43 protein-coding genes and 1 pseudogene (1 of these 44 running past the window's edge) are annotated in these 57671 nt (G+C 72.5%); 25 read left to right on the forward strand and 19 right to left on the reverse strand.

All coding sequences use genetic code 11. The annotated features are described in order from the left end of the window. On the reverse strand, nt 1-1024 hold a 1024-nt coding region (locus tag AB0E14_RS12235), incomplete at its 3' end, for a cryptochrome/photolyase family protein (RefSeq protein WP_362415341.1). 223 nt (nt 1025-1247) lie between these two features. Here AB0E14_RS12235 and AB0E14_RS12240 point away from each other — a divergent pair. From AB0E14_RS12240 to AB0E14_RS12250, 3 genes are read left to right on the forward strand one after another with little or no spacing between them, the layout of a single operon-like run. Then, nucleotides 1248-2087, forward strand: a complete 840-nt coding sequence (locus AB0E14_RS12240; RefSeq protein ID WP_362415343.1) for a thioredoxin domain-containing protein — start codon at nt 1248-1250, stop codon at nt 2085-2087. Between the two features lie 55 nt (nt 2088-2142). Then, the gene (locus AB0E14_RS12245; protein WP_362415345.1) at nt 2143-2790 is read left to right on the forward strand and encodes a class I SAM-dependent methyltransferase; all 648 of its coding nucleotides are present in this window, start codon (nt 2143-2145) and stop codon (nt 2788-2790) included. 10 nt (nt 2791-2800) lie between these two features. Beyond that, nucleotides 2801-3463: a hypothetical protein gene (locus AB0E14_RS12250; RefSeq protein ID WP_362415346.1), complete on the forward strand. Its 663-nt coding sequence runs from the start codon at nt 2801-2803 to the stop codon at nt 3461-3463. 61 nt (nt 3464-3524) lie between these two features. Here the strand turns inward: AB0E14_RS12250 and AB0E14_RS12255 are convergent, their stop codons facing one another. Both AB0E14_RS12255 and AB0E14_RS12260 read right to left on the reverse strand, forming a co-directional pair. After that, on the reverse strand, nt 3525-7373 hold the full coding sequence (locus AB0E14_RS12255; RefSeq protein ID WP_362415347.1) for a DNRLRE domain-containing protein: 3849 nt from the start codon (nt 7371-7373) through the stop codon (nt 3525-3527). Between the two features lie 295 nt (nt 7374-7668). Next, nucleotides 7669-9942, reverse strand: a complete 2274-nt coding sequence (locus AB0E14_RS12260; protein WP_362415349.1) for an RICIN domain-containing protein — start codon at nt 9940-9942, stop codon at nt 7669-7671. Between the two features lie 225 nt (nt 9943-10167). On the opposite strand from AB0E14_RS12260, the gene AB0E14_RS12265 reads away from it, so the two are divergent. The 3 genes from AB0E14_RS12265 to AB0E14_RS12275 all read left to right on the forward strand — a co-directional run bounded on the left by AB0E14_RS12265 (nt 10168) and on the right by AB0E14_RS12275 (nt 13501). Beyond that, nucleotides 10168-11172, forward strand: a complete 1005-nt coding sequence (locus tag AB0E14_RS12265; protein ID WP_362415351.1) for an ion transporter — start codon at nt 10168-10170, stop codon at nt 11170-11172. A gap of 129 nt (nt 11173-11301) precedes the next feature. Beyond that, the gene (locus AB0E14_RS12270; protein WP_362415353.1) at nt 11302-13146 is read left to right on the forward strand and encodes a bifunctional metallophosphatase/5'-nucleotidase; all 1845 of its coding nucleotides are present in this window, start codon (nt 11302-11304) and stop codon (nt 13144-13146) included. A gap of 55 nt (nt 13147-13201) precedes the next feature. Beyond that, a complete protein-coding gene (locus AB0E14_RS12275; RefSeq protein ID WP_362415355.1) occupies nt 13202-13501 on the forward strand; it encodes a DUF1876 domain-containing protein in 300 nt (99 codons plus the stop codon). A 57-nt stretch (nt 13502-13558) separates the two neighbouring features. Here the strand turns inward: AB0E14_RS12275 and AB0E14_RS12280 are convergent, their stop codons facing one another. Both AB0E14_RS12280 and AB0E14_RS12285 read right to left on the reverse strand, forming a co-directional pair. Continuing rightward, nucleotides 13559-14272, reverse strand: coding sequence for a CBS domain-containing protein (locus AB0E14_RS12280; protein WP_362415357.1), 714 nt, complete (start codon nt 14270-14272; stop codon nt 13559-13561). Between the two features lie 96 nt (nt 14273-14368). Then, nucleotides 14369-15601, reverse strand: coding sequence for a glycoside hydrolase family 64 protein (locus tag AB0E14_RS12285; protein ID WP_362415359.1), 1233 nt, complete (start codon nt 15599-15601; stop codon nt 14369-14371). Between the two features lie 199 nt (nt 15602-15800). On the opposite strand from AB0E14_RS12285, the gene AB0E14_RS12290 reads away from it, so the two are divergent. Next, nucleotides 15801-16223, forward strand: a complete 423-nt coding sequence (locus AB0E14_RS12290) for a hypothetical protein (RefSeq protein WP_362415361.1) — start codon at nt 15801-15803, stop codon at nt 16221-16223. Here the strand turns inward: AB0E14_RS12290 and AB0E14_RS12295 are convergent. The 3 genes and pseudogenes from AB0E14_RS12295 to AB0E14_RS12305 form a co-directional block, all read right to left on the reverse strand. Next, the gene (locus AB0E14_RS12295) at nt 16220-17431 is read right to left on the reverse strand and encodes an IS110 family transposase (RefSeq protein WP_362415541.1); all 1212 of its coding nucleotides are present in this window, start codon (nt 17429-17431) and stop codon (nt 16220-16222) included. The two genes, AB0E14_RS12290 and AB0E14_RS12295, sit on opposite strands and share 4 nt — an antisense overlap. Before the next feature lie 348 nt (nt 17432-17779). Beyond that, entirely contained in the window at nt 17780-18445 is a 666-nt protein-coding gene (locus AB0E14_RS12300; RefSeq protein WP_362415363.1) for a GntR family transcriptional regulator, read from the reverse strand. 98 nt (nt 18446-18543) lie between these two features. Further along, nucleotides 18544-19721 (reverse strand): annotated as a pseudogene (locus AB0E14_RS12305) (CoA transferase). A gap of 135 nt (nt 19722-19856) precedes the next feature. On the opposite strand from AB0E14_RS12305, the gene AB0E14_RS12310 reads away from it, so the two are divergent. Further along, on the forward strand, nt 19857-21059 hold the full coding sequence (locus tag AB0E14_RS12310; protein WP_362415365.1) for an acyl-CoA dehydrogenase family protein: 1203 nt from the start codon (nt 19857-19859) through the stop codon (nt 21057-21059). A 13-nt stretch (nt 21060-21072) separates the two neighbouring features. Here AB0E14_RS12310 and AB0E14_RS12315 read toward each other — a convergent pair whose 3' ends face one another. Together AB0E14_RS12315 and AB0E14_RS12320 are read right to left on the reverse strand one after the other, a co-directional pair. Further along, a complete protein-coding gene (locus AB0E14_RS12315; protein ID WP_362415367.1) occupies nt 21073-21576 on the reverse strand; it encodes an FBP domain-containing protein in 504 nt (167 codons plus the stop codon). Between the two features lie 62 nt (nt 21577-21638). Continuing rightward, the gene (locus AB0E14_RS12320; protein WP_362415369.1) at nt 21639-23132 is read right to left on the reverse strand and encodes a PLP-dependent aminotransferase family protein; all 1494 of its coding nucleotides are present in this window, start codon (nt 23130-23132) and stop codon (nt 21639-21641) included. Between the two features lie 91 nt (nt 23133-23223). Here AB0E14_RS12320 and AB0E14_RS12325 point away from each other — a divergent pair, with 91 nt between their 5' ends. Next, a complete protein-coding gene (locus tag AB0E14_RS12325; protein WP_362415372.1) occupies nt 23224-23412 on the forward strand; it encodes a hypothetical protein in 189 nt (62 codons plus the stop codon). 27 nt (nt 23413-23439) lie between these two features. Here the strand turns inward: AB0E14_RS12325 and AB0E14_RS12330 are convergent, their stop codons facing one another. Continuing rightward, on the reverse strand, nt 23440-24615 hold the full coding sequence (locus tag AB0E14_RS12330; RefSeq protein ID WP_362415374.1) for a DUF6777 domain-containing protein: 1176 nt from the start codon (nt 24613-24615) through the stop codon (nt 23440-23442). A 361-nt stretch (nt 24616-24976) separates the two neighbouring features. On the opposite strand from AB0E14_RS12330, the gene AB0E14_RS12335 reads away from it, so the two are divergent. Then, the gene (locus AB0E14_RS12335; RefSeq protein ID WP_362415376.1) at nt 24977-26338 is read left to right on the forward strand and encodes a streptophobe family protein; all 1362 of its coding nucleotides are present in this window, start codon (nt 24977-24979) and stop codon (nt 26336-26338) included. 30 nt (nt 26339-26368) lie between these two features. Here the strand turns inward: AB0E14_RS12335 and AB0E14_RS12340 are convergent, their stop codons facing one another. From AB0E14_RS12340 to AB0E14_RS12350, 3 genes are read right to left on the reverse strand one after another with little or no spacing between them, the layout of a single operon-like run. After that, nucleotides 26369-27376 (reverse strand): serine/threonine-protein kinase, encoded by a 1008-nt coding sequence (locus AB0E14_RS12340; RefSeq protein ID WP_362415378.1) that lies wholly within the window; start codon nt 27374-27376, stop codon nt 26369-26371. After that, entirely contained in the window at nt 27376-28020 is a 645-nt protein-coding gene (locus AB0E14_RS12345; protein WP_362415380.1) for a hypothetical protein, read from the reverse strand. The genes AB0E14_RS12340 and AB0E14_RS12345 overlap by 1 nt, the downstream gene beginning before the upstream one ends. A 45-nt stretch (nt 28021-28065) precedes the next feature. After that, the gene (locus AB0E14_RS12350) at nt 28066-30672 is read right to left on the reverse strand and encodes an FHA domain-containing protein (protein ID WP_362415382.1); all 2607 of its coding nucleotides are present in this window, start codon (nt 30670-30672) and stop codon (nt 28066-28068) included. Between the two features lie 90 nt (nt 30673-30762). Here AB0E14_RS12350 and AB0E14_RS12355 point away from each other — a divergent pair, with 90 nt between their 5' ends. Continuing rightward, on the forward strand, nt 30763-31383 hold the full coding sequence (locus tag AB0E14_RS12355; RefSeq protein WP_362415385.1) for a helix-turn-helix domain-containing protein: 621 nt from the start codon (nt 30763-30765) through the stop codon (nt 31381-31383). An 11-nt stretch (nt 31384-31394) separates the two neighbouring features. On the opposite strand, the gene AB0E14_RS12360 is transcribed toward AB0E14_RS12355, so the two are convergent. Further along, nucleotides 31395-32201, reverse strand: coding sequence for a class II aldolase/adducin family protein (locus AB0E14_RS12360; protein WP_362415387.1), 807 nt, complete (start codon nt 32199-32201; stop codon nt 31395-31397). Between the two features lie 260 nt (nt 32202-32461). Here AB0E14_RS12360 and AB0E14_RS12365 point away from each other — a divergent pair, with 260 nt between their 5' ends. Next, entirely contained in the window at nt 32462-33160 is a 699-nt protein-coding gene (locus tag AB0E14_RS12365) for a ThuA domain-containing protein (RefSeq protein WP_362415389.1), read from the forward strand. 264 nt (nt 33161-33424) lie between these two features. Beyond that, nucleotides 33425-34816: an NADP-dependent succinic semialdehyde dehydrogenase gene (locus AB0E14_RS12370; protein WP_362415391.1), complete on the forward strand. Its 1392-nt coding sequence runs from the start codon at nt 33425-33427 to the stop codon at nt 34814-34816. Between the two features lie 21 nt (nt 34817-34837). On the opposite strand, the gene AB0E14_RS12375 is transcribed toward AB0E14_RS12370, so the two are convergent. Both AB0E14_RS12375 and AB0E14_RS12380 read right to left on the reverse strand, forming a co-directional pair. Continuing rightward, nucleotides 34838-35851 (reverse strand): PHP domain-containing protein, encoded by a 1014-nt coding sequence (locus AB0E14_RS12375; RefSeq protein WP_362415393.1) that lies wholly within the window; start codon nt 35849-35851, stop codon nt 34838-34840. A 10-nt stretch (nt 35852-35861) separates the two neighbouring features. Further along, complete coding sequence (locus AB0E14_RS12380) at nt 35862-37952, reverse strand: SpoIIE family protein phosphatase (protein WP_362415395.1); 2091 nt, start codon at nt 37950-37952, stop codon at nt 35862-35864. A 186-nt stretch (nt 37953-38138) separates the two neighbouring features. On the opposite strand from AB0E14_RS12380, the gene AB0E14_RS12385 reads away from it, so the two are divergent. Further along, a complete protein-coding gene (locus tag AB0E14_RS12385; protein WP_362415397.1) occupies nt 38139-41405 on the forward strand; it encodes a BTAD domain-containing putative transcriptional regulator in 3267 nt (1088 codons plus the stop codon). A 98-nt stretch (nt 41406-41503) separates the two neighbouring features. On the opposite strand, the gene AB0E14_RS12390 is transcribed toward AB0E14_RS12385, so the two are convergent. Beyond that, the gene (locus tag AB0E14_RS12390) at nt 41504-42376 is read right to left on the reverse strand and encodes a siderophore-interacting protein (protein ID WP_362415399.1); all 873 of its coding nucleotides are present in this window, start codon (nt 42374-42376) and stop codon (nt 41504-41506) included. A gap of 182 nt (nt 42377-42558) precedes the next feature. On the opposite strand from AB0E14_RS12390, the gene AB0E14_RS12395 reads away from it, so the two are divergent. The 8 genes from AB0E14_RS12395 (at nt 42559) to AB0E14_RS12430 (ending at nt 52585) form a co-directional block, all read left to right on the forward strand. Further along, nucleotides 42559-42759, forward strand: coding sequence for a hypothetical protein (locus AB0E14_RS12395; RefSeq protein WP_147981931.1), 201 nt, complete (start codon nt 42559-42561; stop codon nt 42757-42759). Between the two features lie 191 nt (nt 42760-42950). Next, a complete protein-coding gene (locus AB0E14_RS12400) occupies nt 42951-44129 on the forward strand; it encodes an acyl-CoA dehydrogenase family protein (protein ID WP_362415402.1) in 1179 nt (392 codons plus the stop codon). A 127-nt stretch (nt 44130-44256) separates the two neighbouring features. Further along, a complete protein-coding gene (locus AB0E14_RS12405) occupies nt 44257-45153 on the forward strand; it encodes an oxygenase MpaB family protein (protein ID WP_362415405.1) in 897 nt (298 codons plus the stop codon). After that, the gene (locus tag AB0E14_RS12410; RefSeq protein ID WP_362415407.1) at nt 45135-47543 is read left to right on the forward strand and encodes a serine/threonine-protein kinase; all 2409 of its coding nucleotides are present in this window, start codon (nt 45135-45137) and stop codon (nt 47541-47543) included. The genes AB0E14_RS12405 and AB0E14_RS12410 overlap by 19 nt, the downstream gene beginning before the upstream one ends. A 125-nt stretch (nt 47544-47668) precedes the next feature. Next, entirely contained in the window at nt 47669-49207 is a 1539-nt protein-coding gene (locus AB0E14_RS12415; protein ID WP_362415410.1) for an NAD(P)/FAD-dependent oxidoreductase, read from the forward strand. A 169-nt stretch (nt 49208-49376) separates the two neighbouring features. Next, on the forward strand, nt 49377-50405 hold the full coding sequence (tdh, locus tag AB0E14_RS12420) for an L-threonine 3-dehydrogenase (protein ID WP_362415543.1): 1029 nt from the start codon (nt 49377-49379) through the stop codon (nt 50403-50405). 67 nt (nt 50406-50472) lie between these two features. Continuing rightward, on the forward strand, nt 50473-51672 hold the full coding sequence (locus tag AB0E14_RS12425) for a glycine C-acetyltransferase (RefSeq protein ID WP_362415412.1): 1200 nt from the start codon (nt 50473-50475) through the stop codon (nt 51670-51672). 4 nt (nt 51673-51676) lie between these two features. Beyond that, nucleotides 51677-52585, forward strand: coding sequence for a LysR family transcriptional regulator (locus AB0E14_RS12430; RefSeq protein WP_362415414.1), 909 nt, complete (start codon nt 51677-51679; stop codon nt 52583-52585). A 17-nt stretch (nt 52586-52602) separates the two neighbouring features. Here AB0E14_RS12430 and AB0E14_RS12435 read toward each other — a convergent pair whose 3' ends face one another. Further along, nucleotides 52603-54387 (reverse strand): serine hydrolase, encoded by a 1785-nt coding sequence (locus AB0E14_RS12435; RefSeq protein ID WP_362415416.1) that lies wholly within the window; start codon nt 54385-54387, stop codon nt 52603-52605. A gap of 170 nt (nt 54388-54557) precedes the next feature. Here AB0E14_RS12435 and AB0E14_RS12440 point away from each other — a divergent pair, with 170 nt between their 5' ends. The 3 genes from AB0E14_RS12440 to AB0E14_RS12450 all read left to right on the forward strand — a co-directional run. After that, on the forward strand, nt 54558-55667 hold the full coding sequence (locus AB0E14_RS12440) for a nitronate monooxygenase family protein (RefSeq protein ID WP_362415418.1): 1110 nt from the start codon (nt 54558-54560) through the stop codon (nt 55665-55667). After that, nucleotides 55664-57211, forward strand: a complete 1548-nt coding sequence (locus tag AB0E14_RS12445) for an acyl-CoA synthetase (protein ID WP_362415420.1) — start codon at nt 55664-55666, stop codon at nt 57209-57211. Before AB0E14_RS12440 ends, AB0E14_RS12445 begins: the two co-directional genes overlap by 4 nt. A 77-nt stretch (nt 57212-57288) precedes the next feature. Next, on the forward strand, nt 57289-57671 hold the 5' end (the start) of the coding sequence (locus tag AB0E14_RS12450) for an ionic transporter y4hA (RefSeq protein ID WP_362415422.1). The gene runs 724 nt beyond the window's last position; 383 of the gene's 1107 nt are visible here — the first part of the coding sequence; the start codon lies at nt 57289-57291; the stop codon falls past the right edge of the window.

The raw sequence follows: 57671 nt of genomic DNA on the forward strand, positions 1-57671 counted from the left end.
GGGCGGACACGGCCTCGGCGTCGAGCTCGTTCCACCAGTCGGGGAGCGAGCCTGTGTGGCCGAGGGCGTTCGACGTCCGGTAGTCCTCGCCGAAGTGCCAGTACAGCTGCCAGACGTACTCTCGCCAACCGGCGATCTGCCGGACGAGCCCCTCGACGGAGTTCAGGGGAGCCTCGCCGGACCGCCAGGCGGCTTCCGCCGCCTCCACGCACTCCGCCGGGTCGAGGAGACCCAGGTTGAGGGAGGTGGACAGCAGGCTGTGGCTCAGGGTCCCGTCGGCGGCCAGCATCGCGTCCTCGTGAGCGCCGAAGCCGGCCAGCCGGTGGCGCACGAATCGGCGCAGCGCGGCGAGCGCCTCGCGGCGGTCGGCGGGGAACAGCCGAGGGCCGTCGCGACCGACGAAGGTGACGTCCCCGTCCTGCTCCCAGCGGTCGAGATCGCGCCGGACGTCCGCGTCGATGGAGTCTTCCCTCGGCCGGTACGGGGCCGGCGCCCCCAGCGTCGTGGCTCCCCGGGGAGGCGGCTCCCGGTTCTCGTGGTCCAGGTTCCACGTGCCGCCCACCGGCCTGTCGTGGTCCATGAGCAGATCGTGGTCCCGGCGTACGTGCCGGTAGAAGGCTTCCATCCGGAGTTCCCGGTGCCCGGCCGCCCACGTGGCGAAGTCCTCCTGGCGGACCAGAAAGCCGCGCGGCGGCAGGACGGTGACGTTCGGCAGGGACCGTACGAGAGCCAGCGCGGCCCGCGACGTGGGGTGGTGCACGGACACGGGCCCGTCACCCACGACCTGACGCAGCCCTTCCCGGTAGGTGTCCGCTCGGACGTACGTGACCCGGTCGCCCAGTTCCGCGGCGCGGTGCCGCATCGCGGAGAGGACCAGATGAGCCTTCGCCCGGTGGAAGCGCCTGCGGCGGAAGACCGCGCGTGACTCGATCATCACGACGGGGGCGTCGCGGGCAGGGGAGCCGCGGCCCGTGAGGAAGGCGGGCCCCAACTGGTCACCGAAGAGCCAGTGCGTAACCCTCATGCCGGTTCAGACCCCTTCCGGGGGCGCTCAGCTTCTGCCTGCCGCCACTACTTCTGCCGGCCTTCTTGCTTCGGATGCGTGCGGCACCCGGGCGCGGCTCGGCGCCCCCTCGAGCGAGGGACCAAAGGCCCTCCCCGCAGGGGCGATCGGCGGGATGTCGCGGCGCGGTCCCTTGCTAGCTTGAGGGAATGGGGGAACCACCGGAAGAAGAACGAAGTCCCTCATGACCAGCGAGAAGAAGACCGTCCACGAGACGTGCAGGACCCGCAAGACTCGCAAGGCCGAGCGGGAGACGGCCCGCGAGCGGCTGCACGCCGAGCGTCAGGCCGTGGCCGACCGGGCCCTGGTGCGCAGGCGCGTGCTGGTCGCGGGCGGCGCGGTCCTCGCCCTCACCCTCGCCGTCGGGGCCGGTATCGCCATCGGCGCCGGCAGCGGCGAAGCGGACGTGGCCGAAGGCAGGCCACTGGTGATCCCGGCGAACGCCACCGGCAAGGACGGCACGCTCATCACCCTCGGCAAGCCGGACGCGCCCACCACCCTCGACGTGTACGAGGACATGCGCTGCCCCTACTGCGCCACGTTCGAGCAGAAGCTCGGCCCCACGCTCAAGAACCTGGCCGAGTCGGGCAGGGCGAGGATCGACTTCCACATGGCCGCGTTCCTGGACAAGAGCCTCGGCGGCAAGGGCTCCAAGACCTCGCTCGCGGCCCTGGGCGCCGCGTTGAACGAGAGCCCGGACAAGTTCAGTGCCTTCCACGCCGTGCTGTACGCGGCCCACCCGAAGGACGAGACCGACGACGTCTTCGGCAGCACCGCCAAGCTCCTCGATCTCGCCGACCAGGTCCCCGGGCTGCGTACCCCGGCTTTCAACAAGGCGGTGAAGGAGGGCACTTATCTGCCCTGGGCGGCCGAGGTCGCCGACGCCTTCTACGCCGACGACGTGTCCGGCACGCCGACGGTGAAGGCGAACGGCAAGAAGCTCACCGTGATCGGCGAGGACGGCGAGGCCGTCAGCCCGCAGGACTTCACCCGCCAGGTGGACGCGGCCGCCACGGCGAAGTAGCAGCCGCCCGCCATCGGCGCAGACCCCGGTGAGTATCGTGAGTACGGTGGCGGGCATGTCCGAACACGATGCCCTCACCGCCACCCGCGAGGCGTACGACGCCGCCGCCTCCACCTACGCCCGGCTGTTCAGCGACTCGCTCCGTGACAGCCCCCTGGACCGGGCGATCCTCGGCGTCTTCGCCGAGGCCGTACGGGAGGGCGGGGACGGCCGGGTGGCCGATCTGGGCTGCGGGCCCGGCCATGTCACGGCTCACATGGCCGAGTTGGGGCTGAACGCGTTCGGGGTCGACGCCTCCCCGGCCATGGTCGAGTTGGCGCGACAGGCCCACCCCCGGCTGCGGTTCGACGTAGGTTCGATGTCCGCCCTCGGCATCGCCGACGGCGCGCTGGGCGGCGTCCTGTCACGGTGGTCCATCATCCACATCCCGCCGCCGGAACTCCCCGGCATCCTGCGGGAGTTCCGGCGTGTGCTGGCAACGGGAGGTCATCTGCTCCTCGGCTTCTCGGCGAGCGAGGACGCGTCCCACCCGACGCAGGTCTTCGACCACGCCGTCGCACCGGCCTACCGCTGGTGGCCCGACCATCTCGCCGCGCTGCTGCGCGAGCACGGGTTCGCCGAGGTGGCCCGGACGGTGCGCGCACCTCAGCCCACGGACCGCAGGCAGTTCCAGGAGGTCCATCTCCTCGCGCGCCTTGCGTAGGGTCGGGACCATGGACACCGAGATCACGGAAACGGCGGAGCGCACGGCCGGCGCCTGGCAGCAACTGACCGCATGGCTGCACGAGCACGCCCCCACCTCGTACGCCTCGATCCTGCCACCCGCCCCGGAGGCCGAGATCGCGGAGGCGGAGGGCCGCCTCAGGCAGTACTGCGGGTTCGGCGTCCCGCCCGAACTGGTCGCCCTCTGGCGGCTCGCCGGAGGCGTGCGGCAGCTCGACATCGAGGAGTACGACGAAGAGGGCGAGGTGGGCACCGGGGCGTTCCTGCCGCACGGGGTGCTGCTCACGCCGGAGCAGTCGATCCGGCCCCGGCTCGACGGTCTCGACGCCCACGGCAAGGACTACTGGGACGGCGCCGAGTGGGCGGCCCCCTTCGGGAACTACAGCGAGGCGACCGACATCGGTCTCTATCTGTCGGCCGACGGCCTCGGCAAGTGGAGGAGCTACGAGGGCTTGTTCATGGATGCCCCGCTCTTCCCCTCCATCGCCGCGTACCTGGAGTCCGTCGTCCGGACGCTCCGCGAGGGCCCGGCCGACCTGATGGGCCCCGAAGTGCCCGGCGTCGTGTACGGGTGCCTCGTCTGGGAGGACCCGAGGTATCCGACGCTCGACGAGGCGCTCCCCGACTGGCGACCCGTCCACGCGCTCCGCTAGACGGGCAGGGCCCACCCCGGGTGCCTCCGGGGTGGGCCCTGCCGTTCTCACCGCAGCGGCGCTACGGCTTCGTCATCGTGCAGATCAGCTCGGCCTTCGAGGTGTCGCAGCCCTTGAACCAGGCGTTGCCCGGGTCCAGGAAGTACGCCTGCTCGTCCAGGAGCCGCATCTGGCGCGCGAAGTCGCCGAACGGCCGCATCGAACCCTGGTTGACGTCACCGGACATCGACGACCTGCCGCAGTTCTCGTCGAACGTCGGCGGGTCGTACCGGGTGTCGTCGAGGAAGTGGACGCTTCCGTCGTCCGTCGTGGCGGACACGGTCTGCATGCAGTCCGCGCCACCGTTCGGCGCCTCGTTCTTGCCGCCGTCGACGGCCTTCATGCCGGCCGACTGGTACGTCGACGCGAACGGGAACTCGTCGCAGTTGACCTCGTCGAAGTGGGGTCCCGAGTGGTGCAGGGCCGTCTTCGGGTGGGGCAGGAACGTCTTGCGCGGAACCCAGCCCGTGCCGGCCGACTTCGGCCCCTTGTAGCGGGTGCACATGGCGTCCCGGCTCTTCTGGGAGTCGTAGTTGTGCTTGTTCCGTGCCTGCGGCGGCAGGTACTGCAGCGGGGCGTCCCAGCTCTGGCCCACGCCCTTGACCTTGGACTTGTTCTGGATCACCCAGGCGTGGGCGGCCGCCTCCGGGTACGCGGCGGTGTTGAACACGTACGTCGGGGCGTACTGCGGCAGCACACAGCCCGGGGCGCCGTACGAGGCGACCTTGTCGCAGGTCACCAGGAGCTGCGGGGACTGCCACGACGCGTAGTCGTCGCGCCACTCGCCCTTCTTGCCGTTCAGGCCCGGCGGGGGCTCCACCTCGGTGACCGGCCGGCCGTTGAAGGACACCAGCATGCTCTTGGACTGGTCGTCGTCGGTGGTGCCGGCGGCGTTGTCCACCGCGCCGTTCCACTTGTGGTCGGCCGTACCGGTCGCCATGTGGGTGTCGACCGGGTCGTTGCCGTTCATGCCTCCCTTCCAGGTGAGGTCGCCGTAGAAGTCGATGTTCTGACGCTGGCTGTCACCGCCGCTGTTGCAGCCGTCGCTCACGCACATCGAGTCGAACCAGGCGCCCGGGTTGCCGGCGCCCATCACCACCGCGCGCTCGTCGCCGGGGAAGTTGTTGTAGACCGGGTTGATCTGCACCCAGGTCTTGATGGCGTCACCGTGGGCGTCCGTCTTGACCTGGAAGTGGACCTCGAAGTTGGCCTGGTACTTCACCGGGACGACGCCGTCCTCCAGCTTGCTCTCCGCGGTGAAGGAGAGGTCGAAGAAGACACAGGCCTGCGTCCGCGTCATCAGCGACTTCTGGGCCTCGCCGAACAGAGTGGGCTGGCACCAGGAGTCCTTCACGATCGGGTCGGGACGCGAGCCGGCGCGCAGCCCCTGCTCCCGCGCGGCCTTCTGCGTGAAGGCCTTGGAGGCCTGGTCCCTCGGGGTGATCGTGACCTGGGTGTCGTCGCCGGTCGTGAAGGTACGGGCGGCGGCGGAGGCGGAACTCCCCTGCTTCCAGCCGTCCCAGGCGGGCTTCGGAGGATCGGTGGGGTCCGGCTGCTGAGAGCTGGTGTCGTTGGCCGGGAGCTTGATGTCGATCTTCGGCGCCCGGTTGTAGTCCCGGTTCCCGGCGGTGAACCCGTAGTCCTTGATCGGGCCCACGTTGCCCGCGCGGTCCACGGTGCGGGTCTGCGCCACGTGGTTGCCGTCCGCCGCGGGGGTGACCGCGTAGGAGGCGTCCGGAGCGGCCGGGGCGGCGGGGGCCGCGACGGCCCTGGCCGCCGCCGTGCCCGAGGTGGTGTTCACCGAGGACCAGCCGGCGTCGTCCGCGTCGTCGGAGTACGGGTCGAGGCGGTAGCGCACCTCGTAGGCGTCCGCGGCACCGGTGGTGACGGCGAAGTCGCCCGGGACGCCGGCACCGCCGCCGCCCCAGTTCTCCGGGTAGGTCGCCGAGCTGACGCTCTGTGGCACACCGGGGGCTGTGGTGTCGACGACGAACTGGGTCCAGGGGGACCAGCTCAGGTTGTAGTGCGTGCCGTCGTAGGCGTTCGTACGGAACTTGTACGTCCGGCCGTCCTGCAGCTGCCCCGCCGGGACGGTGACCGAGGCCGGCTTGCCCGAGTCCACGAAGGCGGACACGATCAGGCCCTCCCCGGCCGGGGTGGTGATGGGCGTGTTCGTCGCCGCGTCGTACACCTGGAAGGTCCCGTTGACCTTGTCGCCGTCGGGGTCGGTGAAGGTGTCACGCAGGGTGGGGGTGGTGGAGCCGACCGCCCACACGCCCGCGTACGACCTGAACGGCGCGCCTGCCTGGCGGTTGGTGCCGTCGGAGGGCCGGTAGTTGTAGGTGACGGTCAGCTTGGGCTGGTTGGCCGAGTTGTTCGCGGAGTTGACCCGCTTCCACGCGCGGACGTCGTCGGTGGCCGCGCGCAGGCCCATGTGGCCGCGCGTGGCCTTGGCGGACGCCCAGGTCTGGACGAGCGTGTCGACGTCGGCGTTGATCCAGCCGTCGGGCTGGGCGGCGCACTCCGGATTGCCCTTGGTCTCGGCCGAGGAGTGGTACTCCTTGTTCCAGGTGGGCTGCGCGGTCCAGCGCGAGGACGTGGACGGAGCGCTGGTGTCCCACACGGTCCAGGACTGGGCGGCGCAGTCGGTGTTGCCCGAGTGGAAGTTCCACAGCGCCAGGTTGGTGTCGACGATCAGGGCGTCCTGGATCGGCGTGGTGTTCCAGCTGATGAACGAGCGGGCGGTACGCGGCGTGCCGTCGGGGTTCTTCGTGCCGGGGTTGCCGAGGTCGAGTTCGGTGTCGTTGGACCAGTCGACGGTCTCGCCCTGCTGCACGTAGGTGTCGAAGGTGTTCGACAGCGCGGAGGTGGAGGGGTCGACGGTGACGGGGTACGTCGTCGCCGGGTCGGCGAGGAAGGCCGCCGAGGGGGTGACGACCAGGTCGAGTTCGCCGTCGCCCTTGTCCACGACCTTCATGTCGACCCGGGCGCGACGGGTGTGCTCGCCGGACCGCTCGTCGACGGAGGCGTCCCACATGACGGGGGCGGGCATGGTGGCCCGCTCGGCGCCCGTCCCGGCATCGGTGAAGGTGACCGAGCCGTCCGTGTTCGCCCGCGCCTTGAGGCCCTTGGCCTTGACGGGGAGGGTGTACGTGTACGCGCCGGTGGGCCGCTCGCGCACCTCGACGAACTGCTCGAAGCCCGTACGGGTGGCCTCGACGACGACATCGGCGCCGGGCACGGCGTTCCGGTAGCGGGCGCGGGTGCCGTCCAGTTCGGGCTTGGGCAGGCCGCCCTTCCAACGGAGGGTCACCTGGCTGTCGCCGCTGCCCAGGGTGACCAGGTCGCGGGCCGTGTCGTCCTGCGCGGCGCGCAGGGACTTCGGCCGGACACCGCTCTTGCCGCCGAGACGCAGTCCGCCCGGGTGCGCCTTCGCGGCGACGGTGCCGTCGGCGGCCTCGACCAGGGTGGCGTCGGCCTTCTGCCACGCGCCGTTCTTCCAGACCCGCTCGGGTCCGGCGGTCAGCTCGGTGGTGAGGGTGCCGTCCGGGTTGGCGACGGTGTAGGTGGTGGGGGTCGTCTCGTCGGTGACGACGGTCTTCTTCCCGGTCTTCTTCGCCTCGGCGAGCGCCCAGGCGATCGAGCCCTTCGCGTGCTGGGCCGCCCAGGCCAGGTCCGACTCCCAGATCGCTTGCGGAGAGGGGGAGTTGGCGTGGGTGGTGGCGCCCGGTGCGGTCGTCTCGTCCGGCGCCGCCGCGGCGGTCTGGCCGGATATGAGGGCGGCCTCGGCCGCCAGGAGGAGTGCGGAGGCCAGGGCGATGCGCCCTGTTCGCCGCCGCGCGCCGGAACGTCCGGCTGTGTGTCTGGACACGGGTGTTGCATCCCTTCCGATCCTGCCGCTCAGCAAGATCAACAGGGGACGCTAGCCGCGGTCGGTGCCCGTGCCGTGAGCGGAATATGAGATTCCGCGTGATGATCAACATGGTTGCCCGAGCGAACGTGTTTGTTCCGTGGAGGTCCTCGGGGAGGAGTGGAGATCTTGCAGGAGCTTGTGGAACCGGCGCTGTCCACCGGCGAGTTCGGGACAGGCCGGGTCGCCCGACGACGTGTGCCCCCGCCGTACGGGCGGGGGCACACGGGTCATGTGCGGCGGATCCGCCCGCGGGTCAGGTGATGGTCCACCGCTGCAACGACGAGGAAGTGTCGGCCTGTTGGGTCACCAGGGCGCCGTTCGCCGTCGACGCGGTGGTGAGGGCAAGCCCGCTCCTGAGCGAGGCGACCGTGTAGGTGCCGTCCGCCCGGCGCGTGGCGGTCCAGCGCTGGTTCGTGCCACCCGTGCACGTCCACTGGATCACCTTCGCGCCGGCCGCGGTCGAACCGCCGTCGACGTCCGCGCAGAGCCCCGACTCGACGTTGACCAGCTCGTACGAGCCGTCCGGCTGCCGGGTGAAGCGCCAGCTCTGGTTGGCCCCGCCGTTCACCGCGTACGTGATGAGCTGGGTGCCCGGGGTCGTGCTGTGCCCCGGGTTGTCGAGGGCCTTGCCGCCGGTGACCAGGGTGCGGACGCCGTCGAGGGAGACGGGCGCCTCGCCCACGGGGGTGAGGGTGAGCGTCTGCTCCGCCGCCGTGCGCGCCCCGCCGACCCCGGTTCCCGAGGTGTCGGTCCAGGAGCGGCCGGGCGTGGTCTCGGCCGGCCGCGCGGAGTCGGCCGACATGCCGATCATCAGCCCGCTGTAGCGGTTCACCAGCCGGTACGTACCGGTCGGCGCCCCTGCGGAGGTCGTGCCGGGGAGCACGAACCACTGCTGCCCGACCGTCGGACCGCCCGCCCCGACCGCCGTCACGGTCGGCCTGGTGCCCCAGGCGCGGCTGCCCGTGGTGGAGGAGTCGACGCCCAGAAGTCCGCCGGTGGCGCCGTTGGCGATCCGGTAGGCGCCGTCGCCGAGCGACGTGAACGTCCACGTCTCCAGGGCCGCTCCCGTGGGCGCCGCCACGGAGGTGGTGGCCGACCCACCGGAGACCTGGGCGAGGACGCGCCCGCCGCCCGACGTGATCCGATGGGTGCGGCTCGTGTCGACAGGGGCGGCCGGCGCCGACGTACCGATGGAGACGTTGACGTACTCGCTGGACGATCCGCCCGAGCAGCCGAAGGAGCAGTACGAGCGGAAGTCCCTGCCCACGATCGCCGAACTCGTGCGGTTCGTGCTGTCCAGGAACCAGCGGTACCAGGAGGCGTTGGTGTGACCGCCGGTGTCCCCGATCAGCCGCCACCGCTGCTTCGACAGGTCGTCGGTGGCGTAGAACTGCTGCGGAGCGCCGCCGCTCTGGTCCACGGCCTGGGGCTGGCCGATGTACAGGCCCAGATGCGCGTTGTACGTGATGTCCATGACGAACAGCGGGGACGTCGGGGGCATCAGCCCGGCCGCGACCTGCTGGCTCACCGTCCCGGCCGTCGCCGGGTCGTACTCGTCGGCGACGGGGGTGTAGCCGGTCGTACTGGAGGCGCCGACCGGCACCATGTTGCTCTCCCGGCCCCCGACGCCCGGCTCGGTCCAGGCGCCGTCGTACCACTTCCGCCAGGAACCGGGCGCCATCTTGCCCGAGATCGGAGCGCGGGCCACATGCGCGTGGAAGGCCTTCCAGCCGCCACCCTTCTCCACGATCCGGGAGCCGTAGAAGACATAGAAGTAGCCCGAAGCGGTGTCGACGAACAGCCGCGGATCGCCGTCGCCGTAGTGGTACGTCTGCTGCGGGAAGGCGGCCGTGTCGCCGCGCTTCGTGCTGTACGGAGACGTGATGACGTGGGACCTGATCCGCCAGGTCCGGCCCCGGTCGGTGGAGACCGCGTAGTCGATGCCGTCGTAGTGGACACCGTCACCGAACGGCTGCGGGGTGAACTCGTTGTGCACCAGGCCGTACCAGTCGCCGGTGTCCGGGTCGACCCACACCCCCGCCAGGTCGCAGAAGTTCTTCTGGGAGTAGCCCGACCCGGCCGGCGGGGCGGTGGACTCCAGGCCCGTCGGGCTGTTGTTGCACCGCCAGGTCGTGTCGTTGTTCCTGTCGTCCGGGTTCGCCGGGTCCACGGCGTCGCTGACCGCGCTCGACCGGGTGGCCGTGTCGAAGTCGGAGCCGGTGAAGAAGGTCCACTTCCTGGGCTGCGTCGCTCCGTAGAGCGCGTGGGCCTGCTGGAACCAGAAGGTGCCGTCCCTGTCGATGTAGGGGGCCGCGGGCGTGTCGTCCGGGTGGGTCCAGGACCCCTTGGCGCCCACGGTCACGGTGTACGTAGCCGCGGGAGCCACAGGGGCTGTTGGCGCGGCGGGAGCCGCCGGCGCGGCGGGAGCGGCCTCGGCGGGCGGGATCGCCGAGGCACCCCCGCCGCCGGTCAGGGTGAGCGTCACGGCGGCGAGCGCGGTGACCATGAGGGATCTTCGAGCGGGCATGGAGCACTCCTCCCCGGGGCGCCGCGCGGGCCGCGTCGGCCGCCCCTCGCGGAACCGGGCGAACCGCAGCCTCCTCGGCCCGGAAGCCCGTGCACATGGACGCATGCGTGGCAGGGCTTGGACTTTGGGCGCGGGCCTTCGGCTCTGAGCTCCTCGACCAGAACCTGCGCGCGTCGTCGCCGTTGGAACACCAGAGCATGGTTCAACGAATCGAGGAGCGCCGAGATGCCGGATCAGTCCGCCGCGGTGGGACGCGGCCGCCAGGACCTTCGGGTGCGCGTGGCGGAGCGATGCCGCGAGATCACCGAGGCCCGCTGGTTCGCCACCGCCGTCTTCCTCCTCATCCTCGGCAACGCCGCCGTCCTCGGAGTGGAGACGTACGCCGGTGTCACCGCCCGCTGGCACGGCGAGCTGCGCGTGGTCGAGCACCTCTTCCTGGCCGCGTTCGCGACGGAGATGCTCCTGCGCGCCGGAGCGCACGCCGCCCGTCCGGGGGACTTCTTCCGGGACCCCTGGAACCTCTTCGACCTGGTCGTCGTCGTCGCCGCCTTCGTCCCGGCCGCCCGTGAGAACTCCACCGTCCTGCGGCTGCTCCGCCTCGCCCGGGTGCTGCGTGCCGCGCGTTTCCTGCCCCAGCTGCGGATCGTCCTCGTCGCCGTCGGCCGCAGCCTGCCGGGCACGGTCAGCTTCCTGCTGGTCGGAGCGCTGCTGCTGTACGTGTACGCGATGGTCGGCTGGGTCTTCTTCGCCCCGCACGACCCGGAGCACTTCGGCTCGATCGGCCGGGCCGTCCTCACCCTCTTCCTGCTCATGACCCTCGACGGGCTCGGCGACGCCGTCCACGCCGGCCTGGAGATCTCCCGCTGGAGTTTCCTCTACTACGTCTCGTACGTCCTCATCGCCTCCTTCGTCCTGGTCAACGTGCTGATCGGGGTCGTCATCAACTCACTGGAGGAGGCCAGGGAGATCGAGAAGCAGGAGACCGCGAAGCTCGACGCCGCGAAGCTCGCCAAGCTGCCGGAGTCCGCTGCCGCACGCGGCCATGCCGGTTCTCCTGGCGCGGGCGACGGGGACGGGCCCGACGAGGCGGCGCTGCTGCGGGAACGGATCGCGGCGGCCCGGCGCGCCCTGGACGACGTCGAGTCGGCGCTGCCGCCCCTGCCCCCGCCACGCGCCCACACCGCGCACAAGGACGGATCCGTGGCGGAAGGGGCGCGATTCCGTACATGACGGACTCGGCCGCGCCGCGATGAAGCCCGGTCATGTCCCATGCCGTAGACCGCTGTTCGAAGTTCATGGCCATGACACCCATACCCGTTGAGATGGAGGTGCTCGTTCCACTCCGAAGGAGTCATCGCCTTGAGAAACGTCCTTCGCCGGATCGGCGTCATCGCCGCGGGCACCGCCCTCATCGGCGGCGCGCTGTCCGTCTCACCGGCCTCCGCAGACGACACCCTCGACGTCCAACTCCTCAGCATCACCGACTTCCACGGCTACCTCCAGCCGCCCACCCCCGCACAGGGCGGGCAGATCCCCGCGGGCGGCGGCACCTCCGTGACCGTCGGCGGAGCCGCCTATCTCGCCACCCATCTGGACCGGTTGCGTTCCGGGCACCCCAACTCCGTCTTCTTCTCGACCGGTGACAACTTCTCCGGCTGGCCCTTCGAAGTGGACGCCTTCCAGGACGAGCCGACGATCGAGGTCCTCAACAAGCTGGGGCTGCGCTTCACCGCCGTGGGCAACCACGAGCTGGACGTGTCCCCGAGCTTCCTCGTCGATCACATGGCGAAGGGCACCTGCTTCGGCACGGTCGGAGTGGACAGCTGCTACCAGGACTCCACCGGACAGCGCTTCCACGGCGCGGACTTCGACTTCCTGACCGGCAACATCGTCGACGCCCGGACCGGGAACCCGATCGTCGAGCCGTACCGCATCGAGTGGTTCCGGTCCGCCGAGGGCAAGAGCGTCCCGGTCGGCTTCCTCTCGACGACCACGGAGTCCACCCCCACCGGCTCGACGTCCTTCCAGCCGGGACTCCGCGCCCTGGACCAGGCGAGCACCATCGACCGGTACGTCGGCGAGCTCAAGAGCCGCGGCGTCGAGGCCATCGTCCTCAACGTGCACGAGGGCGGTTCGCCCAAGTCCGCGGCGACCTCCGGCTACGACGTGTGCGACTCCGCCTACGGGCCGGTGATCGACCTGGCGAAGAAGGTCTCCGCGGAGATCGACGCGGTCGTCACCGGAGACTGGCACTCGCGCTTCAACTGCATGGTGCCCGACCCCGCCGGCGTTCCGCGTCCGGTCGTCGAGACCGGCAACCACGGCGCCCTGATCAACGAGATCAAGCTGTCCATCGACCCGGCGACCGGCGAGGTCCTCCGCGACCGCACCCGCTCCGTCAACCACGCCGTCACCCGTGACGTGGCACCCGACCCCGAGGTCAAGAAGATCGTCGACCACTGGGCCGCCCGCGGAGCCGAGCGCTTCGCCGAACCGCTGGCGACCCAGACCGGCCCCTTCACCCGGGCGGCGAACGCCGTCGGCGAGAGCACCGCGGCCGACCTGTACGCCGACGTCCAGTACTGGAACGCCAACCGCACCCGTGAGGGGAAGGCCGATCTGGCGCTGGTCGCCGCGCAGCCCACCAAGGGCAGCAACGCGGTCCGCGCCGACCTTCCGTACACCAAGGGAAGCCACCCCGCCGACGCGGACGGCCGCATCCTGTTCGGCGAGTCCTGGAACGCGTACGGCTACGGGAACCCAGTCCTCACCGTCAGCGTGACGGGGAGCCGGCTGGACGCGATCCTCGAACAGCAGTGGCAGAAGCAGGCGGACGGGTCGGTCAGGTTCGCCCCGCTCGCGGTGTCCAGGAACGTCTCGTACAGCTTCGACCCGACCCGCCCGGTCGGCCGGCGGGTCGCGTTCGGGGACGTGAAGATCAACGGCGTCCCGATCCACGCCGAGGGCACCTACCGGGTGGCCGCGCTCGCGTACACGGTCATCGGCTCCGACGGGTACGACGCCTTCGCCGGCTACACCGACCCCGTCCGCAACGGAGCCGACCACGAGAGCTTCGTGGACTACCTCCGGGCCCACAAGCAGATCGCCCCGGCGCCGCTGACCCGGGTCAGGGTCAAGGGCAGGCAGGTCCCCGGCGCGCCGCCGTCGCCGCGCGATGTCACGCGCCCGGGCGGATCCTGGTAGGTAGGAAGGGACGCGCGGCGGTCCTACGCGTCCCGACGGCGCGAGGAGGCAGACCATGACACGGACACTGGAGTGGACGGTCGGCCTGGAACTGGTCGAAGAGGACGGCAGGACCAAGGCCGAGGCGCATCTGAACACCGGTACGTCGACCCTCACCGGCCACGGCACCGCACGCTGCAACCCGTCGGACGTGGATGTTCCGGCGATCGGTGACGAGCTCGCCGCGAGTCGGGCCATGAAGGACCTGGCCGGTCAGCTGATGCGCGAGGCCAACCGGGAGATGGAAGCGGTGGGCGCGGGGACCGTACCGCAGCACACCGGCCCCGGATACGGCTGGCCGGAGGCGGTCTCCTGACGGGACCGCCGCGCGCACCGGGCCCGTCGGCTCCCCGCCGACGGGCCCGGATCCGCGTCAGGCGCCGGTGCCCGGGGCAGCCACGGCGGACTCGTCCTCGTCGTCACCGCCGTCGGCCTCGGCCTGGGCCTCGCCCTCGGCTTTGTCGCTGTCCTTGTCCTCGTCGTCACCCTCGCCCTCGTCCTCGTCCTCGTACGAGAGGCGGTCGACGACCTCCACGACGCCGTCCACGCTCTCGCAGAGCCGTACGAAGACCGGTGCGAGGCTGCGGCGCTCCAGCGTGCCGCTCAGCGTGACGCGGCCCTCGTCCACGTCGACATGGAGGGCGGCGGGGGAGTGGCGGAGGATCCGGATGACCACGTCCTCCAAGATCTCCTCCTGGATGGCCCGGTCGCGACGGAGGAACAGCTGCAGCAGATCGCTCCGGCTGAGCACCCCGATGAGCTGTCCGTCCGCGTCCACCACCGGCAGCCGCTTCACCCGGTGCCGCTCCATCAGCCGCGCCGCCTCCACCGCCGTCCAGGACGGACGGGCCACCACGACGGGGCTGGACATCATGGCACCGGCGGTGCTCGGACCGTCCTTCGCCGTGTGGCGGCGCAACAGATCCGCCTCGGAGACCACGCCGATCGGCCGGTTCGCCTCGTCCACCACCGGCACGGCGGTGATGCCGTACTCGTCCAGCAGCCGCGCGATCTCCTTGAACGGCGTCCCCGGCTGCACGGCCACCGCCGTCGGCGTCATCAGGTCGGCGACACTGCGGTTGCGCATCGTCCGTTCCGTCCCTTCTCCCGCTCCTCCGTCCATGATCCCTCACATGGCGGGGAGGGCGGCGACGCCGACGCTCCGAAGGCCCGGGGGCGGCCTCTAGTCGAACGGGTCGAGCGTGACGTACGCCTGCTGCGGATTGCCGTCGTGCACCAGGGACTCGTGGGCGCCGACGTCGTCGAACGCGAAGCCGTAGGCCTTGCCGTCGGCCATGCGCGCGTGGATCTCCCGCGAGTAGTGGTTGGTGACCGCGTCCTGGTAGAAGCCGGCCGAGGAACTGTCCGGCTGGTTGGGGTCGGTCAGCAGGGTGGAGCGGTTGTAACCGGCGCAGAGGGTACGGGAGATGGGACCCCGCACCTGGTCGTTCGGCGCGTCGAGCCGCTTGTAGCAGCCGAACACGCTGTCGGAGTCGGGCTTCTGGAACGAGGTGACGACCGCTCCCGTACCGTCGGTGAAGTTCATGACGCCACCGGACACACGGCCGAAGTACTTCACGGACGGCTGGTTCGCGAACGGCGTCACGGTGAGCGTCGAGGTCGCGTACTTCGTCCAGACGCGGTTGATGTAGTCGTCCATCACGTTGGCGGGGAGGGCCCCCGCCTCGATGCCGTGGCCCGGCGCGAGGGTGCGCAGGACGGTGCCGTCGGTGCGGGTCTGGATCAGCTTTCCCCAGCCGCCGGGACGGGCCCGCAGGGAGTCGAGGAAACCGCGGTAGCCGCCGGGCTTGAGCCGGCCGGTGGTCGCGACGCTGCCGTCGGGTCGCTTGACGCCGACTGCGTAGGGGGCCGAGACCATGTCGACCTGGGTGCTGTTGAGCCAGAGGCCGGCGTCGTTGAGCGTGTACTCGGACCAGTTGAAGAGGATGTTCCGGTTGGGATCGCTCGGGTTCTGGACGGCGGGCTGGACGAGTCCGCCGGTCGCGAGCCTGAAGTCGAGCTTCTGGCCGTAGCTGAAGTAGATCCGGCCGGAGAACTTCGGCAGCCGGATCGTCATGGACCGCCCCGGCCCGGGCCCCGCGATGGACGCGTCGGGGGCGGGGACGGGCACCGGGCTGCCGGCCGGCCAGGGGTGGAAGGTGCCGTTGGCGTCCGCCCAGCCCTGACGGCCGGTGGAGAGTTCGGTACCGAGGTTGTAGACGTAGATCTGCTCACCGCGGCCGGAGTTGTTGGTGAAGGTGAGCGGAATGGTGGCCGGGACGGCGGCGGTGCCCGTGGTGGCGGCCTGGACCGTGGGGGAGGGGCCGGCCAGGGTGACGGCGGTGCCGATCAGGGCGGCGGTGGTGACGGACGCGAGCAACGCGAGCCGCGCAGGTCGGCGGCGATGGGAAGGCATGCGGGGGCTCCTCGGGGTGGGGGAACGAGGGCTGAGAGCGCTCTGAGAGCGCTCTCAGGATGGTGAGGATGTGGTGACCCTGTCAATGCTTCGAACGCCCTCGTGCCCATGCGGCGCCCACGGGAGCCGCCGTGCGGGGGCCCTATCTCTTTGGTCAAGGCGGACGGGTGCTGGTTCGGGCGTCTGGAACGATGTGCCTGTGCATGCTGATGATCAGGTTGGCGAGGGTGTCTCTGCGGACCTCGCGGTGTTTCTCCGGAACGCTGACGACGGCCGTCCGGTGAAGATCGTTCCTTCGGTCTGCGGCGGGTGCGGCGGGCGCGTGTTCTTCGTGCTCGTTGACGATGTCGAGGGCGGAGCCGAGCGGGTGTGCGCTGGTTGCGGCGTCCGCGCGTTCATCGCGGATAGCGAGGAGTTCTGGGAGGACGCGGATCCTGGCGAGGCCGGCTGCCCGTGCGGGAGTGAGGAGTTCGAGACTGCGGTCGCGTTCTCGCTCGCCAGCGACGGGTCGGTCCGCTGGGTGACCGTTGGGCTGCGGTGCCAGAAGGACGGTGCCGTGGGGGTCTATGCCGACTGGAAGATCGACTACAGCCCCACGGGTCACCTCCTGGCCATGGTCTAAGCCTGCGGAGCGACCACCCGAACAGGCTGCGGTTCGTAGAAGGTGCCGTCGCGGAGCATGGCGAAAAGCACGTCGGCCCGGCGTCTGGCGAGGCAGAGCAGGGCCTGGGTGTGGTGCTTGCCCTGGGCGATCTTCTTGTCGTAGTAGATCCGCGATGCCGGGTCACCCAGGGCGGCGAACGCGGAGAGGAAGAAGGCCCGTTTGAGCTGCTTGTTTCCCCTCCGGGAGGGCTGTTCGCCTCGGATCGAGGAGCCCGAGCTCCTGGTCGCCGGTGCGAGTCCTGCGTAGGCGGCGAGGTGGCCGGCGGTCGGGAAGGTGCTGCCGTCGCCGACCTCAATGAGGATCCTGGCTCCGGTCCTGACGCCGACTCCCGGCACCGACCTCAGGACCTTCGAAAGAGGGTGAGCCTCCAGCAGTTCCTCGATCCGCCCGGCCAGCAGCTTGCGCTGGTCAAGCACAGCTGTCAGTGATCCGGCCAGGCTCGGGACGATCAGCGCGGCCGCCTCGGTCCCCGGAACGGTGACGGTCTGCTCGTCCAGCGCGGCGAAGATCTCCTCGACCAGCCGCTCGGCCATCCGCGGCGCCTCCGGCCGCAGCAGGGTGACCAGCCGTCGACGGCCGGCCTTGCGGATCTGAGCCGGAGACCCGAACCGCTCCAGCAAGGTGAGGACTGCCGGATGCTGCAACCGCGGCCCCAGCACCCGTTCCAGCGACGGATGGATCTGTGTCAGCAGGCCGTGCAGCCGGTTCGCGACCCTGGTCGCCTCGCCGGCCAGGTCGTCGTCGAACCCGACGATCATCTCCAGCTCGGCGATCGTCTCGTCCTCGCCGTCGATCGCCCGCAGTGTGTGGGGCATCGCGCGGGCGGCGTCAGCGATGATGAACGCGTCCCGCGCGTCCGTCTTGGCCTCGCCTGGGTAGAGGTCGGCGATCCGCCGCATCGTCAGGCCCGGAAGGTAGGCGACCGGGCAGCCCATGTCTCTCGCGACCGCCAGCGGCAGGGCTCCGATCGAGGCCGGCTGGTCGACCACCACAAGCACCGTCCCGTGCTTGGCCTGGAGTTTCGCGAACAGCTCGCGGAGCTTCGGTTCGGTGTTGGGCAGCCGTTTGTCGAACGCCTTCTTCCCGGCCGGAGTGACGGCGGTGGCGTGGTGTTCGCCCTTGCCGACGTCCAGGCCGAGGAAGACGTCGATGTCGCCGGTGTCGATCACGTGCAGGCCCCTCCATCACGTTCTCGTCCGGCCTTGCCTCGGCACCGAGCTGCCACATCCACGTTACGGAGAGCTCTTCCGGCCTTGGGTGAAGCCGGTGCTCAAGCCCCTCATCAGCGGTCCGTCGATGCCTCCGGGCCCGGTGACACCACCCCCCGGATCATCAACCGCAACAAGGGGGGGAAGTCATGCCGGACCCGAAGGCCGGAGGCCCCATTGCGGAGCCACGAAAACGGTAATGGGGGGGCCACCGCGCAGGGATCCGGGAGGCCGGCGCGCGGCCCCTGGGAGGCCACCGACCGGCCCCCCCCGGGATCGCCGAGCGGCGCATCCCGGGGGCGTCGCTCAGTCCAGGTCGAGGACCTCGCGCAGGGCCGCGACCGCGTGCGCCCGGTGCGCGTCGAGCTCGCGCACCACGGCCTCCTCGTCCCCGTGGCGTACGGCCGAGAGGACCGCGCGGTGCTCGCGCACCGCCAGCTCCCGGTTCGGCGTCTCGGTGTAGTACAGCGAGCGGTAGGCGTCGGTGGCGTCCCACAGTGTCGTGACGAGGCGGACCAGGCGCGGCATCCCCGACGCCTCGATCAGGGCGAAGTGGAAGCGGCGGTTCGCCGCGCCCATCGCCGTCACGTCCCCGGCGTCGGCGGCCCGCTCCACCTCCCGCTGGATCTCCTCCAGGGACGCGAGCAGTCCGTCGTCCGCGCGCCGGACTCCGAGCCGGACCGCCTCGGTCTCCAGCAACTCCCGGATCCGGTACACCTCTTCCAGGTCCGCGAGCGACAACTCGGTGACGAAGTAGCCCCGGTGGATGTGATGGACGACGAGTCCCTCACCCTCCAGGATCTTCAGGGCCTCCCGCAGCGGTACGCGGCTGACGTCGAGCCGGGCGGCGAGCGCGTCCTGGCGGATCTGTCCGCCGGGTCGCAGTTCTCCGGTGGAGATCGCGCGCCGCAGCTCCTGGAGGACGAACTGCTGGGCGGTCGGCGGCCGCCCCTTCCGCACCGCGCTGCTCATCGCCTGTGACCCTTCCGTCGTGCTCGTGCTCGTGCTTCGTTCCCGGCTTCCCGCCCGGCCGTCCCGCGCCGTGCGCGGTTCTTGATCCGGACATCTTCCTACGACGGGGTGCCGGGCGCCCGTCCCAGTTCGTCGCGCAGGGCGGCCGTGTGCTCCCCGAGGCGCGGGGGAGCGGTGCGGTACGAGGCGGGGGTGACGCCCAGCGTCACCGGGTTGACGACCTGGCCCGGCCCCGCCGCATCGGCCGGGACGTGCGGCGCGAGACCGAGCCGGTCGGCCAACTCGAAGGCGGCGGCGAGGTCGTTGATCGGGCCACAGGGCACCCCGGCCGCGGTGAGTTCCTCGAACCAGCTGTCGGCGGTCCGCTCGGCGAGCGGACCCGACAGGGCCGCGACCAGTTCCTCGCGGTGGGCGACCCGGGACGGGTTGGTCGCGAAACGGGCGTCGTCCGCGAGAGCCGGCGACCCGAGGCGCGCGCAAAGGGTGCGGAACTGGCGGTCGTTGCCCACGGCGAGGACCAGCGGCCGGTCCCGCGCCTCGAACACCTCGTACGGGGCGATGCTCGGATGCCGGTTGCCCAGGGCGCGCGGGACGACGCCGGCACCGAGATGGGCGGCGGACTGGTTGGTGAGGGCCGACAGCAGGGAGGTCAGCAGCGAGACCTCGACCCGCTGGCCCTCGCCCGTGCGCTCCCGGTGCCGCAGCGCGGCCAGCACCCCGAGGCCCGCGTGGAGGCCGGTGATGACGTCGACCAGAGCGACGCCCGTCTTCGTCCCGGCCCGCCGGGCTCGCCGGTCACGCTCATCAGCCCGCCCATCGCCTGGACGAGGAGGTCGTAGCCGGGCAGACGGGCGCCCTCCGCGGTGCCGAAGCCGGTGACCGAGCAGTAGACGAGCCCGGGGTTGGAGGCGCGGACGTCCTCGTAACCGAGGCCGAGCTTCTCCATCGTGCCGGGCCGGAAGTTCTCCACGAGGACGTCCGCGCGGTCGACGATCGCGCGGGCGGTGTCCAGGTCCGCGGGGTCGGCGAGATCCAGGGCGATGGAGCGCTTGTTCCGGTTCACTCCGAGGAAGTACGTGGCCTCGCCGCCGGCGAAAGGGGGGCCCCACGCGCGCGTGTCGTCACCGGAGCCCGGCCGCTCGATCTTGATCACATCGGCGCCGAGGTCCGCCAGGAGCATCGTCATGTAGGGGCCGGCGAGGACACGCCCGAAGTCGGCCACGACGATGCCGGACAGGGCGCCGGGTCCGGACGGTTCCCGCTGATCGGCGTGCATCTCGAACCCTTCCACCGGTGATTGGATCCGATCCGAACGTAGGCATCGGAGAACGGATATTCAAGACTGGATCCAAAATCCAATCTCCCGCTACGCTCGTCCCACCGCATCGTCGCACCAGCCTGGAGGCCGTCCGTGAAGTCGTCGCAGCCGTCGCCCGCGTCGAAGTCGTCCCCCGTCCACCCCTTCGACCTGCTGGCGATCGACGGTCTGCTGACCGACGAGGAGCGGGAGATCCGCCGGACCGTGCGCACCATGGCGGACAAGGAACTCCGCCCCCACGTGGCCGGCTGGTTCGAGCGGGGGGAGATCCCCGCCCGCGAACTGGCACGGCAGCTCGGCGGCATCGGGGTCCTCGGCATGCACCTGGAGGGCTACGGCTGCGCGGGCACCGACGCCGTCGCCTACGGCCTGGCCTGCCTGGAGCTGGAGGCCGTGGACTCCGGGCTGCGCAGCCTCGTCTCCGTGCAGGGCTCCCTCGCGATGTACGCGATCTGGAAGTACGGCTCGGAGGAGCAGAAGCAGCAGTGGCTGCCCGGGATGGCGGCGGGCGAGTACATCGGCTGCTTCGGCCTCACCGAGCCGGACGCCGGATCGGACCCCGGAGCCATGCGCACCCGCGCCCGCCGCGACGGTGCCGACTGGGTGCTCGACGGCACCAAGATGTGGATCACCAACGGCTCGGTCGCCGATGTCGCCGTCGTCTGGGCCCGGACCGACGAAGGCGTCCGCGGCTTCCTCGTACCCGCCGGAACCCCCGGCTTCAGCGCGCCCGAGATCAAGCAGAAGCTGTCGCTGCGGGCCAGCGTCACCAGCGAACTGGTCCTGGACGGCGTGCGACTGCCGGCCGACGCGATGCTGCCCGAGGCGCGTGGCCTCTCCGGCCCGCTGGGCTGTCTCAACGAGGCGCGCTTCGGCATCGTCTTCGGCGCGCTCGGCGCCGCCCGCGACTGCCTGGAGACCGCCATCGCGTATGCGGGCGACCGCATCGTCTTCGAGCGGTCCCTGGCCTCCTACCAGCTGACGCAGCAGAAGCTCGCCGACATGTCCCTCGAGCTCGGCAAGGGCATGCTGCTCGCCCTCCACCTGGGACGCCTCAAGGACGCGGGCGGCCTCACGCCCGAGCAGGTCAGCGTCGGCAAGCTGAACAACGTGCGCGAGGCCATCGCCATCGCCCGTGAGTGCCGCACGATCCTCGGCGCGAACGGCATCACCCTCGAGTACGCGGTGATGCGGCACGCCAACAACCTGGAGTCGGTCCTCACCTACGAAGGCACCAGCGAGGTCCACTCCCTCGTCATCGGCAAGGCGCTCACCGGCGAGCAGGCCTTCCGCTGACCCGTACGGCGTCCTAGCCGGCCGTCACCTTCGCGAGGAACGCGTCCAGGTTGCCCGTCATCCGCTCGACGCGCGCCTCGACCGACAGCGACTCCTCCTGACGGCCGGCCCGCAGCTTGGGCTGGCGCTTGCCGCGTACGTACAGGGAACAGGCCAGGTCGGCGCAGAGGTAGATGCCGACCGTGTTCCCCTCGCGCCCGCGGGTGCCGGCCAGCGGTGCCGCCAGCAGGGTCACGCCCGAGGAGGCGTGCCCGGTCAGGCAGACCTGGCACAGGCTGGACTTGACCGCGCTGGTACGGCTCGTGGCGGGCACCCGCAGACTGATGCCGAGCGGGCCGTCCGGGCGGGGGACGACGAGGTGGGCGCGCAGCGGGGCGCCCGGGTCGACCCAGCCGAGGAAGTCGAGGTCCTGCCAGGGGAGTTCGGCGAAGTCCAGCGGAAGCCTGAGTCGGCTCGCCTCGCCCTTCGTGCAGTTCACGAACGACGAGCGGATCTGTTGGTCGGTGAGAGGTTCCACTCGGTGGACCGTACACACATCGTGCGGCGCGGGCATCCGGATTTCGGTCGGCCGGCGGCGCGTCAGGCCACCCAGTCCGGCAGGTCAGGGTCCACGAACCGGGCCGGCGCCCCGGCCAGGGCCGTCGCGAGCCGCTCGCCGGCCGTGTCGTAGACCTCGGGCGGCAGCGCGAACGGAATCCGCAGCCGGTGCTCGTGCGTGCCCACGTCCACACCGAATCGGGTGCCGCCCTCCACCCGCACACCGTGCCGCAGTGCCCGCGCCGCCAGCGCCGAGGCGACGGGACGCCCCAGGTCGACCCAGAGGCACAGACCGCCCGGCGGGAGCGTCCAGTGCCACTCCGGGACATGACGGGCGAGCGCCGTCGCCAGGGCGTCACGGCGCGCCCGCAGCTCCTCGATCCTGCGCGGCAGGATCGAGTCCAGCCGGCCGAGCAGTTCCACGGCCACCAGCTGGTCGAGGACCGAACCCGACAGATCGGCGGTGATCCGGACCCGCGCCAGTTCGGTGACCACCCGGGAGGCGGCCCGCGCCCAGCCCACCCGCAGACCGCCCCAGCAGCTCTTGCTGAGCGAGCCGACGCTGATGATCTGCTCGCCGTCGCCCGACGCCGGTGCCGCCGCGAACGGTCGCGGCGCGGGCACGTCCAGGGCCATGTCGGTGAGCGTCTCGTCGACCACCAGCCAGGTCCCGGTGGCCCGCGCCGAGCGCGCCACCTCCCGGCGCTGCGCGTCCGGCATCAACTGCCCGGTCGGATTGTGGAAGTCCGGGATCAGGTAGGCGAGTCGCGGCGCCGTCTGCCGCAGGGCCGCGTCGATCAGCCCGCTGTCCCAGCCCGCCTCGGTGACCGGCACGGGAGTGAGGCGCAGCCGACGCCCGCGCATGGCGTCCAGGGCGTTGGTGTACGAGGGGTTCTCCGCGAGCGCCCGGTCACCGGGGCCGCCGAGGAGCGCCACGGCCAGGGCGAGGGCCTGCTGCGCACCCGTGGTGACGAGGATCTGCTCGGGGAGCGTGGGAAGCCCGCGGCGGGTGTACCGGTCGGCGATCGCGGAGCGCAGCTCGGGGAGACCGAACGGGTGGTAGCCCTGGGAGCCCGCGTAGCGGGGCAGCTCGGCTGAGGCGGCGGTGAGTGCCGCGGCCAGTTCGTCGGCGGGGGCCTCGGGCGCGGCGAGCGCGAGATCGATCGCGGCCTCGGGGGAGGCGGGGAAGGCGGCCAGGCTGATCGGGGTCTGGCCGTCCGGCAGCGCCGTCCAGGTACCCGCGCCACGGCGGCTGTGCGCGTACCCGCTCTCCCGCAGCAGGTCGTACGCGCCGGTGACGGTCGTACGGCTCACGGCCAGCGCCTGGGCGAGCTCGCGCTCGGCGGGCAGCCGCATGCGCAGGGCGACCCGGCCGTCGAGCAGGGTCTCCCGGACGGCCCGTGCCAGCTCCCGGTAGCCGAACCTGCCCTCCGGCGGCCGCGTCAGGAGCGCCGCCAGCTGGCGCCCGGTCAGCGTGCGGTCCGCGGTGTGGACCACGGTCCGGACCACATGGCGGACCACTCGACCCTCTGCCATGCCAATCACTCCTCATTGGCTCTGCTACCCAGGCCAATAAGGCTACAGACTCCGTCTCAGTGGCCTGGCGGCCACGGAGAGGAGAACAGCGATGAGTGCACGCCTCACCGACCGTGACGAGAGGCAGTGGCAGCGGCGGGCGGAGGAGCGCCGCGCGGAGCCCGTGCCGGTCGGACGGTGGATCCGAAAGCTGGGCGCGGCCATGGCGACGGCGGGTCGCCGCCGTGCGAGCACCGGCGTCGAGTCCACCGTCCCGTCCCGCGCCTGCCCCTCCGCATGAACCCCACCGGCGGGTGGAGCGAACGCCTCAGGAGCCCGGCCGGGCGTCCGCGAGGACCACATCGGCGGCGCCCGGCCCGGACTGCGGGGCCGGCCCGGAGCTCGACTCCGAGATGTCCGCCGACTGCGGGCTCACGGACGCCGAGCGCTCCGTCGAGTCGGTCGTGCCGTTGGAGGGCGTGCCGTTCGTGGCCGTCCCGTCGGCGGTGTTGTCGCCGGTCGCCGGCTCCGACTGCGGGCTCACCGACTCCGGTGAGGCGGGCGACTCGGGTGAGGCGGGCGACTCGGGAGACTCGGAAGCCGGCGAGGACGACGTCGAGTCCGACGGGCACACCGGGGGAGTGACACCGTCCTTGGGCGTCGGCGTGTCCGTGCCCGTCACCGTCACACAGGGCACCGGCGAGGACGGGGACTGCGAACTGGGGGAATCGGTCACCGAGCCGGAGACGGACGGCGACGGGGGCGCCGTCGGCGGCTTCGTCGGCTTGTCCTGCTTCCCCGTGTCTCCCGGCTCGCGGGCGAACCAGCCGTCGTCCTCGGGGTCGTACACGACGAAGACGTTCACCACCGTCACCGAGGGCGCCACCACGACCACCTGGGAGGGCTGATAGCCCGCCCACTTCGTGCCCGTCGTCGTGAAGTCCTTCTGGGCGACCGGCGGCGTCAGCGGGTTTCCGCAGGCGCAGCGCACGCGCGGCACGCCCCGGTCGTCGACGAGCACGGCCGTACCGGTCTGGAGCACCGCCTGGTAGGCGGTCGGGCCGCCGTCCCGGAAGCCATGGTTGGTCACCCGGGTGTCGACCCGGAGCTGAAGCGGGGTCAGGGAGCGCAGATACCCCGGCACCTCGCCGGGGGAGATCCCCTGGACCTGGGCGAAGGCCGCGTTCTTGGCCGGCTCGTCGGCCAGGTAGCGGACCTGCTGCTCGACGTCGCAGCTCGCCGTGGACTGCGTACCGCCGTAGAGGCCCGGCGCCGCACCTGACACGCTGCGCGTGCCCGTGGCGTCCGCGGAGCGCGTCGGGGTGGGCAGCGGGGCGGGCGACTGCGAGGCGTTCGTGGCGCGGGCCGTCGACTTGGTGAACGGGTCGGGGCCGGTGGCCGCGGCGTTCTGCAGGAACACCTCGCCGCCGGAGCTCCCGGTGTCTCCGCCGTTGCCGTCCGGGCGGGTGAGGACGACCACCAGGGCCACGGCGGCGACCAGCACTGCCGTGACCGAGGCGACCTTGGGGACGGAACGCCACCAGGGGCCGCCGCCGCCCTCGCCCGGGCCGCGGCCCGTACCGCCACCGCCGCCGGGCCCGCCGGAACCGCCCGAGCCACCCCCCGAGCCGTCGTGCGGCGGTCCTGGGGGCGGTGGGGGGCCGGCCTGCCCTGGGCTGGTGCTCGGGCCCGAGAGGGGGCCCGAAGGCGGACCTGCGGGAGGAACCGAGGGGCGGCCGGACGGCGGGTGGGAAGTCACGTTTTTCCCTTTCTTCCGTTCCGCGCCCATTGTGTGCGCGGAACGTGCCCGGCTCGCAAGCGGACGCCGTCCACAGGCCCTGCGAGCAGCGGTCTCCGGTACTAGCGTGGTGAGCGTGAGCAGTCGGCTCCCCACCACGTCCCGCCCGGCGCACGACACCGGTCACCTCGCCCGCCATTGGGGCGAGGCCCTGGTAGCCGTCCTCGCCGGGTTCCTCGCGATGGCCGTCGTCGCCGCACTCGGCCTCTGGGCCGCGGGCGCCGCCGATCTGCCCGGCGGATTCGTGAACGTGGTGGCCGCGGTCGTCGTCATGGCCGCCGGCGGCCAGATCGACCTCTCCGGCGACGCGAGCGCGCTCGCCGGTACGAACGCCGAACTCACCGCCATGCCCCTCACCGTCACCCTGGTGGGCGCACTGGTCACCGGATTCTGCTTCCTCCTCCCGCTCCGCCACCACGCGGTGGCCCGGACGGGCGACCTCCTCGCCCGCGTCGGGCGCACCGTCCTGCTGTGGCTGGCCGCGCTCGCCGGGCTCTCCGCCCTCGCCCGCCGCGACTTTCCCGTCACGCTTCCCGGCGGACAGAGCGAAGACCCGATGTCCGACCTGTTCGGCGAACTCCTCGACGCGGTGAACCCGACCGTCGGCTTCCGCACCGAGCTGGGCCCCACCCTGCTCTACGGGCTCCTGTGGATCCTCGGCGTCCTCCTGATCGCCCTGCTGGTCTCGCGGGCGACCCCGCTCCCGCCGCGCCTGGTCCGCTACCACGAAGCCGTCCGGCCGGTCGCCTCCGCGATGCTTCTCCTCGTCCTCGCGTACGTCGCCATCGGCCTGGTCGTCGGGATCGTCGTCGCCGCCACGCGGGGCCACGCGGCCGAGACGTTCGCCGTCATCCTGCTGGGCCTGCCCAACGTCAGCTGGCTCGCCCTCGGCGTCGGGATCGGCGGCTCCTGGCAGGGCACGGTCGAAGGGCCGTTCGGGCTGCCGATGCCGCCCATCCTCGACGCGGTGCTCCGCACCGACACCGAGGGCCTCTCCACGGTGGACCTCCAATCCCTCGCCTCGTACGACTCCAGGGCCTGGTGGATGATCCCGGTGGCAGCCGTCCTCGTCCTCGCCGTGGCCTTCGTGGCCGCCGTCCGCTCGCCCGCCCGTACGCGCCTCTGGCAGCACGCGCTCCACCTCGGCATCGCGTTCGCCCTCACCATGCTGGTCGTCGCCCCCGTGACGCTCGTCGAGGCCCGGTTCGGCCTCTCCATCCTCGGCATCGGCGAACTGGAATCCCTCGGCGGCCAGGTCATCCTGCGCCCCGACGTCTGGAAGATCGCCGGCTTCGCCCTGCTCTGGGGACTCGTCGCCGGATTCCTGGGTGGTCTGCTCGCCTCCGGGGTCCGCCGCCGCGGCGAGACCGGGCAGGCGGGAGGACAGACCCAGCGCCTGTCCGGCGGATCAGGGACGGACGGGCCCTAGCGTCGGGACGCCCCAGCGCCGGGACACCCCCTAGCGCCAGGACGAGGGAGGCTCCCGGAAGACCGGGCGGGCCCAGGCGGGCGGTTCGGGCGGTGGGGGAGGCGGCTTCGGGCCTTCGGCGTCGTCGGGACCCGGGCCGGGGCCCGGGCCGCCCCGCTCCAGCGTCGACCGCAGCGCGGCGACGAACTCCAGGCACGTTCCGTACCGCTCCTCCGGCACCTTCGCCAGCGCCTTCGCGAGCACCTGGTCGGTCGCCTCGGACAGCTCGGGCCGTTCGGTCGACGCAGGGGGCGGCGGGTCGTACTGATGAGCCCAGAGCAGCGCCATGTCGTCGTCGCGGCGGAACGGCGGCGCGCCCGTGAGCGTCTCGTAGACCACGCACGCCAGGCTGTACACGTCACAGCGGCCGTCCACCGGCTTGCCCGAGATCTGCTCGGGCGCCACATAGTCCAGCGTCCCCACGAACTGGCCGACGGTGGTCAGCCCGGTCAGCGACAGGGACTTCTTCGTGAGCCCGAAGTCCGTGAGGTAGACGTGCTCGGGATGGTCGCGGTCGGTGCCCTCGGCGACCAGGATGTTCCCGGGCTTCACGTCCCGGTGCACCAACTCGTGGGCGTGCGCCGCGTCCAGCGCCGACGCCACCTGCACGGCGATCCGTCCCGCCTTCACCGTCGGCAGCGGGCCCTCGCGGTCCAGGAGCGCCCGCAGGTCCTGGCCGGCGACGAAGCGCATCGCGATGTACAGGACGCCTTCCGTCTCACCCGCCTCGAAGACCGGCACGATGTTCGGGTGGTCGATCGCGGCCGCCACCCGCGACTCGTGCGCGAACCGCTTGCGGAACGTGTCGTTGCGGGCCAGTTCGGGCGCCAGCAGCTTCAGCGCCACCGTCCGGTCGAGCCGCAGGTCACGCGCCCGGTAGACGACCGCCATCCCGCCGCGGCCGATCTCGGCCTCGACGCGGTAGTCCGCGATCTGCTTCCCGACGAGCCCCGACTCCCGGCCCGCCGGGAGGTCGGTGTCACGGGCCGGCCCGCCCATCAGCTCTCACCCGGCAGGTGCGCCTGGTCCACGATCTGGGTGGGGGGCGGGCCGGCGGGCGCCTCCTGCTGGTCGTCCTCCGCCGGTCGGGGCACCACCCGGGTGGGTTCGTGCACGACGGAGGCGACCGAGGGTCCGGCCGACGCCGCGTACGTACTCAGGGCCGTACCGTCGCAGTACACCCAGCGCTCGTGCTCGGCGTCGTACAGCCAGAGGGCCTCGCCGTCGACCACCATCCCCACCCGCAGCCCGTGCGTCCGCCGCTGGAACCCGTCCCGGTCCACCCGGGAGGCCGCCAGCTCCTCAGCGGCCCGCCGATACCTGCCGAGCGACTCCTCCGCACGGGCGATCAACGGCCGGGGATCTGCGGTCCTGGCGAGCGGCTGCCGGGCCTCCGGCGGGTCAAGGGGCACGGCGACCAGCAGCCGGGCGTCGACCCACGCCGACCAGCCGTTGGAGCAGAGGACCTCGCCCCAGTCGCCGACGCGCTGTGTGAGCTGCACGGGCAGGAACGAGTCCAGCGGCACCGTCGGCAGGCCAGGATCGGGACCTTCCCAGGCGGGCAGGCCGTCACGCGGCACGATGTGGGTCGGCCGGAAGTCCGGTACGTCGTCGGGGACCGGGGGAGTGACCGGGATGCCCATGGACCGCCTGCCTTCACTGTTCCGGATTCCGGACCGTCCCGGTGATCACTTCCGCATGATCACCGGCTCATGCCGCCGCAGCAGCCTCGCCACGAGGAAGCCGAGCACGACACAGAGCACCACCAGCATCCCCATGTCGAACAGCCAGGCGCCCACCGTGTGGTCCATCAGGGGGTCGGCCGTCTTCTCGCTCGGCGCGGTCGCACCGATGTCGATCGTCGCTCCCATCGCCGCGAACGCCCACCGCGACGGCACCAGCCACGCCAGTTGTTCCAGGACCGGTGTCCCGGTGACGGTGAGCAGCGCGCCGCAGAACACCACCTGCACGATGGCCAGGAGGACGAGCAGCGGCATCGTCACCTCCTCCTTGCGCACCAGCGCGGAGACGAACAGGCCGAGCATCATGGCCGTGAAGGCGAGCAGCGCGACCGCGAGCGTGAGCTCGATGAGCGGCGGCATCAGCACGCCCTTGCCGCCCGGGACGTTCAGTGGCACCCCGATCAGTGCGACGAGCGTGAGGACCACCGCCTGGACGACCGTGATCAGCCCGAGCACCACCACTTTCGACATCAGGTACGCGGACCGGGACAGGCCGACGGCTCTCTCACGCCGGTAGATCGTGCGTTCCTTCACGAGCTCCCGCACGGCGTTGGCCGCACCCGTCAGCACGCCGCCGACGCACAGGATCAGCAGCACGTTCAGCGTCGACTCGGGGTTGAGGCTGCCCTCCGAGAGCGCCCGCGCCATCGCCCCCATGATGAACGGCAGGGCGATCATGATGGCGAGGAAGGTCCGGTCGGCGGAGAGCGCCGCCGCGTACCGGCGCACGAGCGTACGGAGCTGGGACCACCAACTCTGCGCCTTGCGCGGCGGAGGCGGCTCGGGAGCGGCCGCCCCGGCGGCCGGCAGACCGGGCCGCTCCATCGCGTCGGCGATGTACTGCCGGTGGAAGCGCGACGAGCGGTACTGCCCCGCCCAGTCGCGCCCGCGCTCCGTCTCGAACGCCTCGAACGCCTCGGGCCACTGGTCGAAGCCGAAGAAGCCCAGCGTGTCGTCCGGCGGACCGAAATAGGCGACGCGGCCACCGGGCGCGAGCACGAGCAGCCGGTCGCAGACGTCCAGGCTCAGCACGCTGTGCGTGACGACGATGACCGTACGGCCGTCGTCGGCGAGCCCGCGCAGCATGTGCATCACCGAACGGTCCATCCCCGGGTCGAGGCCGGACGTCGGTTCGTCGAGGAAGAGCAGGGAGGGCTTGGTGAGCAGTTCGAGGGCGACGCTCACGCGCTTGCGCTGTCCGCCCGAGAGGCTGTGGATGGGCTGCTGCGCCCGCTCGACGAGGCCGAGCTCACCGACCACCTCGTCCACCCGCGCCGTGCGTTCGGCGGCGGCGGTGTCCTCGGGGAAGCGCAGCTCGGCGGCGTAGGCGAGGGCCCGACGCACGGTCAGTTGCAGATGGAGGATGTCGTCCTGCGGGACGAGGCCGATGCGCTGGCGCAGCTCCGCGTAGTCGCGGTACAGGTCCCGGCCGTCGTAGAGGACCGAGCCGCGGTCGGCGGGGCGCTGACCGGTGAGCGCGCCGAGCAGCGTCGACTTGCCCGCGCCGGACGGCCCGACCACCGCGAGCAGGCACTTCTGCCCGACGGGGAAGGACACCTCCTCCAGGAGCGTCTTGCTGCCGTGGTCGACCGTGACGGCGAGGTCCTGGACGTCGAGGGAGACCTCGCCGGTGTCGGTGAACTCGACGAGCTGTCCGCCGATGAGGCAGAACGCGGAGTGCCCGACGCCGACGATGTCGTCAGGGGTGACCCGGGCCTCGGTGACCGGGGCGCCGTTGAGGAAGGTGCCGTTGTGACTGCCGAGGTCCTGGATCCAGTACGTGCCGTCCGGGTGGGCCCGCAGTTCGGCGTGGCGCCGTGAGACGACGAGGTCGTCGACGACCAGGTCGTTGTCGGGCGCCCGGCCGATACGGACGGTGCGCGTCGGCAGCGGGCGTACGGACGTGGGCTGCCGGAAGGTCCCGGTCAGGGCCGGGTGCGAGACCGAGGACGGCCGGGGCGGGGTGCGCGGCGGCGCGGGCGCGGGCGGCTCGGGCACCGGCACGGGGGGCGGCGCCGGGGCCGGTTCGGGGCCCGGCACGGGAGGCGGGGGCACGGGGGTCCCAGGTCCCGGCTCGCCCAGGAGCGGAGCCTCGGGGACGTCCGCCGGCGGGGCCTCGTACAGCGGGACGACCGGCGGGGTCTCCGGGGGCGGCGGGGTCTCCGGGGTCGGCTCCGGGCTCGCGCGGTCACCCGGGGAGGGAGGCGCAGCCGGTGGAGCGGGGGCGGCCGGCGCCGTGCCCGAGAGCACCGCGCGCGGGCCGTCGCCGGGATGCCCGAACCGGATGACCGTCCCCGGACCGACCTCGCGCACGGCGACACGGTGGCTGTCCGCGTAGGTTCCGTTGGTGCTGCCCTCGTCCTCGAGGGTCCAGTGGTCTCCGACGGCTCGCAGGACCGCGTGATGCCACGAGGCGCGGGCGTCGCCGAGGACGATGTCGCTGGTGGGGTCGCGCCCGATGCGGTAGACCCGGCTCGGACTCATCAGGGTGGCGTCCCCGTCGATCTCGAGGACGAGCTCGGGTGCGGCGGGCGCGACGGGCCGCTGTCCCATGCGTGAATTTTATCTTCCGGGACCGATCCGTGCCTGCGAGGGCCGCCGGTATCGTGGGCGCCTCCACGCACGACCGAAGGAGGGCCCACCGTGCCGAAAGGTGTCACCAAGCGTCGGCCCCGGACCCGGGCAGCCCTGCTCAAGGCCGCCCTGGAGACCTTCGCCGAGCACGGCTTCCACGCCACCTCCATCGAGCAGATCTGTGAGCGCGCCGGCTACACCCGGGGCGCGTACTACTCGAACTTCGCCAGCAAGGAAGAGCTCTTCCTCGCCCTCTTCGACGAGCACAGCGAACGGACCGTACGGCGGCTCGCCGAGGCCGTCGACACCCTGGCCGCCGAGGACTACACCCTGGAGCGGCTCGCCGAGCTCGCCTCCCGGATCGAGCCGGACGAGCGCGACTGGTATCTCGTGACGACCGAGTTCACCCTGCATGCCATCCGGGACCGCCAGGCGGCCTGGGTGCTCGCCCGGCACGACGCCCGGCTGCGGGCCGAGATCGCGCGCGGGCTGACCGACGTCCTGCGCAGGGCGGGCCGTGAACTGACCGTCGACGCGGACCGGTTCGCCCGGATGCTCATCGCGCTGCGCGAGGGCGGTCTCGCGCAGAGCTATGTCGAGCCGGAGGAGTTGCCCCCGGGCAGCCTGGAACGGGACTTCCTCGCCCCGCTGCTGGCGGCGTCGACCAGGGAGATCGACGCAGGCCGGTAGCCGACCGCCGGTCAGTCGAAGAGGTCGGGGTCCGAGGCGGTGATCTGGTCCCACAGCGGCCGGGCCTGGAACCAGCCGGCCAGGTGCGTGCCGACCTGGCCCCTCGTGATGAGCGCCGTCTCGCGGTCGATCAGCTGCGGTGTCCCGGCGGCCATCGCCAACAGCTGTGCCTGGCAGGAGCGTTCCATGGTGACGAACCACCAGACCGCCTCGGCGACCGACTGCCCGACGGTGAGCAGGCCGTGGTTCTTGAGGATGACCGCCTTGTGCCCCGCGAGGGCCTTCGCCACCCGCTCGCCCTCGTCGAGTTCGTTCACGACGCCCCGGTAGTCGTCGTAGATCCCGTGGTCCTCGAAGAAGGCGCACGCGTCCTGGGTGATCGGCGCGAGCGGGATGCCGAGGCTGGAGAACGCCTTGCCGTGCAGGGAGTGCGAGTGCGCCGCGGCGACCGCGTCCGGCCGGGCCGCGTGCACCTGCGAGTGGATGACGAACGCGGCACGGTTCACGGGGCGGTTGCCGACGAGCACGGTGCCCTGGTGGTCGACGAGGATCAGATCGGAGGCCTTGATCTGGCTGAAGCTCATCCCGAACGGATTGACCCAGAAGGCGTCCGGGTCCTCCGGATCGCGCACGGTGATGTGCCCGGCGACCCCCTCGGAGAACCCGAACCGCCCGAAGAGCCGGAATCCCGCCGCGAGTTGCTCCTTGCGGTACCGGCGCTCCGCCTCCACGGTCTCGAAGGCGGGGGGCAGGGGCAGGGTGACCCCCTCGGGCAGCGGGCCCACGGCGGCGGCCAGGGCGGGCGGGAGAGCGTTCACGGGGGCTCCTCACGGCGGCGGGACGCGATGCCGCCAGAAGATACAGAGATGTATCCGATTCGCCAACGGTCCGGGCGCCGGTCCGCGCCGCAGGGTGCGGATACGGCGTGCGGATACGGGGTGCGGCCACGGGGTGCGGACACAGGTTTCGGGCCAGGCTGCGGACCCTGGTTGCGGGGCGGGTGTGCGGGTGGTTACGGTCGGCCGGACACCGAACGGTGAAAGCGCTTACTGCGCCTGCCTGGGGAGGGGCTGACCTCGTGCCGATCGCCGACGTCCTGATCTACACCCGTACCGCCGGCTACCGCCACGACTCGATCCCGGCCGGGGCGAAGGCGCTGGTCGCGCTGGCCGAGGCGGCGGGCCGCGAGGCCGAGGTGACCGACGATCCGGGGGCCTTCACCGCCGAGCGGCTCGGCCGGTGCGCGGCAGTGGTCTTCCTCTCGACCACCGGCACGGTCCTCGACCCCCCGGCCCGTTCGGCCTTCGAGGCGTACGTCCTCGGTGGCGGAGGCTTCCTGGCGATCCACGCGGCGGCGAACGCGGAGCCCGACTGGCCGTTCTACGGCGAGCTGCTCGGCACCCGCTTCGACGGCCACCCGGAGATCCAGCCCGGCGTCGTCCGCGTGGACGTGCCGGACCACCCCGCGACGGCTGCGCTGCCGGGCGGCTGGGCCTGGACGGACGAGTGGTACAACTTCACCTCGAACCCCCGAGCCACGGGGGTGCGCGTCCTGGCCCGCGCCGACGAGTCGTCGTACCGGGGCGGAACGCTGGGCGCGGACCACCCCCTGGTCTGGTGCCGCGGGGCGGGCGAGGGCCGGGTCTTCTTCACGGCGCTCGGGCACGCGGCGGAGGCGTACGAGGACGAGACGTTCCTGGGGCATCTGGCGGGTGCGCTGCGCTGGGTGTCGTCCGGCACGGGATCTCCTGGCCCGCGCCCGGTCACGCACCACTGACGCGCCAGGCCCGCACCCGGTCACGCGCCCCCGAGCCGTCCGGCCCGCACCCGGTCACGGACCCGTGCCGCGCCGGTCGCCCTCCGGCCCGTCGCCCGCCTGCCTCCGGCTCGCCCCCGGCCGCTCTCCGGCCCGCCCCCGGCCCGCACCCCCGCCCTCCGGCCCGCACCCCGGGCCTCGTCACCCCCGCGCCCCCTCCCCGATTGCGGTCCGGTCCCGGGCGCGGGAGGGTGCCTGTGGGACGGACGGGCAGGAGGAGCTCAGATGGCGATCGCCACCGTAAATCCCGCCACGGGCGAGACGCTGCGCACCTATGACGCGCACGGTCACGACGAGGTGGAGCGGCGTGTCGCCGCCTCGTACGAGACGTTCCGGCAGTACCGCTCCACCTCCTTCGCCGAGCGCGCCCGCCTCATGCGCCGGGCCGCCGACCTCCTCGACGAGGACGCCGAGGACGTCGCCCGAACGATGACCACCGAGATGGGCAAGACGATCACGGCGGCTCGCGCCGAGGCCGCCAAGTGCGCCAAAGCCATGCGCTGGTACGCCGACCACGCCGAGGCGCTGCTCGCCGACGAGCATCCCGCCCCGGCCGACGTGCGGGACGCGGGCGCCGACGCCGCGCGCGTCCACTACAGGCCCCTCGGCCCGATCCTCGCCGTCATGCCGTGGAACTTCCCGCTCTGGCAGGTCATCCGGTTCGCCGCGCCCGCGCTCATGGCCGGCAACACCGGCCTCCTCAAGCACGCCTCGAACGTGCCGAGGACCGCCCTCTACCTCGGCGACCTCTTCCGCCGGGCCGGATTCCCCGAGGGCTGCTTCCAGACCCTCCTCATCGGCTCCGGCGCCGTCGAGGCCGTCCTGCGCGACCGCCGGGTCGTCGCCGCCACCCTCACCGGGAGCGAGCCGGCCGGCCGCTCGGTCGCCGCCATCGCCGGGGACGAGGTCAAGAAGACGGTCCTGGAACTCGGCGGCAGCGACCCGTACATCGTGATGCCGTCCGCCGACGTCACCCGCGCCGTCAAGACCGCCGTCACCGCGCGCGTCCAGAACAACGGCCAGTCCTGCATCGCGGCCAAGCGATTCATCGTCCACGGCGACGTCTACGACCACTTCGCCGAACGCTTCACCGCCGCCATGTCCGCGCTCACCGTCGGCGACCCCCTCGACGACGCGACCGACGTCGGCCCGATCGCCACCGAGCAGGGCCGCGCCGACCTGGAGGAACTCGTCGACGATGCCGTGCGCAAGGGCGCCACGGTTCTCTGCGGCGGATCCCGGCCGGCGGACCGGCCGCGCGGCTGGTTCTACCTTCCGACCGTGCTGGCCGACATCACTCCCGAGATGCGCATCCACCAGGAGGAGACCTTCGGCCCGGTCGCCACCCTCCACCAGGTCAGCGACATCGAGGAGGCCGTGGCCGTCGCCAACGACTCGCCTTTCGGGCTCAGTTCGAACGTGTGGACGCGCGACGACGCGGACATCGCCTTCTTCGTACGGGACCTGGAGGCGGGCGGTGTGTTCGTCAACGGGATGACGGCCTCGCACCCCGCGCTGCCCTTCGGCGGCGTGAAGCGGTCCGGCTACGGCCGTGAGCTCTCCGGCCACGGCATCCGCGAGTTCTGCAACGCGACCACCGTCTGGCAGCGGACCTGACCCCGGGCCGCCCTCGCCCTGTCATCCGCCCCGTGTCCACGCCAACAGCTCGTCCGCCGACCAGGTGTTGACCACGCGCTCCGTCGGCACCTCGCACTCCTCCGCCCGCGCGCAACCGAAGATCTGCCACTCCAGCTGGCCCGGCGCGTGCGCGTCCGTGTCCACCGCGAACCACACCCCTGCCGCCACGGCCCGGCGCAGCAGCCGGCGCGGCGGATCGAGCCGTTCGGGACGGCTGTTGATCTCCACCGCCGTCCCCGACTCCGCGCAGGCGGCGAAGACGCGGTCCGCGTCGAAGGCCGACTCGGGCCGCAACCGCCCTCCGCTGACGAGCCGGCCCGTGCAGTGCCCGAGGACGTCCATCAGCGGATTGCGCACCGCCTTCTCCATCCGCCGGGTCATCGCGGGCGCGTCCATCCGCAGCTTCGAGTGCACGGAGCCGACCACCAGGTCCAGCCGGTCGAGCAGCTCCGGCTCCTGGTCCAGCGAACCGTCCTCCAGGATGTCGCACTCGATCCCGGTCAGCAGCCGGAACGGCGCCCACTCCTCGTTCAGCCGCTCCACCACGTCGAGTTGCTCGCGCAGCCGCTCGGGCGACAGGCCGCGGGCCACCTTCAGGCTGGGGGAGTGATCGGTCAGGACCGCCCAGTCGTGGCCGATCCGTGCCGCGGTGCGGCCCATGTCCTCGATGGTGCTGCCGCCGTCGGACCATTCGGAGTGCAGATGGCAGTCGCCCCGCAGCGCCGCCCGCAGGGTCTCACCGCCGGTGACCTCGGGGACGGGGATCTCGGCCTCCAGCCGCGCCAGGTACTCCGGCACCCGCCCTTCCAGGGCCTCCCTGACGACGGCGGCCGTCTTCGGCCCGATGCCCTTGACCGTCTCCAACGTCCCGGCCGCGACGCGCCGCTCGGCCTCACCCTCCGCCATGGCCGCGACGGCCGCGGACGCGGTACGAAAGGCCCGTACGCGGTAGGTGGGCGCCTGGGAGCGCTCCAGGAGAAAGGCGATCCGGTCCAGTGCCGCAACGGGGTCCATGACCGTCCCCTCACCCCTCACCCTGTCCCGCGGAGACCCCCGCCGCCTCGTGCACCGGGCCGATCTCGCACCACACGGCCTTGCCCTCGCCGCGCGGCTCGACGCCCCACCGGGACGCCAGGGCGTCGAGGAGCAGCAGCCCCCGTCCCGACGTGGCCGCCTCACCCGGCGTACGCCGTCGTGGCCAGGCGCTCGACCGGTCCTGTACCGACAGCCGTACCCGGCGCACCGGTTCGGGCAGCACCTCCAGCGTGAGCACCGCGCCGCCCTCCGTGTGCAGCAGCACGTTGACGAGCAGCTCGCCCGTCAACAGCTCGGCGTCGTCGGCCAGTTCGGTCATGCCCCAGTCGCGCAGCGCCTGCCCCACCGCCGCCCGCGCGTCCGAGAGCCCCTGCGGATCCGCCTGGTGGATGTACTGGTGGATGCGCGGCGCCCGTGGCGTCCCGGGGTCCGGGCTGCGCCGCAGCACGAGCAGGGCCACGTCGTCCCCCGCGCCCCAGCGTTCCCACAGCTGCTCCGAGAGATGGTCCGCGAGCGCCTCCGCCTGGGGCGGACCGCTGCTCATCGCCCCCGACAGCGCGTCCAGACCGGACTGGATGTCCGAGCCCGGCTGCTCGACCAGGCCGTCCGTGCACAGCACCAGCGTCTCGCCCGGGACGAGGTCCAGCCGGGTCTCCGGGAACTCCTCGTCACCGAAGACGGTCGCCAGACCGAGCGGCAGCCCGCCCCGCAGCTTGGGCTGTCCGACCCGCCCGTCGGTGTGCCGGATCAGCGGCCCCAGGTGCCCGGCGCGCACCGCGCGCACCGTGCCGGTGCCGAGGTCTACCTGGGCGTACGTACACGTCGCGAAGCGGTTGGTGTCCAGCTCGGCGAGGAATCGAGAGGCCCTGGCGAGGACGGTCGAGGGGGCGTGGCCCTCACCGGCGTACGCACGCAGCGCGATCCGCAACTGGCCCATGATGGCGGCCGCGTGCGTGTCGTGCCCCTGCACGTCCCCGACCACGACCCCGACCCGGCCCCGGGGCAGCGAGATCACGTCGTACCAGTCGCCGCCGACCTGACGCCCGCTCCAGGCCGCGTGGTAGCGGACCGCGATCTCCCCACCGGAGATCACCGGGATACGGCGCGGCAGCATGGTCTCCTGCAGTCCGGTGGCCAGCTCCCGCTCCTCGTCGAAGAGTTTGGCGCGCTGGAGGGACTGCGCGACGATCGCGGCGAGGCCGAGCAGCAGATTGCGCTCGTCGGCGTTGAACAGGGACCGGCGCCGGTAGAACAGCGCCATACCGCCCAGCGAGCGGGCCTGGGCCACGAGCGGCAGGTAACAGGCGGACGTGAACCTCAGCCGCTCGATGTAGGGGGCCAGTTCAGGGAAGTCCCGGCCCAGGGAGCGGAACGCGGGCACGAACCGGGGCCGTCCGCTCAGCACCGTCTCCGCGAGGGGCAGCCCCCGGTCGAGGCGGTGCGAGCGGAAGTCGTTCAGGACTTCCAGGGACTCCCCGCTGAGCGCGATGACATTGAGCGAGCCGTTCTCCACCAGGCCGAGCGCGAGGCCGTCCGCGCCGAGCCGGGCGAGCCCGCCGGGGCCGGTCATCGCCGCCGTCACGTCGTCGACGGTCACCGCCCGCGAGAGCGCGTGCGTCGTCCGCTCGACGATGCTCGTCTGGACCTCGCGGCGCTTCTCCAGGTCCAGGACGAAAGCGGAGTGGGTGACCTCGGCCGTCGTGTCCCGGACGACGCCGACGATGCGGTGGGCCCGCCGGTCCGGAGTGCGCAGGATCCGTGCCTGGACGTGCGTCCACTGCTCCTCGCCGTCGTCCCCCTCGATCCGGAACTGCGCGGTGTACGAGGTCTCGCCGCTGGTGATCGCCGCCCGCACGACCGCGTCGAGGCGGGTGCGCTCCGCGGGGTCGAGGCGCCCGACGAGCGTGGCGGGGCGTCCGTCGAACTGGCTCGCGTCCAGCCCGAACACCAGCAGCCCCGCCTCGTCGACGTCGATGGTGCCCGTGTCGAGGTCCCAGTCGAAGCTGCCGGTCCGATTCATGGCGAGCCGCTCGGTGGGCCCGATCTCGCCACTGCGCGTGCGCCGGTCGTCATCGGTCATCCTCACCATTGTCGAACCCGCACCCCTCCGACGCCATGGCGACGACACACCGAGTGCCCGAGTTGTGACCGACGGGGACGCCCCGTCCGCGGCCGTTCGGGGCTGCCCCCGGGCGGTACGGGGTTGCCCCCGCGGGCGCGGAGGGCTGGTGGGAGGGGAACCGGCCGACCGGGGGAGAATGGGCCGGTGATCATCCGGTACCGCGTGCTCGGCCCCTGCGAGGCCCTCCGGGCGGACGGCGGGGAGGCCGTGTTCAGCGGCGCCCGCCTCCGCGCCCTGCTGGCCGCCCTCGCGAGCGCGGCCGGCCGCACCGTCCAGGTGGACGACCTGATCGGACTGATCTGGGAGGGCGAGCCGCCCGGGGACGGCACGGAGGCGCTCCAGGCGCTGGTCGGACGGCTCCGCCGGGCGCTGGGCCGGGAGGCGGTGGTCTCCGTCGCCGGCGGGTACCGGCTCGCGGCCGGGACCGAGGACGTGGACCTGTACGTGTTCGAGCGGCTGGCCGCCGAGGGCGGGCGGGCGCTGGCGGCCGGGGAGGCGGAGCGGGCGGCGCTCCTGCTCGACCAGGCGCTCGCGCTGTGGCGCGGCCCCGCGCTCGCCGACCTGCCGGGCAGGGACGGCGACCCTCTCGTCGTACGGGCCGAGCAGCGCCACGCCCACGCGCGCAAGGACCGCCTCGCGGCCGACGTGGCCCTCGGGCGGGCCGAGGAAGCCGTGGCGCCGCTGGAGGCCCTGGCGGCCGAGCGCCCCTTGGACGAGACCGTCTCCGCGCTCCGCATCCGCGCCCTGCGGGCCGCCGGGCGCGCGGCCGAGGCGCTGCGGGTGTACGAGGAGGTCCGCACCGTGCTGGCGGACCGCCTGGGGGCGGACCCGGGGGCCGAACTACGCTCCCTGCACGCGGACTTGCTCGCGGGCGACGGTTCGCCCTTCGCGCCGCAGCAACCGCAACCGCAACCGCCGCTGCCCGCACGCCCGACCTCGTTCGTCGGGCGGCAGCGGGAACTCGACCGTCTCGTGCCCGAGTTGGCCCTGCGGCGGCTGATCACCCTGATCGGACCGGGTGGCGTGGGGAAGACGAGGCTGGCCCTGGAGGCCGCCGACGCGGAGGCGCGGCGCCGGCCGGACGGGGCCTGGTTCGCCGAACTCGCCTCCGTACGTTCGGAGTCCGAGGTGGCGGCCGCCGTCCTGACCGCGATCGGCGGCCGCGAGACCCAGTCGTGGGGTGCCACGCCCCGGGACGCGCTGACCCGGTTGGTGGAGCACTGCGCGTCGCGTCGGCTGCTGTTGATTCTGGACAACTGTGAGCATGTGGTGGGTGCGGCGGCGGAGTTGGCGGAGGTGGTGCTGGCGCGGTGTCCGGGGGTGACGGTGTTGGCGACGAGCCGGGAGCCGTTGGGTGTGCCGGGGGAGTTCGTGCGGCCGTTGGAGCCGTTGCCGCAGGACAAGGCGGTGCGGTTGTTGGCGGACCGGGGTGCGGCGGCCCGGCCGGGGTTCGATCCGGGGGACGATCCGGAGGCGTGCGGGGAGATCTGTCGGCGTCTGGACGGGTTGCCGTTGGCGATCGAGTTGGCGGCGGCGCGGTTGCGGGTGCTGTCGCCGCGGCAGGTGGCGGACCGGTTGGACGACCGGTTCCGGTTGTTGACGTCGGGGGCGCGGACGGTGTTGCCGCGGCAGCAGACGTTGCGTGCGGTGGTCGACTGGTCGTGGGATCTGCTGACCGAGGCGGAGCGTGGGGTTCTGCGGCGTCTTTCGGTGTTCTCGGGTGGTTGTGATCTGGAGGCGGTGGAGGCGGTCTGTCCGGCGGGGGACGCTCTCGGTCTGCTCGGTTCGCTGGTCGACAAGTCGCTCGTGGTCGCCGCGCCGTGCGAGGACGGGCCGGGTGGTGGGATGCGGTATCGGCTGCTGGAGACGGTGGCCGAGTATGCGGGGGAGCGGCTGGACGAGGCGGGGGACCGGGCGGAGGCCGAGCGCCGACATCTGGTCCACTACCGCGAGCTCGCCCGGCACGCCGACCCCGCCCTGCGCGGCCCCGACCAGCCGGTCTGGCTCAGGCGCCTCGAGACCGAGCACGGCAACGTGACGGCCGCCCTGCGCACCGCCGTGGGCCTCGGCGCGGAGCAGGAGGCGCTCTGCCTGGTCCTGTCCATGAGCTGGTTCTGGCAGCTCCGCGCCCGGCAGACCGACGCCCGCCTCTGGTCGCAGGCGGTGGCGGCCCTCGGCCCCGACCCCTTCGCCGCGCCCGTCCGGCGCGCCGTCCCCCTCGCCGCGCGCTGCACCGACACACCGCCGCCCTGGTCCGAGGAGCAGCTCTGGGAGGCGCGCCGAGGGTGCGCGCTCGTCGCCCTCGCCGCCGAGGGAGGCGAGGGTTCCAAGGCCCTCGAACGGCCCGACACCCGCGCCCGCCTCGACGCGATCGTCACGGCCTACCGTCCGGGCCTTCCGCAGAACTGCCGCCAGCCGGGCACCATGTGGTTCTTCGCCCGGCTGATGACCGGTGAGTTCGACAGCCTCGAAGCGACACTCGACGCCGTTCTCTCCGCGTGCCGCGCCGAAGTTCTCGGCTGGGAGCTCGCCTTCACCCACCTCATGCGGGCCAAACTCCTCGGCGACCGGCCCGCCGACGCGGAAGCCGCGCTCGCCCACTTCGAGCGGGTGGGGGACGCCTGGGGCACGGCCGAGTCCCGCTCCGCGCGCGGCGAGGCCCACGAACGGTCGGGCCGCCTTGCCGAGGCCGCCGCCGACTACGAGCACGCGGCACGGGCCGCCGCCGGACTCGGCGCGCACGCCCAGGCCACCGTGTTCACGGCCAGGCTCGCCGCCGTACGCCTGCGCCTCCCGGCCACGGACGCGGACCCGGAGGCGCGCGCGGCGGCCGAGCGCCTTCTCGTCGAGGCCGCGGCGGACGCTTCGGCCGAGTCGAGCGGGGAGCCCGTCAGCACGGCCCGACTCCTCCTCGCCCAGCACTACGCACACACCGGACGCACCGCCCTGGCCCGGGAGCAGGTCGACCGGATGGAAGCGGAGTTCAGCGGCGACACGCCCGACCTCTTCCTCGGTGTGACCGGGGGCCTGCGCGGCTGGCTCGACTGCCTCGACGGGGCGTACCCGGACGCCGTGGCACAGCTCACCCGAGCGGTGCGGGATGTGGAGGGCCTCGCGTACGTCGTGGCCCCGCACCTCGTCGTAGGCCTCTTCCCGGTGGCGGCCCGGGCCAGGGCAGGCCGCGGCGAGCCGGGCGACGCCGAGGACGGCGCCCGTCTGCTCGGCGCGTACGACGCGCACCCCGCGGACGCGGGCGGGGCCGGCTTCCGCCCCTTCACCGAACAGACCGAGTCGTCGGTGCGCGCCCACGCGGAGCACGCGCTGCGCGGAGCCCTGGACCCGGCGACGTACGCGCGACGGTACGAGGAGGGCGCCAGGCTCTCCGTCAGGGAGGCGGCGACCCTCGTCTGAACGCGAGCGGCCGCCGCCCGGTCAGTGCCTCTCGCCCATGGCCCTCGGCCCCCCTGTCCTGCTGGCCCTCTCGCTTCCCCCGCCCCCCCCCCGCGTGCTCACCCCTCCGCCGACTCCAGCCGTTCCCGGGCCTCCGCGAGGTCCTCAGGCGTGGGTGCGTCGTCCTGGGTGAGGTGGCGGCGCCAGTACCCGGTGAAATGCACGGCGCGCCGGTCGTAGCCGCGCTCCTGGAGCAGATGGCGCCGGAGTTCCCGTACGGCCCCGGCCTCCCCGGCGAGCCAGGCGTAGGGCGTGCCGGGCGGCAGGACGGCCGCACGCACCGCGTCCGCCGGTGAGACGCCCCCGCGCAGCCAGTGCACGGTCAGATCGCCGGCCGTGACGAAGGGCAGCTCCTCGTCGCTGTCGGCGACCTGGACGAAGGCGAGCGCCCGATGGCCGGGCGGCAGCGCTTCGACGACGGTCGCGAGGGCGGGGAGCGAGCACCCGTCGGCGGCCAGCAGGGTCCAGTCCGCCGAGCCCGCCGTCACCGGTGTGGCGAAGTACGCCGAAGGCCCGAACATCCCGAGCGTGTCGCCGGGCCTGGCGCCGCGGGCCCAGCGCGTCGCGGGCCCCTCGCCGCTCCGGTCGCCCGTGCCGTGCAGGTGGAAGTCGATGTCGAGGGTCGCCGCCGCGGGATCGTGGGCCCGGATCGTATAGCTGCGCATCCAGGGCCGCTCGGCCTCCGGGATCGCGGCGTACGCCGCGTACCAGCGCATCACGTCGCCGGACGGGTCGGGGGAGGGCAGCACCGGCGCCGCCTGGCCGGGGCGCGGCACGTACAGCTTCACCTGCTGGTCCGGTCCGTCGAGGGTGAGGCCGGCGAGCGACTCGCCACCGAAGGTGATCCTGACCGAGCGAGGGGTGACCGGGCGGACGGCCAGGACGCGGATCCGGCGGAGGGGGAGGGCGGCGGAGGCGGCGGGCGGGGGCATCGGGGCTCCTGGTGGTCGAGGCCGGTGATCGCTTCACCGGCGGGTGGGGTCCCCACCCTCCCCGCGCCCACCGACGCGGAGCCGACACGGAACCGACACGGCGGCGGGCTCCCGGCCCGGATGCGGTCCAGGTCACCGGACACGAGAATGGCCGGTACCGGAAGTAACGAGTAGGAGGCGGCATGAACGCTGAGTCCGACAAGACATCTCCGGGGGAGAGCCCGACGCCCGACCGCCTCTTGCATGCCGGGTCGGAGGGCGAATACACGGCGGAGGACCTGGTCCTGGCCTCCGGACGTGATGTGAATCCGAAGAGCCTCGCGTGGGCGGAGCGCCGCATGGCGGAGAAGGGGCGTGCCTCCCTGGACGAGCTCCTGCCCTGACCCTGGAGGAGGGCCCGCCGCCCGCGGGCCCCCTTTGAACAGTCACCTGGACGACCGTCCCACCCGACCGCCTTGGCCCGGACTCTCCTCGTCGAGCCGGGGCGGTCGTGGGGCTTCCCCATTTGTGGAACACGTTCTACCGTGGCCGCCGTCGCGCGCACGGTACCCAGGACGCCGCCACGGGAGGCCCCATGCACCTCGAGTACACGCCCGCCCAGCACCGCCTGCGCGAGGAGCTGCGTGCGTACTTCGCCGAACTCGTGCCGGACGACGTCCACGCGCGCTACGCCGACCCGGCCGCGCAGAAGCGCTTCTACCGCGAGACCGTGCGCAGGCTCGGCACCGACGGCTGGCTCGGGGTGGGCTGGCCGGTCGCGTACGGGGGCCGGGGGCTCAGCCCCATGGAGCAGTTCATCTTCTTCGACGAGGCCGCCCAGGCCGGCGTCCCGTTGCCGCTGATGGCCCTGAACACCGTCGGTCCGACGATCATGCAGTTCGGCACCGACGAGCAGAAGGCGTACTTCCTGCCGAGGATCCTCTCCGGCGAGATCGACTTCGCCATCGGCTACAGCGAGCCCGACGCCGGTACGGACCTCGCCGCGCTCAAGACACGGGCGGTCAGGGACGGCGACGAGTACGTCGTCAACGGCCAGAAGATCTGGACGACCAACGGCGACACCGCCGACTGGGTCTGGCTCGCCGTCCGTACCGACCCGGACGCGCCCGCGCACAAGGGCATCACCATGCTCCTCGTCCCGACGAGCGACCCCGGGTACTCCTGCACCCTCATCAACACCCTCGCCTCGCACGACACCACCGCCAGCTACTACGAGAACGTCCGCGTCCCGGTCTCCCGCAGGGTCGGCGACGAGAACAAGGGCTGGCGGCTCATCACCAACCAGCTCAACCACGAGCGCGTGACCCTCGCCGCCCACGGCACGATGGCGATCCGGGCGCTCCACGACGTCCAGCGCTGGGCCGCCGACACCAAGCTCGCCGACGGCCGACGGGTCATCGACCTCGGCTGGGTCCGCCGGAGCCTCGCCCGCACGCACGCCAGGCTCGACGCGATGAAACTCCTCAACTGGCAGATGGTGAACGCCGTCCAGCAGGGCACCCTCACCCCTCAGGACGCCTCCGCGGTCAAGGTCTACGGCTCCGAGGCCCGCCGCGACGCCTACGCCTGGCTCATGGAGGTCGTCGGCTCCGCGGGCGCGCTCAAGGAGGGCTCGGCGGGCACGGTCCTGCACGGCGAACTCGAACGCGGCTACCGCTCGGCGGTCATCTTCACCTTCGGTGGCGGCAACAACGAGATCCAGCGCGAGATCATCTCCTGGATCGGCCTCGGCATGCCCCGCGTCCGCCGCTGAACCCGCGCGCGCCGGTCCCCTTCACCACCGCTGCCCCGCCCCCACATGCGGGAGAGCGACGCCGGGGCGACCGGCCATCTTCGGGAACCCCCGGCCGATCCGGCGCGTACCCCCGTAGCCTGACCGCATGAGCAAGGATGCCGATCCCGGGCTCTTCGGTCCCGGCTCCGTGACCTGGCAGTTGCACGGCGATCCCGTGATGTGGATCGCCGGCGTCAGCGCGCTGTATCTGCAGGCGCTCCACCCTGTGGCCGTGCGCGGTGTGATGATCAACAGCGACTTCCGCCGCGACGCCTGGGGCCGGCTGCTCCGGACCGCCGACTTCGTCGGCACGATCAGCTACGGGACCACCGAGGCCGCCGAGACGGCCGGTGCCCGGGTGCGGAAGATCCACCGGCTGCTCGGAGTCGACGACCCCGAGCTGCTCCTCTGGGTGCACTGCGCCGAGGTCGACTCGTACCTCTCCGTCGTCCGTCGCTCCGGCGTCACCCTCACCGACGCCCAGGCGGACAGGTACGTCGACGAACACCGTGTCTCCGCCCGCCTCGTCGGCCTCGACCCGGGCGCCGTGCCCGCGACCGTCGACGAACTCGGCGCCTACTTCGACGGTGTACGGCCGCGGCTCAACGCCGGAGCGGACGCCCGCACCGTGGACGCCTTCCTGCGCCGCCCGCCCGTCGCCCCCGCCCTCGTACCGGCGCGCGAGATCATCTGGCGGCGCGTGGCCTCACTCGCGTACAACTGCCTGCCCCTCTACGCCCACGAGCTCTACGGCAGGCCCGCGCCGCCGCCCGAGACCGTCACGTACCAGCTCACGGCCACGGCCAATCTGCTGCGTTCGATTCCGGCCCGGCTCCGCTGGCGGCTGCCGCCGGGTCACATTCTGAATGCGATGTCCCGGCTGGGCCCCGACGCGCGGCCCGCCCCGTACACACTCCGCGACCAGGCCGCCATACTGGACGGGCCGGGGAGGGCGCGAGGAACACACGGGGGCGACAGCACGCGATGGCGGAGACCAGGCTGATCCAGGGCCGGTACCGGCTGCACGACGTGATCGGGCGCGGCGGCATGGGCGAGGTGTGGCGGGCCACCGACGAGTCGCTCGGCCGCCGGGTCGCGGTCAAATGCCTCAAACCGCTGGGACCGCAGCAGCGGGACCCGCACTCCCTGACGGTGCTGCGGGAACGGTTCCGGCGCGAGGCCCGGGTGGCCGCCTCGCTCCAGCACCGCGGGGTCACCGTCGTGCACGACTTCGGCGAGTACGACGGGGTGCTCTTCCTCGTCATGGAGCTGTTGGAGGGGCACAACCTCAGCCAGCTCCTGGAGGAGAACGAACAGCACCCGCTGCCGGTGCAGGACGTCGTGGACATCGCCGAACAGGTCGCCGACGCCCTCGCGTACACGCACCGGCAGGGCATCGTCCACCGCGACCTCAAGCCGGCCAACATCATGCGGCTCGGCGACGGCGCAGTGAAGATCTGCGACTTCGGGATCGCGCGGCTCGGCGACAACATCGGACACACCTCGCAGCTCACCGGCACCGGCATCGCTATGGGAACCCCGCACTACATGTCGCCCGAGCAGATCAGCGGCGGCCAGGTCGACCACCGCAGCGACCTGTACTCACTGGGCTGCGTGCTGTACGAGATCGCCACCGGCGCCCCGCCCTTCGACCTGGACGACGCCTGGGCCGTCCTGGTCGGCCACCGCGACACTCCGCCGCGACCCCTGCGGACCCACCGGGCCGAACTGCCCGACTACCTCGACCGGATCGTGCTCGACCTGCTCGCCAAGACCCCCGACGACCGGCCCACCGACGCGGGCGTCCTGCGCCGCAGGATCCTCTCGGCCCGCACCGGAATCGGACCCGGTTCCGGTCGCGGACTCGGCTCTGGACTTGGACCCGACCCTGGCCGCGGACGCGACTCCGGTCCAGGTCCCGGTCCCGGACCCGGTCCGGGCCCCGGTCCCGGACCTGGACCCGGACCTGGACCCGGCTCCGGGTCCGGAGCCGGTGTGTGGGGAGGCGCCGATCGCCCCGCCGTTCCCCCCGCCCGGACGCCCGCCGACGAGGCGTCTCCCCGACTCCCCTCCTGGGCACGGGACATGACCGCCGGGCACCACGCGACCGGTGAGGCCGACGCCTCGCGCCCGCCGGCGTACGATCCCGTCGCCGCGCTCACGGGGGAGTGGACGACCGCCTCGCGCTCGGTTCCGCCGCGCTCCCCGGACGGCCCGGAGCGCGCCGCCGCGCCGCCGGAACTCCTCGCCGTGCTCGCCGGCCGGCACCGGGCCGGGCTCGGCCTCGGCCGGCTCGGCCGCTGGGACGAGGCCGAGGACGTGCACCGGTCCGTCGTCGAGGACCGCCGCCGCGTCCTCGGCCCCGACCACCCCGACACCCTCGCCAGCCGGTACGAGCTCGGCTTCACCCTCAGCAGGCTCGCCCGCCCCGACGAGGCCCTGCGCCAGTTCGACCTGGTGGCCGAGGCGCGCGAGCGGGTCCTCGGCGCGGACCATCCCGACACGCTGGCCGCCCGCCAGGAGACGGCGTACGTCCTCGGCCGGCTCGGGCGGCACGTCGAGGCGCACCAGGTCTACGTGGACGTGCTCGCCGCGCGGGTACGCACCATGGGCGCCGACCACCCCGACACCCTGCGCTGCCGCCACAACCTGGCCTTCAACCTGGGACGCCTCGGCCGCCGCGAGGACGCGTACCGGATGGCCGCAGAGGTGGCGTCGGCGCGCGGCCGGCTGCTCGGCGCCGACCACCCCGACACCCTGGTGACCCGCTACGAGGTGGCCTACGACCTGGGCCGGTTGGGGCGCTGGTCGGAGGCGCTCGTCGCCTACCGCGAGGTCGTCGCCGCACGCTCCGAGGTCCTCGGCCCGGACCACCCCGACACGCTCGCCGCCTGCTACGAGGTCGGCATCTGCCTCGGCCGGCTCGGCCGGAGCGGCGACGCCCTCGACCTCTACCGCGATCTGGTGGCCGCCCGTACCCGTGTGCTCGGTCCCGACGACCCGGAGACGCTCCGCGCCCGCCACGGCCTCGGCGTCAACCTCGGGCGGCTCTCCCGCTGGGAGGAGGCCGTCGCCGAGGCCCGTGAGGTGTGCGCGATCCGCGAGCGCGTTCTCGGCGCCGACCACCCGGACACGCTCGCCAGCCGCCGCGAGATCGCCGTCGGCCTCGGCCGGCTGGCGCGCTGGTCCGAGGCCCTCGCCTGTCACCGCCAGGTCGCCGAGGCCCGCGAGCGCAGCCTCGGTCCCGAGCACCCCGACACGCTGGCGGCCCGCCACGACGAGGCCCACTGCCTCGAACGGCTCGGTCGCACCACCGAGGCCGCCGCCTCGTACCGCCGGATGGCCGCCCCGCGGGAGCCCACCGGCGGCGACGCCCGTACGCCCCGGGCCTGAACCGTCTCCCCGCGCGGCCGACGGGCCTGAGCCCGGTCGAGTGGAGCGGGCCGGTCGGCCCAGGCCGACACGGTCGTCCGCTCCCACGGGGTTCCCCCGGCGATCTTCGCGTGTTAGCAAGAGACATGACCGCACAGCGCTCGTACGACGCCGTCATCGTCGGCGGTGGCCACAACGGACTCGTCGCCGCCGCCTACCTGGCCCGGGCCGGACGAACCGTCCTCGTCCTGGAACGACTCGGCTCCACCGGCGGCGCCGCCGTGTCCACCCGGCCCTTCGCCGGCGTCGACGCCCGGCTCTCCCGGTACTCCTACCTCGTCTCGCTCCTGCCGTCGAAGATCGTGCGCGAGCTGGGGCTGCGCTTCGCGGTGCGGAAACGGTCCATCTCCTCGTACACCCCGAAGGGCGACGGGGGGCTGCTCGTCGGCGGGGGCACGGACCGCACCCGCGCCTCCTTCGCGGCCCTCACCGGGTCCGACCGCGAGTACGAGGCCTGGCAGGGCTTCTACGCCCGGACGGCCCAGGTCGCCGAGCGGGTCTTCCCCACGCTCACCGAGCCGCTGCCCACCCGCGCCGAACTGCGTTCCCGCGTCGGCGACGAGACCTCCTGGCGGATGCTGTTCGAGCGGCCGATCGGCGCCGCCGTCGAGGAGACCTTCGCCGACGACCTGGTCCGGGGCGTCGTCCTCACCGACGCCCTGATCGGTACCTTCGCCGACGCCCACGACCCCTCCCTGCTCCAGAACCGGTGCTTCCTCTACCACGTGATCGGCGGCGGCACCGGCGACTGGGACGTCCCCGTCGGCGGCATGGGCGCCCTCACCGACGCCCTCGCGGACGCGGCCCGCGCGGCGGGCGCGGAGATCCGTACCGGCCACGAGGCCGTGCGGGTCGAGACCGACGGCCTGCGCGCCGAGGTCACCTACCGCACGGCGGACGGCGAGGGCGTGGTCGCGGCGGAGCACGTACTCGTCAACGCCTCGCCGCAGGCCCTCGCCGAGCTGCTCGGCGAGACGCCCCCGGTGCCCGCCGAGGGGGCCCAGCTCAAGGTCAACATGCTGCTCACTCGGCTGCCCCGGCTCCGCGACCGCTCCGTCGACCCGCGCGAGGCGTTCGCCGGCACCTTCCACATCGCCGAGGGGTACGGCCAGTTGGCCACGGCGTACGCAGAGGCGGCCGCCGGCAGGCTGCCCACCGCGCCGCCCTCCGAGATCTACTGCCACTCGCTGACCGACCCCAGCATCCTCGGCCCCGAGCTCGCGGGCCAGGGCTACCAGACCCTCACCCTCTTCGGGCTGCACACCCCCGCGCGGCTCTTCGCCGCCGACAACGACGGCGCCCGCGCCGCCCTCCTGAAGGCGACCCTGGCCGAACTCGACGCCGTCCTCGACGAGCCGCTCGCCGACTGTCTCGCCACCGACGCCGACGGCAGGCCCTGCATCGAGGCCAAGACCCCGCTCGACCTGGAGCGCGACCTCAGGCTGCCCGGCGGCCACATCTTCCACCGCGACCTCTCCTTCCCCTACGGGGAGGAGGGCACCGGCCGCTGGGGCGTGGAGACCGGCCACGGCAACGTGCTGCTCTGCGGGGCGGGGGCCGTGCGGGGCGGCGGGGTCAGCGGCATCCCCGGCCACAACGCGGCGATGGCGGCGCTCGGACGGTGACGCGCCGGGCGCCGCGGCCGGCGGCGTGAAGCTCACCTGTGGCAGCGCTTAAGAAATCCTCGATGGACCCCGATGCAGGACGTACGGAAGATTCTCTTCGGGGATCTTGGGCGCGGAACCGTGCCCGGACCCCGAAGGTCACAGGACACGCACGTCGGGAGCCATGGCATTGAAGGCGCTGGTCAAGCAGAAGGCGGAGCCGGGACTCTGGCTCATGGACGTACCGGAGCCGGAGATCGGCCCCGGAGAAGTACTGATCAAGGTCAAGCGGACCGGCATCTGCGGTACCGATCTGCACATCCGCTCCTGGGACGGCTGGGCCCAGAAGACCATCGCCACGCCGCTGACCGTCGGCCACGAGTTCGTCGGCGAGGTCGTCGAGACCGGCCGTGACGTCGTCGACATCGCGGTCGGCGACCTGGTCAGCGGCGAGGGCCACCTCGTCTGCGGGAAGTGCCGCAACTGTCTGGCCGGCCGCCGCCACCTCTGCCGTGCCACCGTCGGCCTCGGCGTCGGGCGCGACGGCGCGTTCGCCGAGTACGTCGCCCTGCCCGCGTCCAACGTCTGGGTCCACCGCGTCCCGGTCGACCTCGACGTCGCCGCGATCTTCGACCCCTTCGGCAACGCCGTGCACACCGCGCTCTCCTTCCCGCTCGTCGGCGAGGACGTCCTCGTCACCGGCGCGGGCCCCATCGGCATCATGGCCGCCGCCGTCGCCAAGCACGCGGGCGCGCGCCACGTCGTCATCACCGACGTCAGCGAGGAGCGGCTCGACCTCGCCCGCAAGGCGGGTGTCTCGCTGGCGCTGAACGTCGCCGAGCAGACGATCGCCGACGGCCAGCGCACGCTGGGCCTCAAGGAGGGCTTCGACGTCGGCCTGGAGATGTCCGGCAACCCGCGCGCGATGCGCGACATGATCGCGAACATGACCAACGGCGGCAAGATCGCCATGCTCGGCCTGCCCGCCGAGGACTTCGCCGTCGACTGGGCGAAGATCGTGACCTCCATGATCACCATCAAGGGCATCTACGGCCGCGAGATGTTCGAGACCTGGTACGCGATGTCCGTCCTCCTGGAGGGCGGCCTGGACCTCGCCCCGGTGATCACCGGCCGTTACGCCTACACCGACTTCGAGGCCGCCTTCGACGACGCCGCCTCCGGCAAGGGCGGCAAGGTCATCCTCGACTGGACCGTCTGACCCCGGCTCCTCTCGTCCACCTCGTCTCCTTCCTCCGCGCGTCCGACCTCCCGCTAAGGAACCCCACATGTTCGACTCCGTACGCGACGACCTCCGCACCACCCTCGACGAGATCCGCGCCGCCGGACTGCACAAGCCCGAGCGCGTCATCGGCACGCCCCAGTCCGCGACGGTGGCCGTCACGGCCGGCGGGCAGCCCGGAGAGGTGCTCAACTTCTGCGCGAACAACTACCTCGGCCTGGCCGACCACCCCGAGGTGATCGCCGCCGCCCACGAGGCCCTGGACCGCTGGGGCTACGGCATGGCGTCCGTGCGCTTCATCTGCGGTACGCAGGAGGTGCACAAGGAGCTGGAGGCCCGGCTGTCCTCCTTCCTCGGCCAGGAGGACACGATCCTCTACTCCTCCTGCTTCGACGCCAACGGCGGTGTCTTCGAGACGCTGCTCGGCGCCGAGGACGCCGTCATCTCCGACGCCCTCAACCACGCCTCGATCATCGACGGCATCCGGCTCTCCAAGGCCCGCCGCTTCCGCTACGCCAACCGCGACATGGCCGACCTGGAGCAGCAGCTCAAGGAGGCCACCGAGGGCGGCGCCCGCCGCAAGCTGATCGTCACCGACGGCGTCTTCTCCATGGACGGCTACGTCGCCCCGCTCGGCGAGATCTGCGACCTGGCCGAGCGCTACGACGCCATGGTCATGGTCGACGACTCGCACGCCGTGGGCTTCGTCGGCCCCGGCGGGCGCGGCACCCCCGAGCTGCACGGCGTCATGGACCGGGTCGACATCATCACCGGCACCCTCGGCAAGGCACTCGGCGGTGCCTCCGGCGGCTACGTCGCGGCCCGCGCCGAGATCGTCGCCCTGCTGCGCCAGCGCTCCCGCCCGTACCTCTTCTCCAACACCCTCGCCCCGGTCATCGCCGCCGCCTCCCTCAAGGTCCTCGACCTGCTGGAGTCCGCGGGCGACCTGCGCGAGCGGCTGCGCGCCAACACCGAGCTGTTCCGCACCCGGATGACCGCCGAGGGCTTCGACATCCTCCCCGGCGACCACGCCATCGCGCCCGTCATGATCGGTGACGCCTCGGAGGCCGGGCGCATGGCGGAGCTGCTCCTGGAGCGCGGTGTGTACGTGATCGGCTTCTCGTACCCCGTGGTTCCGCAGGGCCAGGCGCGCATCCGCGTCCAGCTCTCGGCCGCGCATTCCTCCGATGATGTGAACCGGGCTGTGGACGCGTTCGTCGACGCGCGCGCCGCCCTGCGAGACTAGGGGAATGATCGAAGCGCGGCGGCTGCACATCCTCCGAGCGGTGGCCGACCACCGCACGGTCACGGCGGCTGCCGCCGCGCTCTATCTCACCCCTTCCGCCGTCTCGCAGCAGCTCGCCGCCCTGGAGCAGGAGACCGGCCACCGGCTGGTCGAGCGCAACGCCCGGGGCGCCCGGCTCACCCCGGCCGGCGAGATCCTGCTCAGCCACGCCAACGCCGTCCTGGCCCAGCTGGAGCGCGCCGAGTCCGAGCTCGCCGCGTACGGCTCGGGCGAGGCCGGGACGGTCACGGTCGCGGCCTTCGCCACCGGTATCGGCCTGGTCGTCGCCCCCGCCATCTCCGGCCTGGCCCGCACCGCGCCCGGCATCCAGGTCCGGGTGCGGGACGCCGAGGGCGACGAGAGCCTGCTGATGGTCCTGGACCGCCAGGTCGACGTGGCCGTGGCCGTCGAGTACCGGGGCGCGCCCGGCGAGGACGACGCCCGGCTCACCCGCGTACCGCTCTACGCGGAGCCCTTCGATGCCGTCCTGCCGCCCGGGCACGCCCTCGCGGTCGGACAGCGGGTGGCCCTCGCCGATCTCGCCAAGGACGCCTGGATCGGCCAGTCGCCCGGCAACCCCTGCCATGACGTGACCGTCCTGGCCTGCGAGTACGCCGGATTCGCGCCCCGCTTCGAGCACTCGTCCGACGACTTCCGCGCGGTCGTCGCCCTCGCCGCCGCGGGCGCGGGTGTCGCGCTCGTCCCGCGCTCGGCGCTGCGGGGCGCGGCCCTGGACGAGGTGGCGATCCGCCCGGTGGACGGCGTGGCCCCCACCCGCCGCGTCTTCGCGGCGGTCCGCAGGGGCGCCGAGGACCACCCCCTGATCAGCCCGGTCCTCGCGGCCCTGCGGGAGGCCGCCGGCCCGGGTGCCTGACCCGGAAGCGCCCCTCCTCAGTCCGCCGAGGCCGTCCAGCCCACGGCCTCGATCCGGGACGCGTCGGCCGGCCGGGCGTCGTCGAAGAGGGGCCGCCCCGAGCCGTCCAGGACCCTGAGGGCGTCCACGTACACCCCGCGCCCGACGTAGCGCTGGTCCGTCGCGTACCGCCACCGCAGGCGTACGGGCCCGGTGCCAGCGCCCACCGGAAGCTTCGCCGCCAGCCGGTGCCAGACCCGTCCGGACCAGCCGCTCACCGACCCTGTCGGATGCGTCCGCGGCTCCTGCCCCTTCCGTACGGTGGTGAACGGCACCGGTGCCCACGTTCCGCCGCCGTCCGTGGAGGCCTCCAGGTGCGCGGCGTCCGCGGCGGGCTCGGTGTCCCACCACAGGGCGCACTCCACGCGCGCCGCGCCCGCCACCGGCGGCAGGGTCAGCGTCGCCGTCGTCGCGCTCGCCATGCCCGAGAACCAGGAGCTGCGGCCGCGAGCGGGGCGGACGGGGATGGCGCGGGCCAGGTGGTCGGCGGCGGCGACCCGGGGCGCCGAGCCCGAGCGCCAGGTGCGCACCGGGTGCACCGAGTTGCCGAGGACGACGAGGAACGCGTCGGTGGTCGGGTCCAGGACCAGACTGGTCCCGGTGAAGCCGGTGTGGCCCGCAGAGCGAGGCGTCGCCATCGCGCCCATGTACCAGTGCTGGTAGAGCTCGAAGCCGAGGCCGTGCTCGTCGCCCGGGAACGCGGTGTTGAAGTCCGTGAACATCAGCTCCACCGACTCGGAGGCCAGGATCCGCGCGGGGCCGTACGCCCCGCCGTTGAGGAGCGTGCGGGCGAGGACCGCGAGGTCCCAGGCGCAGGAGAACACCCCCGCGTGGCCGGCGACCCCGCCCATGCCGAAGGCGTTCTCGTCGTGGACCTCGCCCCGGACCATGCCCCGGTCGAGCCCGGACCAGGGCAGCCGGGCGTCCTCGGTCGCCGCGATCTTCGGGCGCCACGAGGGCGGGGGATTGAAGAGCGTGCGGTGCATCCCGAGCGGAGCCGTGATCTCGGTCCTGAGCAGGCTGTCCAGCGTGCGTCCTGTGATCGCCTCCAGGATCAGCTGGAGCGAGATCAGGTTCAGATCGGAGTACAGATAGCGGGTGCCGGGCGCGTTCGCCGGTGCTTCCTGCCACAGCAGCCGCAGCTGTTCCTCCCGCGTCGGCTCCTTGAACAGCGGGATCCAGGCACGGAACCCCGATGTGTGGGTGAGCAGCTGACGGACCGTGATGTCCTGCTTCCCGCCACCCCCGAACTCCGGCAGATACGCCGTGACCTTCGCCTCGAGCGCGAGGGTCCCGCGCTCGATCTGCTGCACCGCCAGGATCGAGGTGAAGAGCTTGGAGACCGACGCCAGGTCGAAGACCGTGTCCTCGGCCATCGGGATCCGCTCGTCCGGCGGCAGTTCGACGCCGGTGTCCGTCTTCTCGTCGTACGCCGCGTACCGGACCGCGTGCCCGATCGGCCGGTGCAGGGCGACGGTCCCGCCGCGCCCGGCGAGCAGTACGGCGCCCGCGTACCAGGGGCGGCGGGGGGAAGGGGCGAGGTACGTCTCGGCGTCGGCCACCAGCAGATCCAGGTGCTCGGCGAGCAGCCCGGCCTGTTCCGGGGAGCCGCGCCGCAGGGTGGTCCGGTCTCCGCCCCGGGGCGTGGAGGCCGCGGCGGCCCCCGGGATCGAGCCGACCATCACCGCACCTCCCAGGGCGAGAAGCCGGCCACCGAACGCCCGGCGGCCGATCCCCGCACTCCCTGCCGACTCCTCCGTCATCCCTACCCTCTCCCACGCCACTGAAAGAATCCTTCGGCCACACGCGCAACGCCTGAAACTTTCTTACCGGGGTGAGGGGCCGTCAAGGAAGCGGGCTGCGCCCCAAAGAATCTGACACTGCATCAGAAAATCTCTTCCCTCGGCCGTGTCCCTGCGGCATCCTGCCGCCCATGAAGACGGAGCTGAGCCAAAAACTGGGGATCGAGCACGCCATCTTCGGCTTCACGCCCTTCCCCGCGGTGGCCGCCGCCATCACCAGAGCAGGCGGGTTCGGCGTGCTGGGGGCGGTGCGCTACACCGCACCCGACGACCTGGCCCGTGACCTCGACTGGATGCAGGAGCACACCGACGGGCTGCCCTACGGCCTCGATGTCGTCATGCCGGCGAAGAAGGTCGAGGGGGTGAGCGAGGCCGACGTCGAGGCGATGATCCCGGAGGGGCACCGCGAGTTCGTCCGCGCGACCCTCGCCAAGCACGGCGTCCCCGAGCTCGCCGAGGGCGAGGCCTCCGGCTGGCGGATCACCGGCTGGATGGAGCAGGTCGCCCGCAACCAGCTCGACGTCGCCTTCGACTACCCCATCAAGCTCCTCGCCAACGCGCTCGGCTCCCCGCCCGCCGACGTCGTCCAGCGCGCGCACGACCACGACGTCCTCGTGGCCGCGCTGGCCGGCAGCGCCCGGCACGCCCGCCACCACGCCGAGGCCGGCATCGACATCGTCGTCGCCCAGGGCTACGAGGCCGGCGGCCACACCGGCGAGATCGCGTCCATGGTCCTCACGCCCGAGGTCGTCGACGCCGTCTCCCCGCTGCCCGTCCTCGCCGCCGGCGGCATCGGCAGCGGCGAGCAGATCGCGGCCGGGCTCGCCCTCGGTGCCCAGGGCGTCTGGCTCGGCTCCCTCTGGCTCACCACCACCGAGGCCGAGCTGCACTCCCGCGCGCTCACCGCCAAGCTCCTCGCCGCCGGCTCCGGCGACACCGTCCGCTCCCGCGCCCTGACCGGCAAGCCCGCCCGCCAGTTGCGCACCGAGTGGACCGACGCCTGGGACGACCCGGAAGGCCCCGGCACGCTCCCCATGCCCCTCCAGGGGCTGCTGGTCGCCGAGGCCGTCTCCCGTATCCAGAAGTACGAGGTCGAGCCGCTGCTCGGCACCCCGGTCGGCCAGATCGTCGGCCGGATGAACACCGAACGCAGCGTCCAGCAGGTCTTCGACGAACTCACCCGCGGCTTCGAACGGGCCGTGGACCGCATCAACCGCATCGCCGGACGGAGTGCCCCGTGAGCGAGACGAACGGTTTCTGGTCCCAGGCCGCCGCCGACCCCGCCCGTACTGTCCTGATCGCACCCGACGGCGAGGAGTGGACCGCCGGGCGGCTGCACGCCGACGCGAACCGGCTGGTCCATGGACTGCGCGCGGCCGGCCTGGAGCGCGGGGACGCCTTCGCGGTCGTGCTGCCCAACGGCGTCGAGTTCCTCGTCGCCCATCTCGCCGCGACCCAGGCCGGGTTCTACCTCGTGCCCGTCAACCACCACCTGGTCGGCCCCGAGATCGCCTGGATCGTCGCCGACTCCGGCGCCAAGGTGCTCCTCGCCCACGAGCGGTTCGCCGCCGCCGCGACGGCCGCCGCCGACGAGGCCGGGCTGCCCGCCACCCACCGCCACGCCGTCGGCGAGATCCCCGGCTTCCGCCCGTACGCCGAACTCCTCGACGGACAACCGGAATCCGCGCCCGAGGACCGCACCCTCGGCTGGGTCATGAACTACACCTCAGGCACCACGGGCCGGCCACGTGGCATCCGCCGCCCGCTGCCCGGCAAGCTCCCGGAGGAGACGTACCTCGGCGGCTTCCTCGGCATCTTCGGCATCCGGCCCTTCGACGGCAACACGCACCTGGTCTGCTCGCCGCTCTACCACACGGCCGTGCTCCAGTTCGCGAGCGCCGCCCTGCACATCGGCCATCCGTTGGTCCTCATGGACAAGTGGGCGCCCGAGGAGATGCTGCGCCTCATCGACGCCCACGCCTGCACCCACACCCACATGGTCCCCACCCAGTTCCACCGGCTGCTCGCGCTTCCCGAAGAGGTACGGAACCGCTACGACGTCTCGTCGATGCGGCACGCCATCCACGGCGCCGCGCCCTGCCCCGACCACGTCAAACGGGCGATGATCGAGTGGTGGGGGAGCTGCGTGGAGGAGTACTACGCGGCGAGCGAGGGCGGCGGCGCGTTCGCCACCGCCGAGGACTGGCTGAAGAAGCCGGGTACGGTCGGCAAGGCCTGGCCCATCAGCGAACTCGCCGTCTTCGACGACGACGGCAACCGGCTCGCGCCCGGCGAACTCGGCACCGTCTACATGAAGATGTCCACGGGCGGCTTCGCGTACCACAAGGACGAGGAGAAGACGGCGAAGAACCGCATCGGCGACTTCTTCACCGTCGGCGACCTGGGCGTCCTCGACGAGGACGGCTACCTCTTCCTGCGCGACCGGAAGATCGACATGATCATCTCGGGCGGAGTGAACATCTACCCGGCCGAGATCGAGTCCGCGCTCCTCACCCACCCGGCCGTCGCCGACGCCGCCGCCTTCGGCATCCCGCACGCCGACTGGGGCGAGGAGGTCAAGGCCGTCGTCGAACCGGCCGAGGGCCACGAGGCGGGGGAGCAGCTGGCCGCCGCGATCCTGGCGCACTGTGAGGAGCGTCTCGCCGGCTACAAGCGCCCCAAGTCCGTCGACTTCATCACCGCGATGCCCCGCGACCCGAACGGCAAGCTCTACAAGCGCAGGTTGAGGGAGCCTTACTGGGAGGGGCACGAGCGCCCGCTCTGACCCCGCCCCGCCCGCCGCGCCCCCCGACGGCCGCCGTGCAAGTCGGGCGAATGGCGCGATGTGGCAGGATGCGGATCATGAGTTCGAGCACGGCAGGCCTGGCACGACAGTGGACGACATGGGGACCGGTCGTGGCGGCCGTCGACCTCGCGCTGACGTGGGGACGTGATCTGGCCGGCTTCGGGGTGGCGATCGCGGCCGTCTGCCTCTTCGCGGCCGTGCTCGCCGCCGTCCACCACGCGGAGGTCGTCGCCCATCGCGTCGGCGAACCCTACGGCTCGCTCGTCCTCGCCGTCGCCGTCACCGTCATCGAGGTCGGACTGATCGTCACCCTCATGGCGGGCGGCGGCGAGAAGACCGCCACGTACGCACGGGACACCGTCTTCGCCGCCGTCATGATCACCTGCAACGGCATCGTGGGCCTCTCGCTGCTCGTCGGCGCCCTGCGCAACCGCATCGC

Source organism: Streptomyces sp. NPDC047981 (genome assembly GCF_040653315.1).
GTDB lineage: Bacteria > Actinomycetota > Actinomycetes > Streptomycetales > Streptomycetaceae > Streptomyces.

Excerpts from the sequence above, each read along its gene's own strand:
- AB0E14_RS12410 (WP_362415407.1), top strand. The coding sequence starts at position 45,135 with ATGGCGGAGACCAGGCTGATCCAGGGCCGGTACCGGCTGCACGACGTG.
- AB0E14_RS12435 (WP_362415416.1), bottom strand. The coding sequence starts at position 54,387 with ATGACGGAGGAGTCGGCAGGGAGTGCGGGGATCGGCCGCCGGGCGTTC.
- AB0E14_RS12300 (WP_362415363.1), bottom strand. The coding sequence starts at position 18,445 with ATGAGCAGCGCGGTGCGGAAGGGGCGGCCGCCGACCGCCCAGCAGTTC.
- AB0E14_RS12405 (WP_362415405.1), top strand. The coding sequence starts at position 44,257 with ATGAGCAAGGATGCCGATCCCGGGCTCTTCGGTCCCGGCTCCGTGACC.
- AB0E14_RS12400 (WP_362415402.1), top strand. The coding sequence starts at position 42,951 with ATGCACCTCGAGTACACGCCCGCCCAGCACCGCCTGCGCGAGGAGCTG.
- AB0E14_RS12350 (WP_362415382.1), bottom strand. The coding sequence starts at position 30,672 with ATGGGACAGCGGCCCGTCGCGCCCGCCGCACCCGAGCTCGTCCTCGAG.
- AB0E14_RS12275 (WP_362415355.1), top strand. The coding sequence starts at position 13,202 with ATGACACGGACACTGGAGTGGACGGTCGGCCTGGAACTGGTCGAAGAG.
- AB0E14_RS12430 (WP_362415414.1), top strand. The coding sequence starts at position 51,677 with ATGATCGAAGCGCGGCGGCTGCACATCCTCCGAGCGGTGGCCGACCAC.
- AB0E14_RS12260 (WP_362415349.1), bottom strand. The coding sequence starts at position 9,942 with ATGCCCGCTCGAAGATCCCTCATGGTCACCGCGCTCGCCGCCGTGACG.
- AB0E14_RS12440 (WP_362415418.1), top strand. The coding sequence starts at position 54,558 with ATGAAGACGGAGCTGAGCCAAAAACTGGGGATCGAGCACGCCATCTTC.
- AB0E14_RS12320 (WP_362415369.1), bottom strand. The coding sequence starts at position 23,132 with ATGGCAGAGGGTCGAGTGGTCCGCCATGTGGTCCGGACCGTGGTCCAC.
- AB0E14_RS12370 (WP_362415391.1), top strand. The coding sequence starts at position 33,425 with ATGGCGATCGCCACCGTAAATCCCGCCACGGGCGAGACGCTGCGCACC.
- AB0E14_RS12250 (WP_362415346.1), top strand. The coding sequence starts at position 2,801 with ATGGACACCGAGATCACGGAAACGGCGGAGCGCACGGCCGGCGCCTGG.
- AB0E14_RS12375 (WP_362415393.1), bottom strand. The coding sequence starts at position 35,851 with ATGGACCCCGTTGCGGCACTGGACCGGATCGCCTTTCTCCTGGAGCGC.
- AB0E14_RS12345 (WP_362415380.1), bottom strand. The coding sequence starts at position 28,020 with ATGGGCATCCCGGTCACTCCCCCGGTCCCCGACGACGTACCGGACTTC.
- AB0E14_RS12415 (WP_362415410.1), top strand. The coding sequence starts at position 47,669 with ATGACCGCACAGCGCTCGTACGACGCCGTCATCGTCGGCGGTGGCCAC.
- AB0E14_RS12285 (WP_362415359.1), bottom strand. The coding sequence starts at position 15,601 with ATGCCTTCCCATCGCCGCCGACCTGCGCGGCTCGCGTTGCTCGCGTCC.
- AB0E14_RS12245 (WP_362415345.1), top strand. The coding sequence starts at position 2,143 with ATGTCCGAACACGATGCCCTCACCGCCACCCGCGAGGCGTACGACGCC.
- AB0E14_RS12390 (WP_362415399.1), bottom strand. The coding sequence starts at position 42,376 with ATGCCCCCGCCCGCCGCCTCCGCCGCCCTCCCCCTCCGCCGGATCCGC.
- AB0E14_RS12395 (WP_147981931.1), top strand. The coding sequence starts at position 42,559 with ATGAACGCTGAGTCCGACAAGACATCTCCGGGGGAGAGCCCGACGCCC.
- AB0E14_RS12280 (WP_362415357.1), bottom strand. The coding sequence starts at position 14,272 with ATGCGCAACCGCAGTGTCGCCGACCTGATGACGCCGACGGCGGTGGCC.
- AB0E14_RS12380 (WP_362415395.1), bottom strand. The coding sequence starts at position 37,952 with ATGACCGATGACGACCGGCGCACGCGCAGTGGCGAGATCGGGCCCACC.
- AB0E14_RS12240 (WP_362415343.1), top strand. The coding sequence starts at position 1,248 with ATGACCAGCGAGAAGAAGACCGTCCACGAGACGTGCAGGACCCGCAAG.
- AB0E14_RS12265 (WP_362415351.1), top strand. The coding sequence starts at position 10,168 with ATGCCGGATCAGTCCGCCGCGGTGGGACGCGGCCGCCAGGACCTTCGG.
- AB0E14_RS12325 (WP_362415372.1), top strand. The coding sequence starts at position 23,224 with ATGAGTGCACGCCTCACCGACCGTGACGAGAGGCAGTGGCAGCGGCGG.
- AB0E14_RS12425 (WP_362415412.1), top strand. The coding sequence starts at position 50,473 with ATGTTCGACTCCGTACGCGACGACCTCCGCACCACCCTCGACGAGATC.
- AB0E14_RS12340 (WP_362415378.1), bottom strand. The coding sequence starts at position 27,376 with ATGGGCGGGCCGGCCCGTGACACCGACCTCCCGGCGGGCCGGGAGTCG.